Origin of the sequence: Pseudomonas sp. SJZ077 (genome assembly GCF_007993905.1) — a bacterium.
Classification (GTDB): domain Bacteria; phylum Pseudomonadota; class Gammaproteobacteria; order Pseudomonadales; family Pseudomonadaceae; genus Aquipseudomonas; species Aquipseudomonas mandelii.
Genome location: NZ_VIUJ01000024.1, coordinates 57,672 through 99,231, shown reverse-complemented (window position 1 = coordinate 99,231; position 41,560 = coordinate 57,672). Strand labels below are relative to the sequence as shown.

Genomic DNA, 41,560 nt, shown 5'->3' with positions numbered 1-41,560 from the left:
CTTGCGCGGGTGGCATTCGCCTTGCTGAAAGGGCAAAGCGAATATCAGTCAAAGGTCAGTTGAGGGTTTCCCCTCAACCATAGAATCTCCCACAGTTGACCGTATTCCTTCTGGAAGAACCCGATCCAATGTGAGAGCGAGCCTGCTCGCGAAGGGGCCGTGTCAAACGACACAAAACCAGCAGAACACTACTCGACGACCAACCGCCCCAACCGCTGCTTGAGCATGCGATTCTCCGCCCGCAGCTGCTGGACCTCTTCAAGCAGGTCCAGCGCCAGGGCGACACCTTCCCACTCCAGCTCCAGATCGCGCCGCAGCTTGGCGGCGCGCTTGGCCAGAGCCAGCTCGTAATCGTTGAAAACCCAATCCTTGGGCTGCTTGCCCTGAGGTTCGAGGATGCCGTGCTCGACGATTTCGATCACGTAGACGTCCGACAGCTCGGTCGCCTCACAGAATTCTGCCATGTCCAGTTGAACGATCAGGGGGTTGCTCATGATGGGCTACTCCGTCTCTTGGATCAGAAATTTTCTCTCGGGTCGAAAGCGGCTTTTTTCGCCAGTTCTTCCCACAGCGCCTTGACCTCGTCGCTCGAAGTCTTGGGCATCACGGCTTTCAATTGCACGAACAGGTAGCCACGCTCGCCCGCCTTGTTCAGCAGACCGTGCCCCTTGGCGCGCATGCGCTGGCCGTTCTGGCTGCCGGCCGGCACCTTGAGGTTGATCTTGCCGGTCAGTGTAGGCACGGCGACTTCGGTACCCAGCGCCAACTCCCAGGGCGCCAGCGGCAAGGTAATGATCAGGTTCTCGCCTTCGACGTCGAATTTTGGGTGCGGCGCAAAGCGAATGATCAGGAACAGATCGCCGTTGGCCCCGCCACCGATGCCCGGCGCCCCCTGGCCCTTGAGGCGGATGCGCTCGCCGTCGGTCACACCGGCCGGGATTTTCACGTTCAGGCTTTTGCTGGTGTTGCTGACGTGCTGGCCGGCCGCGTTGTACTGCGGCACCTGGAAGGAGACCTTCTTCGACTCGTTCGACAGGCTTTCTTCCAGAAAAATCGGTAGTTCCATTTCCACGTCTTGCCCTCGGCGCCCGGCACTGCGGCCCGACTGTCCACCACCAAAACCCGGACCACGGTTGCCGAAGATCGAACTGAAGAAGTCCGAAAAATCGCCCGTGTCCTGACCACCGCCAAACCCACCGCCGCCACGGCCCTGCCAACCTGGCGGCCCCTGGAACGGTTGGCCGTGCTGGCCGTATTTGCGCAAGTCGTCATATTCGGCGCGCTTGTCGGCACTTTTCAGCGCTTCATAAGCTTCCGAGGCGTCCTTGAACTTGGCCTCGGCGTCCTTTTCCTTGCTGACATCGGGGTGGTATTTGCGCGCCAGTTTCCGATAAGCCGCCTTGATCGTCTTATCGTCCGCGGTCGGTTCCACACCGAGAATCTTGTAATAGTCTTTGAAGTCCATCTAAGGATCACCATCCGTTATCGATATCGCGCCGTCACCGTAGTCTGCGCGTATTTCCAGGCGCCGGGTTGACCGATCTCAAGTTTGTGACCGGGTAGCGCGTCAGAAGTTTATCGGCAGCAGTGGGCGGTTCTTGCGACCGACCGATGGCTGCCAGGCTCAATGCAGACAAGTTTGGGGCATCCGGCCATCTTATCAAGGCGCCATTGGTGTATTTAGCGGATAGTCGGCCTTCGAATCTGCGCCGCACTGACATACACTGCGCGGCCGTTTTTTAACCGGAACCTGAAAGTCATGAAAAACGCATCTCCAGCCCGTGCCTGTGGTATCGACTTCGGCACGTCCAACTCCACCGTCGGCTGGCTGCGCCCCGGCATGGAAACGCTGATCGCGCTGGAGGACGACAAGATCACCCTGCCGTCGGTGGTGTTCTTCAACATGGAAGAACGCCGCCCGGTGTACGGTCGGCTGGCGCTGCACGAGTACCTGGAAGGCTACGAAGGCCGACTGATGCGCTCGCTCAAGAGCCTGCTGGGCTCCAAGCTGATCAAGCACGACACCAGCGTCCTCGGCACGGCGATGCCGTTCAAGGACCTGCTCGGGCTGTTTATCGGCCAGTTGAAGAAGCGCGCCGAGACGGCCGCCGGTCGGGAATTCGAGGAAGTGGTGCTGGGCCGCCCGGTGTTCTTCGTCGATGACGACGAAATGGCCGACCAGGAAGCCGAGAACACCCTGGTGGACGTGGCGCGCGCCATCGGCTTCAAGGATGTGTCGTTCCAGTACGAACCGATTGCGGCGGCATTCGACTACGAGTCGACCATCGAAAAGGAAGAGCTGGTGCTGATCGTCGACATCGGCGGTGGTACCTCCGACTTCTCGCTGGTGCGCCTGTCCCCGGAGCGCCGCACCCACGACAACCGTCACGACGACATCCTCGCCACCGGCGGCGTGCACATCGGCGGGACCGACTTCGACAAGCAGTTGAGCCTGCAAGGCCTGATGCCGTTGTTCGGCTACGGCAGCCGCATGAAGAGCGGCGCCTACATGCCCACCAGCCACCACATGAACCTGGCGACCTGGCACACCATCAACTCGGTGTACTCGCAGAAGTCGACCCTGGCCCTGGGCAGCATGCGCTACGACATCGAAGACACCGGCGGTATCGATCGCCTGTTCAAGTTGATCGACCAGCGCGCCGGACACTGGCTGGCCATGGAAGTGGAAGAAACCAAGATCCAGCTGACCCACGCCGACAGCCGCCATGTGCCGCTGGACCGCATCGAGCCGGGCTTGAGCGTTGAGCTGAGTCGCGCGCTGTTCGAGTCGGCCATCGACAACCTGCTGGAGCGCGTGCGCAACAGCGTGACCCAACTGCTGAACGACGCCAACGTGCGGGTCGATCAGGTCGACACGGTGTTCTTCACGGGCGGTTCGAGCGGCATTCCGGCGCTGCGCAACAGCGTGTCGGCGATGTTGCCGAATGCGCGGCATGTGGAAGGGAACATCTTCGGCAGCATCGGCAGCGGGTTGGCGATCGAGGCGATGAAGCGTTACGGCACGATGGACTGATTCGCAACCCGAGGAAGTGATCGTTCCCACGCTCTGGTCTGGGAACGATCATGGGGTGGTTACACCATCCCCACCTGCTTCAACTCACTCTTCAGGTACGCGTAATAAATCGGCCCCGCCACCACCCCTGGCAGGCCGAACGCGGCCTCGAACACCAGCATTGCCAGCAGCAACTCCCACGACTTGGCACTGATCTGCCCGCCGACAATGCGCGCGTTGAGGAAGTATTCGAGCTTGTGGATAAAAATCAGATAACCCAGCGCCGCCATGGCGACCCAGATCGACAGCGACAAGCCGACGATGGTGATCAGCGTGTTCGACATCAGGTTGCCGATCACCGGTAACAGACCGAGCAGGAAGGTCAGCACGATCAGGGTTTTGGTCAGCGGCAGCTGGACGCCGAACATCGGCAGGATCACCGCCAGGAAGATCCCGGTAAAGAAGGTGTTGAGCAGGGAAATCTTGATCTGGGCGAAGACGATATTGCGAAACGCCTGGACCAGCAGGTGCAGGCGGTCGAACAACGCGGCAGCCAGCGGCTTGCGCTTGGTCACGTCCGGTATGCGCTGCAAGGCGATGATCGCCCCGAGCACCATGCCGATCAGCAGCGTCACAAACATGTGCGCCGCGTCCTTGCCGACCAGTTGCAAGTCGCTCAGGTGCTTGCTCATCCACTCGCCGATGGCCACGCGAAATTCCGCGGCACTGGCCGGAAGATAGGCGTCGATGAACGGCGGCAGCTGCCCGCGCGCGCGGTCAACCACGTGCATGAATTTGTCGAGCGATGCGCCCGGGTTTTCCGCCTCGTGCAGCAAAAAGCTGATGGCGCCGGCAAAAATCAGGGTCAACACGCTGACCACTAACGTCCCCAGCAACGCCACCGCCAGCCAGCGCGCGCGTCGACCTTCGATCAGCCGCTGCAACTGCGGGGTGAGCATGTTGACCAGTTCGAACACCAGCAACCCGGCCAGCAGGCTAGGCAGCAGTCGCAGCGGGATCACCAGCAGCAAACCACCAAAGATGATGACCCAACTGATCAGCAGCAAAACGTGGCGTTGAGAAAACGTTGGCATACAGCCTCAAAACGAACGACGTAAAAGGATTGGCAGTCTGCCAGCGTTCGCAGGCCAGCACTAGGGATTGTGTAGGGCGACCTTAGTGGGGCGTGGGCGATTTTTTATAGCGGCCATGCTGGCCCCTTCGCGAGCAGGCTCGCTCCCACATCAGTCCTGCGAACACAGTTCCATTGTGGGAGCGGGCTTGCTCGCAAAGGGGCCCTCACAGCCACCACAATCTGCCGCCCGTTATGACTCTGTTATTTATTTTTTCTTCAGGCAATCACTCATGAATGCTTTGCGCTCATCACCCTTAAGCGCTTTGGTCGCCGCATCGGCGTTGCAGGTTTTCATTTTCTCTTGCTGAGGGGTCAAGGTCTTGGCGTCATTGGCGGCCGGTGCCGCCTTGAGGCAGGTGCTCATGAAGGCTTTGCGCTCGTCGCCCTTGAGGCCTTTCGCGGTAGCGTCAGCGTTGCAGGTGGTCATCTTGTTCTGTTGCTCAGTGGCGGCGAAGCCCTGGGCACTAAGCAGCAAACCGATCATCAACAAAGGGACACGCAACATCATCATGGAGTTTTCTCCTTGTTGCCGCACCGAGGGGTGCGGCCTCAATCTGGAGTGTAGACAACCCCTGTTACACATTCATCCACCGACGCAACCGATGGCCGTCAATCAACCTCCGATTCCAGAAGATCTTTAAAGGCTTCCCGGTATCGCTGATAAGCATCAACCCGGTTATCAATGACCGACGCGGGCATCCGCTCGAACAAGACCGGCGTGCCCCCCTCGGCCGCATAAGTCTGTCCAAGCTCACGCAGCGACGTCCATTGGGCATATGCCGCACCCTCCTCATAGAGCTTGTTGATTTTTATCTGCCGGAACGTGTTCGCCTCGGAAACCGCAGGCAATACCGCCGGCCCTGGCGCGGCTTCATTGATAAAGGCGTACTCGGCCACGGCCGGCCCGGGGGTCAGTGTGGTCACCGGCGGCATTTCGAAATTGAAGTGTGCATTGCTGGCCAAGTGCGCTGCGGGAAATTCCGGCCACGAGTCAGCGACGACCAGTGCATCGAGATTGCTCAGATCATCTCCTATCACTACATATTGATGATCAAAACGGGTGGCCCGGACAATGTGAATGCTGGACGTCCGGGGCTGGCTGGCGAGAATCGAAAACGTGACCTTCGAGTTCTCCGAACAATTCCCGCCCTTGATATCAATGGCTTTGCGAGCGGCCTCAGCGGTGGTCAATTTTGCAGAGAACCCGCCCTCCTCAAGGTCCATCCCTCGCAGGCCTTTGATTTTGGCAATCGCCGAACCGCCGTTTTCCCACATGCTTGGCAACTGATTCCCCGATAACGGCAGGAGCTCCTTGGCTCGATAGATCGCGTCCTGCGCCATTTTCAAATTGGCCATGGTTTGAGGCGATACCTGAACCGGCCCTTCGGTCTCGACCAAGGCCTGGGAAAACCACTCCCCATAGCTGCTTAAATCAGCCAGCTCCGGACTTGACGTTACACCGTTCTCCCGGACTGAATGTAGCAGCGCCTGGTAGGCATTGGCCCGCCCGGTCTGTTCCAGATTGCGCGCATTCAACCCCAGGTTTCGTTCCAGTTCAGTGAGCGGCACCAGGCCCTCTTTGGTAAACAGGCGCCCGGTCAACGCGTTGAACTGCTCTGGCAGCATCAGCTTCTGCAGATCAGGCAACGCCTCGATACTTTGGACGATCCGCAGGCCTGGCCCGGCCTCTCCGGTCGCATTGGCTGCGTTCAGCGCCTCGAAAAGGTCGAAAAGATAATCCTGTGGAAGGCTGTCGTGAATCAGTTTCAGGCCGCGCAGATAATCGAATCGCTTGAATGCCGAAACAGAAGGATGGAACGCTACCGTGACCAGGTCGCTGTATTGGCCGCCGATGTCTTCCAGGACTGCACGTTCGCCGCCCGCGCCCGGCGAGCCACCACGCAGACGCATCAATTGAGGATCGTAAGTGAGCGGATCAAGAACCGGCAGACCGTCCAGCACCTTCAGCAACTGATAGGGCTGCAATGCGTTGTCGCGCAGGGCCAGCTTCAGTTTGGCCCCCTGGCCGATATAGATGTTCAGCGCGTTACGCTCGGCGTCCGGCAACGCCTGCAAAATAGCGGAAAACAGATCCATGCCCGAATGCAGGGCATTTGCGTCTTCGTCATAAGCGACGAATGTCGAGTCATGAAGCTCGACGAGCGTACGGCGAATCCCTGCGTCGTCCTGGCCGATACTGTCGAGCAGGGTTCCGTCGTACTCGAACCGTCGGACCTCAATGCGCACATCGGGATTCCAGCCGCGAAGATGCTCAAGGGAGTGCAGCGCCAGCCGGTCCATGTCGGGACTGTCGACCGAGTCGAGGTAAAAACCTTCATAAGCACGGCTCATGCGCACGTCTCGCAGCGCCCAACGCGCGAGGTTTTCCAGCCTTGCGGGCAACTGCCCGCGCTCAATCGCCTGGACTTCGGAGGGCGTGGCGATGGACAGCAACTCCCGGGCGACAGTACCAGGCAGGCCCGGCACTTGGGCCTGGATCGTTTTTGCGCTGTCACTCGTGGCAGCTTCGACACGACGATAACGTGCATCGAACAGCGACGTGCGCTTGCTCCTGGCCCGTATCGCCAACTCGGCCCGCAGATTTTTGGCGTTCAGTTCCAGCGTGCTGGGCGTGATATGAAACTCGACGTCCAACAAGGTGTTCAGTTGTGCTTCATCCAGGTGCGATAACAGCGTCTTGAGCAGATCGACGTCAGCCAGACGATTGCTGTTTATCTGGACACCCGGCCCGCCCGCGCGACCGATGACCCGAAGCACTTCGCCCCTGGCGTCTACCAGCTCAATCGCATTGCCGGGCCACAGACCATCGAGCAGCTGAAATTGCATCTCGGGATCGGCGCTTGAGTAATCTTGCGCACGCTCGCTGCCCATCTGCTCGATGAAGGTCTGAATGTCACGGTCGATACGAAACCGGGTCACGGTATCGCTGAGCAACGGCGATGGCCGCTCATTGTCGGCATACATTTGGCGGATCGCGCTGGCATCGGTCTGGCTGACCGTGCGGATGTCGCCGTAGGCGTCGGCCAGCTCACCCATGTCCGGGCCGAGTCGCGCCATCAAGGTCGAGTCATCCCACCTATGGGGTTGCTCGCCTTCAATCACGAAGGCACCTTCGCCGTTGCTCTCCACCACGGGTTGATAGGCGTCGGAGCGGGTCGGATGTTTAACCCTGTGTTTTCCGTTCTGTGGATCTTTCGTCAGTTCGAAGTGCCGGGTGTCCAGTTTGAGAATCGGCTTGCCCTCGTGCCGGTGCAGCCAGGTTTCATCAGGCTTTGAATCCGCAGTCAGAGTCAGGTTTTGTTTTTGATAGGGCTCAAGGTCGCGGCTCCACAGGCGTTTGGCGCCGTTGGCGAGCGTGACCGGTGTTGTCGACTCGATGAACGATGACAACTTGGGCAGTACCACCTCACTGCCGATTTTCATGCCGCCGGCGAAGGCCACCAACTGGACCAGGCTTTCGACAAACCCAATGATGTGCTCGGCCCCTTCCAGATAGAGACCTTCAGCCAGATCCACAATGCCTTCGACGACCTCGCTGACCAACTGATAAACCATGTAACCCATCATTACCTCGCCCACAAAGGGTATGAAAGGCCCCACCACCATTAACGCGGCATTGAAGACGTCGGAAAGCATTTTTTCCAGGTTGTCGAACCACGCCCAGCGCTCCATACGATCGGCATCTTGCGTCGAGATGACCATCTCCCGGGCGTCGTTCAGGATTTTGTTTTGCTGTTGCTGGTAGAGATAAAGCCAAGGGTCGCCCGTAAAAAAGGTATGGATGTCGTTCTCGAACCGAACGTGCTCAAAGTGCAGGCGCGGATTCTCGATGGGCGTTTCGCGCCATACCGGCTGATCGACGCCCGGAACTTTGTCGTGTTGGGTTATTTCCACCAGCGCGGCATTGAGTGCCGAGAAGAAGCGCCCCCGTTGTTGATGGTCGACAAAACGGCTGAAGAACTGCTGATAACTGTTTGTGGAATTCCTTGGGGCATCCCGCAATTGGCGAGTGAGCTCACGGGCGAACTCGGCCTTCGAGGCGTACTCTTTCAGTGGATGCTCCGGGTCATGCGGCACATAGACAATGACTCGCCGGGCGGCGCTGTCGTGGATATGCAGATCAGGGGCGATCAGCACGATGCCTCTCAACTGGACATCGAGAATTTTCAGCTGATAGTAATGAACGGGAAGGCCATCCATCTTCCACGCTTTAATATCCTTGAGCAGGCTTTGTACAGCCAGGTAGCCACTGGCCGAGATGTCATTTTTAAGGCTGGCCAGATACAGGGCTGCTTTTAACGCAGCCTTTTGGCTTTTTATGACTGTTTGCTGCACCACACTACGCGCCAGCCCGTCGACAGGGCGCACATAGCCTTCAAGATGGGCTTTATAGTGAGCGCCGATATCCAGAGTGCGGCAAAGCGTCTTGAATTGGTCGACACTCATATTGTTACGAACACCGGTTATATCGAATCGATTCGATTTGTCCGGCCGGGTAATAAACTGCGAATCAGAGGTTAATACTTCTTTATCTGAAAAATTATGTAATGCCGCATCCAGCAGAGAAACAATGCGCGATTCCACGCCGTTATTGAAATTGTTGGCCCAAGGGGATAAATGGGGCGGAGAAAACAACTGCAAGAAAGTTTCCTTTACATCGACGTCTACACCGTATTGATCTTTCAGCGCCTGACGAAGCAGCGGTTCAGCAAAGGCGTAGACATCTTGCGCCTCGCTCAGCATCTGGTCGACATCGTTTTGTGCCCGCCAGCTTTCCTCCGAGGCGCGCTGCAGGGCTGCGAGCTGCATCGGTGAAGCGGTGATAATCCATTCCGGAAGTGGGGCTATCACGGTTTTTAACGCGCTGATTCTGTGGGGTGAAGTTTGGCGCATCCATTCCGGGATAGCATTTTTTATAAGTTCGTGATGTATGCTTTTTTGTTGTATTGCGGTTGCTGATATTTCATCGATCCGGATTGAAGTGGTCACATTGATACTCTGCATAAGTTTGCTGAACAGAAACGGCTCATGCAACTAGCGTACAACGTTAATCACTCAATCAAATGAAGTTCAATTCCGATTAGCCTGTAAGAAACTTCACCACTTAAAACTTCTAACACCCACTGACTTATTTATCTCAGATAATTCGTTGCCGACGATATTGCTCAGGCGTACACCCGGCCTGGCGTTGAAACATCGCAATAAATGCCGAACCGGTGCTGTAACCCATGTCGAAGGCAATGTTTTGAATGCTGCGTTGACTGTCCAGCGCTTCGATCGCCGCGAGGAAACGCAAGCGTTGCCGCCACTCGCCGAAACTCATGCCCAGCTCACGGACAAACTGCCGCGCCAAGGTGCGTTCGCTGACATGAATCTGCGCGGCCCAGTGCGCCAATGGCCGATTGTCCCCGGGCTCGGCTTGCAGGGCTTCAAGTATTACGAGCAATCCCGAGCTGCTGGCGTAAGGCAAAAAACACTCCTGGATGGGTGCCAGTTGCAACTGGTCCACCAACACCTGCGCCAGACGTTTGTCCGCATCCTGGTCGGGAATTTTCACGTCGCGGGCGGCGAAGTCCTTGAGGATCGCCTTGAGAATGTCGCTGATTGCCAGCGTGCACGCTTGTTGTGGCAACGCGGTGCACAACACCGGCGCCAGGCAGACCGCGCGATAGTTGATCGGTTGATTGCTGTAGAAACTGTGCTCGGTCTGTGGCGGCACCCACACCGCGTATTGCGGCGGCGACATGAAGCGGCTGCTGCCAATTTCCATGTGCAACACACCGTTGGCCGAATACTCGAGGGTGCCCCACGGGTGACGGTGGGTCGAGGCGTATTCATGGGTGTCGAAGTCGGCATAACGGAAATAGACCGGGGACGGCAATTCTGCGAAATCGAGCAGGTCGATGTGTTTACTGGTCATGCTGTCCGTCATCAAGGGCAGGTTGTCTGGATTGAAGTATAGGCTTGCATCCAGACAGGCGGATAATCGCTCCTCACTAACGTTGATGGTTTTTCTGATGCAATACGCTTATCCCCTGCTGGCCATTTTCATCTGGGCCGGCAACACCGTGATCAACAAACTGGCGGTCGGCGCGATCTTCCCCGCGGAAATCGGCTTCTATCGCTGGCTGCTGGCCGGGATTCTGTTCACGCCGTTCATGCTCAAACCGGTGATCGCGCATTGGCCGCAGATTCGCCCGAACCTGGGCAAGATTTTCATCCTTGGCGTGCTCGGCATGGCCGTCTATCAGAGCCTGGCGTACTTCGCCGCAACGCTGACTACAGCCACCAACATGGGGATCATCTTGTCGCTGATGCCCTTGATGTCGCTGGCCATGGCAATTGTTAGCCTCGGTCAGCGCCTGACTGCGGGCGCATTGGCCGGCGCGGTGTTGTCGTTCGCCGGCGTGTTGGTGGTGGTGTCGTCCGGCAGCCTCGGCGCACTGCTTGAGCACGGCGTGAACCTGGGCGACGCGATGATGCTGATCGCCACGCTGGCCTACGCGATCTACAGCACGCTGCTGAAAAAATGGCAGCTGCGCTTGCCGCCACTGGTGTTGTTGTATTTGCAGGTGCTGGTGGCGGTGGTGGTGCTGTTTCCGCTGTTTGTCGCTTCACCGAAGGTCGGACCGACCTTGCAGAATATTCCGCTGGTGCTTTATGCCTGTTTGCTGGCTTCGATGCTGGCGCCATTGGCGTGGATGCAGGCCGTGGTGCGCCTGGGACCGAGCCGGACCACGCTGTTTTTCAATTTGCTGCCGTTGATTACGGCGTTGATTGCGGCGGTGGTACTGAATGAACAGTTGGCGATGTATCACCTGGTGGGTGGGGTGTTGACGCTGGGTGGGGTGGTGCTTTCGGAGCGCTGGACTACCGTGTTGGGCCGTAAGGTCAGCGTTGCCTGACCCGACGCCTTCGCGGTCCAACTGACGTTTACACGCCAGCCGCTTTCAATCGGGCCGCATGCTCGACAAACAACCGCACCGGATCCGCTCCTTTCCCCACCAGCCCCAGCGACTGATTGACGATGTCGAAGTGATCCATCGGATACTCATCGCCAATCACCGTCCCCAAGTGCGAGCTGTAACGCCCGACCATCCCGTCGCAATGCCCGGTTTCGCGCACAAAGGTTCTGGCAAACAGCCGGCAACTGCGGTTCGTGCCGTCGAACCGGTTACCGCCGCGGTCCGTCTTGCCCGGTTGCAACGTCCCGGACCAGGAGTAATAGCGCACGCCGTTGACCTCTTCCGGCCCGTGCCCGCCCCAGGTTTCAGGCAGGCCCTGTGGATAACGCTGATTGAACAGCGCCACGCCTTGAGTGGTCAGCGAATGGTGCGAAGCCGGGATATCCACAGGCAACTTCGGCCCGCGATAGCCGGTTTCCAGCAGGCTCATCAACGCGCCGATCCAGCGCAACAACACGCTGAGAACCCGTCCTTTGAACGTGTCGGCCGGGTAATGCTTTTCCAGATAATCCGCCAGCTCCGAGCCATGATTCGGCCCTGCGACCGACGTGACGGACGCCACGCGATCCGGACGTTTGGCGGCCGCGTAACGGGCTGTGAGCGAGCCTTGGCTGTGGCCGATCAGGTTGACCTTCTCGGCCCCGGTTTCCCGCAGAATCTCCTCGATCCGCGCCAGCAACTGCTCGCCGCGCACCTCGCTGGAATTGAGCGGCGAGACCTGCACCGCAAACACCGTCGCCCCGCCCCGGCGCAACGCCGAAATGATCCCGTACCAGTACGGATACAGCACCAGACGGATAAACCCGAGCATTCCCGGGACCAGCACCAACGGATAACGCGTGGCAGAACCTTGCGACATGGACGGACATCCTTGTGATCGGTGAGATGAAGCAAGGCGCGATGCAAGACGTCAGCCAAGCATCGTCACCCAAGATGACAACTCGACGACCAGTCTATGACATCCACCCTACTTCAGCCCCACCACGCCTGCCACGATCAGCCCCACCGACACCAGTTTGATCGCCGTCAGGCTTTCACCCAGCAGCGCAAAGCCGAGAAACACCGTGCCCAGTGAACCGATGGCGGTCCAGATCGGGTAGGCGATGCTCACCGGCAACTCGCGCATGGCCAGGGTCAGGAAGTAAATCCCGCCGACGGCGGCCACCACCGTGATCAGCGATGGCCAGAGTCGGGTAAAGCCTTCGGCGTACTTCATGCCCATGGCGAAGGTAACTTCGAACCCGGCGGCGATCAGCAGAAACAGCCAGGCCATCAGAACTCCCGGGCCAGCGTCAGCAAACGCTGCTCGGCTTCGGCCCGCGAAATCTCGAACGTGCGCTCGGCCGACTCTTCGCCTTCGGCGGCCACCACGGTGATGTCGGTGATGCCGATGAACCCCAGCGCGGTGCGCAGCAACGGATCGGCATGGTTCATCGCCTCCAGCTCGCCGCCCGGCCCGAAACCGAAGCCGCCGCGACTGGTGACGATCAGGGCTTTTTTGCCGTGCACCAACGGCTCGTACTGCGCCACGCCATTGTCCAGGGTGTGATTGAACGTCAGCCCGAGCCGCACAATCTGATCGATCCAGGCCTTGAGGCCGCTGGGTACGCTGAAGTTGTGCATCGGCGTGGAAATCACCAGCAAATCGTGACCGAGCAACTCGCCGACCAGCTCATCGCTGAACGCCAGGTCGGCCTGCATCGACAAGGGACGCGCTTGGGGCTCGGGGTAAAAGGCCGCGGCCACAAAGGCCTCGTTAACCGGCGGTATCAATGCCCGACCGATTTCCCGGCGAGTCAGCTGCGACTGAGGATGTCGCGCTTGCCAAGCGCCAAGAAACACTTCCGCCAGACGCCGGGAATGGGAACGCTCGCCACGGGGGCTGGCATGGATCGCAAGAATCTTGCTCATCTGAATCTCCTTAAGGGCTAAACTGCCTGTGGCTTGCAGATTGAAGCTCACAGCCGCCCTTCTTCAACTGAGTAGAAATCAGTCTGGATGAATCCATTTCATCCATGGAGTATTTGAATGTTTGCCTCGTTGCCGCTCACCGCCCTGCGCGCCTTCGAATCCGCCTCGCGCCTGCTGAGTTTCAAGGCCGCCGCCGAAGAACTTTCGGTGACGCCCACAGCGGTGTCGCACCAGATTCGTTCGCTGGAGAACTGGCTCGGCGTGCCGCTGTTCGAGCGGCTGCCACGGCAGGTGCGCCTCACCGACGGCGGCGAACGGTTGTTCCGCAGCCTGCACGGCGCGCTGCTGGAAGTGGCGCAAAGCATCGATACCCTGCGCCCGCAACGCAGCGGCGCGAGCCTGACGATCTCCACCACGGCGGCCTTCGCGGCGTTGTGGCTGGTGCCGCGTCTGGGTCGGTTTTACGCCCGCCATCCGAACATCAACCTGCGCCTGGACACCCACTGCGAAGTCATCGATCTGCATCAGGACGCCAGCGTCGATTTGGTGGTGCGCTACAGCCTGGGTGATTACCCGAACCTTTATGGACTGTGCCTGTTCGACGAATCGTTCGGCGTCTATGGCTCGCCCGGGCAGGTGGCCCTGGCGGCTGAGCGGGTACCCACGCTGATCAGCGTGCGCTGGCACAACTCCAAACTCTATGCCCACGGCTGGGCGGCCTGGTGCGCGCAGTCCGGCGAAAGTTGGCTGACAGGGCAACCGGCGGTCCGTGAATACGACGAAGAGCATTACGCCCTGCAAGCCGCGATCGCCGGGCAGGGGCTGGTGCTGGCCAGCAATATCCTGGTGTCGGAAAGCGTGGCCAACGGTTTACTGGTCGCCTACCGGGGCGAGGTCCAGGTCGATGGCGCCGGCTATAGCGCACTCTGTGTGCCGGGACGCGAACGGCATCCGCCGGTGCGGGCGTTTTTTGCGTGGCTGCGCGAGGAGGCGCTGCTGTCCGGGCATGGGTTGGCGTGACCATTTCGGGCGCTTTTTACGATGGACAAATGGCATAAAACTTTTCGCCGCGCTCATCACTCACACCTTAAGTAGCGATCACTTCCCCAGAAGGTGACGCAAACCGGATTAGCCTCCAGGAGAACGAGATGAGTGACATGCATTTGTCTGACGTAACCACCCTTCGCGAACGGGCCCGCAAGAACGTCGAGAACGGCGCGGTGACCGAAAGCTACAGCGCTGACCGTGAAGAAGTATTGCGCCTGCTGAACGAGTCGTTGGCCACGGAACTGGTCTGCGTGTTGCGCTACAAGCGCCACTACTTCATGGCCAGCGGCTTGAAAGCCAACGTCGCGGCCGACGAATTCCTCGAGCACGCAACCCAGGAAGCCGAGCACGCCGACCGACTGGCCGAGCGCATCGTGCAACTGGGCGGTGAGCCGGAGTTCAACCCTGACCTGCTGTCGAAAAACTCCCACGCGCAGTATGTGGCGGGCAATTCACTGAAAGAGATGGTCTACGAAGACCTGGTCGCCGAGCGGATTGCCATCGACAGCTACCGCGAGATCATTCAGTACATCGGCGAAAAAGACCCGACCACCCGGCGCATCTTTGAAGACATCCTGGCTCAGGAAGAAGAGCATGCGGATGACATGGCTGACATTCTGAAAGATCTTTAGCGCCTTTCAGATCGCCTTCGCGGGCGAGCCTCGCGCCTACAGGTTTAGTATTTTCCTGAAGGAGCGAGGCTTACCCGCGAAGGCCCCCACACTGACACCCCATTATTTCGTTGGTTTAACGGTCACCGGCGCCTTGCCCGCCTTCATCTGTTCCAACAATGGCGCACACTGATTCGGCTCACCCCCACTCGGTGCTATCAAGGCCAACAGCCCCGCCGCCGGCGCTGCGATCACGCCCAACGCAACCATCCCGGCGCCACGCAAAATCAGCGGCACCGCCTTCACGCCCGCATCCGGCTTGATGAACTTGCCCCGCACGTACAGCGGCGAGCGCAACGAAATCAACCGCCAGCCTTTGGATTCCGGGGTGATCGTCAGGTCCAGCTGCTCCGTCGCCATGTTCGCCGTGCCGTCGATATAGATGATCGCGTTCTCGGTATCGAAGACGAACAGTCGGGTGGTGGCCAAACCGGTCTTGATATCGAAGTCGGCCGCCGCGCAATTGATCTTCACTTCCTTGTCGCCAAAGATCTTGCCCACCACATAGTTGCCGACGTTGAGCCCGGCCAGCTCCATCAACTCGCGGCTGATGGCGCCATCGTTTATCAGCATTTTCAGGTTGCCATTGGCGCTGCCCAACAGCTTGGCCACCGAGTTGCCCTGGCCGGTGATGTCGGCATCGCCGTTGAGTTCGCCGAAACTGGTTTTCATCGGTTCAAAGGTCGGGAACAGCTGCTTGAGCTTGAACTTGCGCGCGGTCAGTTTGGCCCGGCCTTCCAACGGCTCGGTGCGGCCATTGAGGCGAATCTGCGCATCCAGGTTGCCGCCCGCCACGCCGAAACGCAGAGGCTCCAGACTGAGAACACCGTCGGTCAGCACCAGGTGCGTATAGAGGTCATTGAACGGCAATTTTTCGCTGTGGATGATGCGCTTGCCGGTGAATTCGACGTCGGCGTCCATGTCACGCCAGCGCTCGGTCTTGAACTCCTCGACCGGCAACACCTTATCCGTCGGCTGCTTGCTTTCGCCGCCACGGGCCTTTTGCTTGGCGTTGGAGTCAGCGCCGATCAACGGGGCCAGGTCGGCGAACAGCAGTTGATTGGAAACAAGCGAACCACTGAGTTTCGGCCGCGGCTGGCTGGCGACATAGGCCAGGCTGCCGTGGATGTCGCTCTCGCCGATCTTGCCGTTGAATGCTTCATAGCGGAACTCCGCACCACCCGGCTCATGCAGTTTGGCGATCAAATGCCCGTCGGTCTCGTAGGGCGGCGTATCCGGCAGCGTCACACCGGTCAGCGGATAGAGATTGCCCAGGCTGGTACCGGCCAGTTTCAGGCGCAGGTCCAGGGCGCCGAGGTTCAGCGGATCGGTCAGCGTTCCGGCCAGTTCGACACTGGTATCGGCGATCTTCACTTGCGCCTGGAGCGGGAACGGCCTGGCCGCATCTTGCAATGCCAGCAACCCGCCGATCTTGCCTTCGCCCGCGAGTTTCTGATTGTGGTATTGGCCTTTGACCTTCAGCGCGAACGCGTAATCCTGGGGAGCCGCGCCTTTCTCCTGCGCGGTTTTTGCGGCTTTGTCGCCGACGATATCGCTGAACGGAATAGGTTTGCCCAACGGATCAATCAGCACATCGAGCTGAGTCTTGAGGTTCTGGTCATCGAGGGTGACGTGGCCCTTGTCGAAGCCGATGGCACCGATGTCCACCACCCAGCTCGAAGGCTCGGCGTTCGGGTCTTTGGGGTCGAACTGGAACGTCCAGTTGGCACGGCCATCGGCCAGGCGCTGAAGGTCGGCATTCGGCTCGGTCAGGTCAATACGCGGGATCACCACCCGTTGCGCCAGCAATGCCAAGGGTGAAATACGCAGCTCGACGCGTTTGAGGGTGACCATCTGTGGTTTTTTCGACCAGTCCGGGTTGCCCAGGCTCAGGTCTTCGGCCACCACGTGCGGCCACGGCACCCAGGCCCGCCAACCGCCCTCGTCGGGCTCGCGCTGCCAGACCACCGCGATGTTGCCATTAATGGCGAACGGACGATGCAGCTCTTCAGAAACTTTGGCATTAAGGGGCGGTTTGATCCGGTTCCAATCGAAGAACGCGATGATCAGAACCAATACCGCCAGCAAGATAATCAGGCTGGCGAAGGTCCAGGTAACAATTTTACGAGTGCGCGTCATTGCACAGGGCTCCTGATACGACTGAGCGCCCTGACTGCGACGCACGTGTGAAACGACAGGCCAGAACCGGCCTGCCATGGAATCTACGACTGAAAAACGGCCCGCAGGTTTAACCGAAACATCGATTAATCCTCAAATAATCGACCGGGGAGAGACTGCCCCCGAATCCAGCGTTACCGCCCCCCGCACTTTTGTGCGGCATCAGTGGGTCGAAAATACCCACTCCAGTGCAAAAGCGATCGCCGGAGACACCCGTTCTAGAGCGCTTCGGCAGAACAATCAATTCCGTTGATTATTACCATTGCGTTTATGAACTTTTATATCGACTTATCGAGAGTAGCATTGCCCTCGTACCCACTTTATCGCCCTCCCAAGGAGCAACCCATCATGAAACGCCAATTACTGCTTAGCCTTACCCTCTCAATGCTGGCCAGCACCGCTTTCGCTCTGCCTGCTGCTGACCAGGCCACTCCACAAGTCAAAGACAGCCGCTCGGTGTTCAGCCAAACCGTCGCTGCCGATGGTTCCGACCGCACTCCACAAGGCCAGACCCTTGCCGAAGGTGGCAATGATCGCTTGAAAGAAAAAGGCCTGATCACTGAAGACGGTTATGACAAAACGCCACAAGGCCAGGTTCTCGCCGCTGATGGTTCCGACCGCACCCCAGGTCAAACACTGGCTGCCGATGGTTCCGATCGCACCCCAGGCCAAACACTGGCTGCCGATGGTTCCGATCGCACTCCAGGCCAAACACTGGCTGCCGATGGTTCCGATCGCACCCCAGGCCAAACACTCGCCGAAGGTGGTGGTGACCGTGTCATCGAACGCAACAGCGCTGTGAGCTGAGCCCATGGCGGCCCTGAAAAAAAGCCCAATCCCTGGATTGGGCTTTTGACTTTATAGGGTTTTGCCTCATTGGAAGTTGCACATCCCCGCTTGATCCCCCGATAGTCGTTCGACGCCAGCGAAGCCGATTTGCTAGAGTGCGCCGCTGTCCCTGTCCAGAAAAACACCCTTGCGATGCTGCCCCGCGCCGAACAGAAACAACAAACCCGCAACGCCCTGATGGACGCTGCCCGTCACCTGATGGAATGTGGTCGAGGATTCGGCAGCCTGAGCCTGCGCGAAGTGGCGAAAACCGCCGGGATCGTGCCCACCGGTTTCTACCGGCATTTCGCCGATATGGACGAACTGGGCCTGGTACTGGTGAGCGAAGTCGGCCAGACCTTTCGCGAAACCATTCGCCTGGTGCGCCATAACGAGTTCGTCATGGGCGGCATCATTGACGCTTCGGTTCGGATCTTTCTCGACGTGGTCTCGGCCAATCGCTCGCAGTTCCTGTTTCTGGCCCGGGAGCAGTACGGCGGATCGCTGCTCGTGCGCCAGGCCATTGGTCGCCTGCGGGAAGACATCAGCTCGGACCTCGCGGCCGACCTGTCCTTGATGCCGAAATTGCAGCATCTGGACATCGCCGGCCTCAGCGTCATGGCGGACCTGATCGTCAAAAGTGTGTTCGCGACCTTGCCGGACATTATCGATCCACCGGCCGAGGCGCTACCTGAGCACCTGACGCCACAGGCAAAAATCACTCAACAGCTGCGCTTCATCTTCATCGGTCTCAAGCATTGGCAAGGCCTCGGCAGCACTGAATAAACCCTGTAGGAGCGAGCCTGCTCGCAATAGCGGAATGTCAGCCACATCAAATGTTGTTGTGCCGACGCTATCGCGAGCAGGCTCACGTCCACAAAACCAGTCAAGGCATCAATTTGGTGCCACCGAAAAATCCCCGCACCATTCCAGTTCAAAATCCCGCAACAGCCTGAGCCACCCACTACGCTCCGACAGGTATTTCCTACGTATCGCCCGATTGGCAAGCCCCTTGCTCTAGCCTGAACATCGTCCATTGCTGGAAGCCTTCCGATGCTGGTGATTCATCGCAGAATCGACCCTCAACCCGTCTGGGCCGCCGAGTTGCACCTGACTTTCGAGGCCCGGAGCAAAAGCCGTTTGCGCTGTTTCAGTGCCGAAGGCGAGGACGTCGGTTTGTTTTTGGAGCGCGGTCAGCCGCCACTGTATGACGGTGAGTGCCTGCAAGCCGAAGATGGGCGCATCGTCCGCGTCTGCGCCCGCCCCGAACAATTGCTGCATGTTACGTGCGCCAACGCGTTCGAACTGACTCGCGCGGCCTATCACCTGGGCAATCGCCACGTCGCCCTGCAAGTCGGTGATGGCTGGTTGCGCCTGCTCGATGATTACGTACTCAAAGCCATGCTCGAACAGCTGGAGGCCAACGTCGACAACATCGAGGCACCGTTCCAGCCGGAACACGGCGCCTATGGGGGCGGCCATCACCATTCCCGCCACGGCGACGAGGACTTCAACTACCCGCCGAAATTGCACCAGTTCGGCGTCCGGTTATGAACCCGGCCTGGGCGCTGTTGCGCCTGGCCAGTCCACAACTGCCGATTGGCGGCTACAGCTATTCGCAAGGCCTGGAGATGGCGGTGGATAACGGCCGGGTGAACGATGCAGACAGCGCCCGACGCTGGATCAGCGATCAGTTGTTGCTGAACCTGGCACGCTTCGAAGCGCCGCTGCTGCTCGCCCATTGCACCGCTGCCTTTGATGAGAACTGGGGCCAGTTGCTGCAACGCTGCGAAGAACATCGTGCCAGCCGGGAAACCCGCGAACTGCATCAGGAAAGCCGGCAGATGGGCTATTCATTGCAACAACTGCTCAACGGCTTGCCGGAACTCGATGCGCCGGCCCGCGCCTTTCTCCAGCAGCGCCCTGAGCCGCATTTGGCCCTCGGCTGGGCGCTTGCCGCTCGCGCCTGGCAGATCAGCCCGCAAGATGCGCTGGCGGCGTGGCTCTGGAGCTGGCTGGAAAATCAATTGGCGGTGCTGATGAAAACCCTGCCCCTCGGCCAGCAAGCCGCGCAACGCCTGACCAGCGAACTGCTGCCACTGCTGCAACAAGCCCAGCAGGACGCCACCCGAATCAACCCCGAACACTACGGCAGCGCCGCGTTCGGCCTGTCCCTGGCGTGCATGGCCCATGAGCGCCAGTACAGCCGTCTGTTCCGTTCCTAGGGCCTTTTTACTTGGAGAATCACATGAACACACAACCCCTGCGCGTTGGCATCGGCGGACCGGTCGGTTCCGGTAAAACCGCCCTGACGCTGGCGCTCTGCCTGGCCCTGCGCGACCGCTACAACCTGGCCGTCGTCACCAACGACATCTACACCCGCGAAGACGCCGATTTCCTGGTGCGCAACGAAGCCCTGGCCCCTGAGCGCATCATCGGCGTGGAAACCGGCGGCTGCCCGCACACGGCGATCCGCGAAGACGCCTCGATCAACCTCGAAGCGGTGGATCAACTGAACCGCCGCTTTCCGGGGCTGGATCTGATTCTGGTGGAGTCCGGCGGCGATAACCTGTCGGCGACCTTCAGCCCGGAACTGTCCGACCTGACCATTTACGTGATCGACGTCTCGGCGGGCGACAAGCTGCCGCGCAAGGGCGGGCCGGGGATCTGCAAGTCCGACTTGCTGGTGATCAACAAGGTCGACCTCGCGCCGCTGGTGGGCGCGTCGCTGGAACTGATGGACAGCGACACCACGCGCATGCGCAACGGCAAGCCGTTTGTCTTCAGCAATCAGAAAACCGGCTTGGGCCTGGAAGCAATCATCGCCTTCATCGAACGCCAAGGCCTGCTGACCGCAGCCTGATCACGACTTATCAACAAGGAAGCTTATCCATGACACTGAAACGCATCCTGGGCACCCTGGCCCTGCTGCTGACCCCGGCCATCGCCTTCGCGCACCCGGGTCATGGCGACAACGGTTTGATCGCCGGCATCAGCCACCCGATTGGCGGCCTTGATCACTTGCTGGCGATGGTGGCGGTGGGTTTGTGGGCGGCGCAGCAAAAAGGCGCCGCGCGCTGGGCGCTGCCGTGCACCTTCGTGGGCACCATGCTGATTGGCGGACTGCTGGGTTTTGAAGGATTGAACCTGCCGGCGCTGGAAGGCGGCATTGCGGCGTCGGTGCTGGCGCTGGGCCTGGCCGTGGCCCTGGCCGTGCGTCCGCCGCTGAGCGTGGCGGTCGGTGCGACGGCTTTGTTTGCGCTGTTCCATGGTGTGGCCCATGGGCTGGAGTTGCCGGACATGTCGAGCCCTTGGGCGTATGCCGCAGGGTTTGTGGCGGCGACGGCGGCGTTGCATGCTGCGGGTTATGCCGTGGTGCGCGTGTTGCCGCAAGCGGCGGCGCCGTTGGTTCGATTGGCCGGTGCGGCTTCGGCGGCGACTGGTGCGTGGTTGCTCGCAGGTTGATCTCTTATTGCCTGTGATGGCCCCTTCGCGAGCAGGCTCGCTCCCACATTGGAATGCGTACACCTGTGGGAGCGAGCCTGCTCGCGAAGACGGCCTGACAGACACCGCATCTCTCAGGCCTGCTAACATGTCGCGCAATCAACCCTGCCGTGACGACGCCAGCCAATGCCGCCTGTTTCCCGCTCCGCCTCCCAGCCTGAATTGACCGCTCTGTTCGCCTCGGTGCAACAGCATTTCCAGGACGTGATCGTGCCGCTCTGGCAAGGCCCCGGCTGGAATGCCGACATGGCGTTGCCTTATGAAGCGCTGGACGCCGGGCATCAACCGCTGCCGCCCCAACGCTATCGAGCGATGGCCTGCGCGCGGCAGCTGTATCTGTTTTCCAGCCTGATCGGCCAGGTGCCGGCCGCCGAGGAACGCGCCGCGGCGCTGTTCCGTTCCTTGCAACAGCATTTTCACGACGCCGAGCACGGTGGCTGGTTCTACAGCATCGACCCGCAAGGTGCGCCACTGGATCAGCGCAAAGACCTCTACACCCACGCCTTTATCCTGTTCGCCTGCGCCCATTACTGGGGCAAGGTGCGCGAGCCGCTAGTGGAATCGGTCCTCAACGCGACACTGGAAGTGCTGGCGCAGCGCTTCGCCACAGGCGACGGCCTGTACGAAGCCAGCCTCGACCGCGACTGGTCCTCGCTCGACTCCGGCCCCCTGCAAAATCCCTTGATGCATCTGGCCGAAGCTTTCCTCGCGACCCTGTCGGTGCGAGAAGACACCGCCGTACAGCGCGCGCTGGTCGAGTTATGCACAGCCATGCAGAAGCGTTTTATTGACCCGCACCACAGCGTGCTGATGGAAAAACCGCTGGGCGCTGTGGATAACTGGTTTGAACCGGGGCATCAGTTCGAGTGGTATTTCCTGCTGGAGTCTTCGCCACTGCTGCACGGCTCAAAACTGCATGCTTCGCTGGAGCGCGCGTTTGTACTCACCGAACAACTGGGCGTTGATCCACAAACGGGTGCGGTGACGGCGATGCTCGATCTGAATGGCTCTGCCAAGGATGCCACTCAACGCATCTGGGCCCAGGCTGAATACCTGCGCGCCCTGACCTTGCGTCCAAATAGCGAAGGCTCGGTGCAACGCCAGTTGCAGGCATTGCAGCAACGCTTTTTGCATGCGGGAGGGTGGTATGAATGTCGCGACGAGCAGGGCGAAGTCAGCCGCAAGGACATGCCATCGACCACGCCTTATCACTTGGCCACTTGCTATCGAGGGCTGGTCGATTATCTCGGCTGACTGACAGATAGCTATCGCGGGCAATTCGGATCGCCGCACCGCCGCTCCCACAGGTTTTTTGTCGTTCGCGAAATGACGATTCAACACAAGTCTTGTGGGAGCGCGGCGTGCCCGCGAAAGCCGTTATGCGGTCTTAACCCTTGGCGTTACGCTCAATCGCAAACCCGGCCCACGTCTGGCTCACCGGCATCAATTCCAGGCTGTTGATGTTGATGTGCGCCGGGGCATTAAGCACCCAGAAAATGGTATCGGCGATGTCCTGCGGCTGGATCGGCTCAGCACCGGCATAGGTCGCGTTGTAGCGCTCCTGGTCACCGGCGAAACGCACCAGCGAGAACTCGCTCTCGCATAGGCCCGGCTCGATATTGCTGACACGCACGCCAGTGCCTTGCAGGTCGCAACGCAGGTTCAGCGAGAACTGGCCAACGAATGCTTTGGTCCCCCCATAAACATGGCTGCCCGGGTACGGATAGTTGCCGGCGACGGAGCCGAGGTTGACGATACCGGCACCGCGGCCGTGGGCGATCAGGCGTGGCAACAGCAGGCGAGTGGCGTACATCAGGCCTTTGATGTTGGTGTCGACCATGGTGTCCCAATCGTCGAGATCGCACTTCGGTGCCGGGTCAACGCCCAGCGCCAGACCGGCGTTGTTGATCAGCCCGCGCAGCTTGGCAAAGGACGGCGGCAAGTTGGCGATCGCCTCCTCCATGGCCTTGCGATCACGCACGTCGAGCACCAGGCCATGCACCTCGGTCTGCTTCGACAACTCGGCGCACAGGGCATTGAGGCGTTCTTCACGACGGCCTGTCAGCACCAGTTTCCAGCCGGCCTCGGCAAAACGACGGGCACAGGCTTCACCAAAACCAGAGGTCGCTCCGGTAATAAACAGGGTGTTGGACATCGTGTTCTCCTTGCTTCGGCTGATCGACAGCCATTGGAATAGAAAATCAGCTGGCAGCATGCCCGGCCTTGCCCACAGCGGCAACCGCCGCAAAAACTGTACAAAAAACAACCAGACCTTCCAAAGCCACAGGCACCGTGGCTTGCAGCCATGTACACGCACCTTATCCACAGGCCGGTCCACAGTTTCCGGGGGCAAGTGGAAAAGCTGCAAGCCGCTATCCACAAGGCTTTGCGGGTAGATTACAAAGTTTTTTGCTTGACCCTCGGGTACCAGCTGTGTAGCCCATGGCATTTTGCACGATGTGATGGGCAAACCGACGATGGCGCCAAGCCAGTAACTACGGCCCTCAGCCGAGTCTTTCCAGAGTTTAACCACAGACTTATCCACAGGCTGGCCCATTACATTTCCAGCCACTTTGCCATCCAACAAAAAGGTTGACAAAGCCTGTTCCGGGTCAAGCAAAAACGCCTGATCAAAAAACAACCACATCGCTGCAAGCCACGGATTCAAAGGCTCTCAGACAGCTACTCCCACGTTATTCACAGCCAGTTCCACAGTAAACGGGGACAAGTCAAAAGCGTGACAAAACAACTATTTGCAGCGGCTTTATGTCGCGCTTTGAGAGCTTGTGAATATTGTTTTCCACAATTTCCGGAAAGCACACTTGGCCCTTGCAGGAGCGGGCCTGCTTGCGAAAGCGGTGGGCCAGTGAAACACCTGTCGATTGGCACTCCGCTTTCGCGAGCAGGCTCGCTCCCACAGGGGGATTAGTGATGTATTCGAGGTGTAAAAAAGCCCCGGCGATTGCTCGTCGGGGCTGTGGATATTTCGGCAGCGTGTCAGTGCCCGCCGAGATAGGCGTTACGCACTTCCTCGTTGACCAGCAGCTCCTTGCCGGTGCCCGTGATGCGGATCTCGCCGTTGACCATCACGTACGCCCGGTCCGACAGCTTCAACGCGTGGTTGGCGTTCTGCTCGACCAGGAAGATGGTCATGCCGGTACTCGCCAGTTCCCGCAGGGTCGCGAAGATCTGTTTCACCACGATCGGCGCCAGTCCAAGGCTCGGTTCATCGAGCAACAGCAGCTTGGGCCGACTCATCAACGCACGAGCGATGGCGAGCATCTGTTGCTCACCGCCGGACATGGTCATGGCCCGCTGGTTACGGCGCTCCTTGAGCCGTGGAAACAACTCGAACATGCGTTGCATGTCCTCGGAAGCGTACTTGTCACCGATAGGGATGGTGCCCATCAGCAGGTTTTCCTCGACGGTCATGTCGGGGAACACCCGTCGGCCTTCAGGCGACTGTGCGATGCCGTTGGACGCGATGTAGTGCGACGACTTGTGGGTGATGTCCACGCCCTGATAAATGATCTGCCCGCTAGCCGCTCGCGGCTGGCCGAAGATCGACATCAGCAAGGTCGATTTACCGGCGCCGTTGGAGCCGATCAGGCTGACGGTTTCACCTTCTTCGATATGCAGCGAGACTTTTTTCAGAGCCTGGATCGGCCCGTAAAACACATCCAGATCCTTGAGTTCGAGGATGGGTTGACTCATAGCACCACTTCCTCTTCATCAGCGCCCAGATAGGCCGCAATCACTTTCGGGTCGTTGCGAATCGCTTCAGGTCCGCCCTCGGCGATGACGACGCCGTGGTCCAGCACCACGATGTGGTCGGAAATACTCATTACCATGCCCATGTCGTGTTCGATCAGCACCACGGTCAGATCGTGCTCGTCGCGCAGCAAACGGATCATCGCGCTCAGCGCTTCGGTTTCCTGAGGGTTGAGGCCGGCCGCCGGTTCGTCGAGGCAGATGATCTGCGGCCGAGTGCACATGGCCCGGGCGATTTCCAGGCGGCGCTGTTGGCCGTAGGACAGTTCACCGGCCAGACGGTTGGCGCAGTCCACAAGGTCCACGACTTCCAGCCAGTAGAAGGCGTGGTCCAGCGCGTCGCTTTCAGCCTTGCGGTAGCCCTTGGTATTGAGGATGCCGGCCAACATATTGCGGTTGACCCACATGTGCTGGGCTACCAGCAGGTTTTCAAGTACCGACATTTCCTTGAACAGGCGAATGTTCTGGAAGGTGCGCGCCAGCCCGGCACGGTTCACCAGGTGGGTGCCGCCGAACATTTTGTAGCGCATCCGGGTGATGAAGCTTTTCGGCGAAACGAAATCCGTGGCTTTGAACGATTCGCCCAACAGCTGGATGACATCGGTGCGTTCGCCGCGGGTATTGAGTTCGATCCTGCCACCGGAGGCCTTGTAGAAACCGGTCAGGCAGTTGAACACGGTGGTCTTGCCGGCGCCGTTGGGGCCGATCAGGGCAAAAATCGAGTTGCGATGCACCTTGAGGCTGACATCGCTTAACGCCTTGATGCCGCCGAAGTGCATCATCAGCTTCTCGACCGAGAGTACGACTTCGCTCATGGCGCTACTCCTTTACGCGGGGTCACACCGGTACGGCTGATCCGAATCAGGCCGCGCGGTCGCCAGATCATCATCAACACCATCAGCACGCCGAACAGCAGCACGCGATATTCCGCAAAGCCGCGCAGCAGTTCCGGGGCAACGGTCAGCACGAAGGCTGCAATCACCACGCCGATGGTCGAGCCCATGCCGCCGAGGACCACGATGGCGAGGATCAGCGCCGATTCGAAAAAGGTGAACGAGGTCGGGTTGACGAAGCCTTGATACGTGGCGAAGAACACCCCGGCCAGGCCGGCCGTCGAGGCACCGATAGTGAACGCCGAGAGCTTGACCAGTACGTGGTTCAGGCCCATGGAGCGGCAGGCGATTTCGTCTTCACGCAAGGCTTCCCAAGCGCGGCCGACCGGCATCTTGACCAGACGATGCTTGATGTACAGCACGGCCAGCACCACCAGGAACAACACCGCATAGATGAAGTAATACTTCACGTCCGGGTTATAGGCGATGCCGAAGAACTCATGGAACGGGACGCCCCCCTCCTTCGCGCGCTTGCCGAACTCGAGGCCGAAGAAGGTTGGCAATGGAGCCGCCATGCCATTCGGGCCGCCGGTCAGGGACAGCCAGTTGTTGAGCACCAGGCGAATGATTTCACCGAAACCGAGGGTCACGATCGCCAGGTAATCACCGTGCAGCCGCAACACCGGGAACCCGAGGATGCAACCGGCCAGGCCCGCGGTGATCGCTGCCAGCGGCAGCACCGTCCAGAAACCCAGCCCGAGGTATTGATAACCCAGCGCCAGGCCGTAGGCACCGATGGCGTAGAACGCCACATAACCCAGGTCGAGCAGACCGGCCAGGCCGACCACGATATTCAGGCCCAGGCCGAGCAATACGTAGATCAGCCCGAGGATCACCACGCCCAGCAGGTAAGAGTTGGAGAAAAACGGGAACACCACAGCAACGAGGATCACCAGCGGGATGATCCAGCGCAACCGGGATTTGTAATCAGGCGGCAGTACATGAACCCCGGAGCCGGTGCTTTCAAAGCCTTCAAGAATCTTCAGGCCCTTGGGCGTTTGCAGGAACAGGCTCAGGGCAAAGCGGCCAGCCATGACGATGGCGACAATCCACGCCACCCGGGTCGTTTCCATATTGAAGCCGTAGCCGTCGAGGACCACGCCGACAATCGGGCCGAACACAATCAGGGCGACAAGGCCGGCAAGAATCGCGTCAACCAGGCTTCTTTTGAGATCAATGGTTTTTTTAGTGGTTGAAGACATCGCTTACACCTTCGACACAAGAGGACGGCCGAGCAGGCCTTGGGGCCGAAAGACCAGAACGAGAACGAGCAGCGAGAAGCTGAAAACGTCTTTGTAGTCCGAGTTGACCAAACCTGAGAACAGCGACTCGGAGATCCCGAGAATGATCCCGCCAAGCATCGCACCAGGCAGCGAGCCGATGCCGCCAAGTACCGCGGCCGTGAACGCCTTGATGCCGATGATGAAGCCGGCATAGAAGTCGAACGTGCCGTAGTTCATGGTGATCAGCACGCCGGCCAGGGCCGCCATCGCTGCACCGATGATGAACACGTAGGAAATCACGCGGTCGGTGTTGATCCCCAGGATCGAGGCCATCTTGCGGTCTTGCTGGGTGGCGCGGCACATGCGGCCGAGCTTGGTGTACTTGATGATGTAGGTCAGCAGGGCCATGCCGGCGAATGCGGCAATCAGGATAAACACCTTGGTGTAGGTCAACTGCACGAAGCCGGTGCCGATTTCGACGCGCCAGGCCCCCGTCAACAAGGTCGGAACGCCTTGTTGCTTGGCACCTTGGGCGATCTGGGCATAGTTTTGCAGGATCAGCGAAATCCCGATGGCGCTGATCAGCGGTGCCAGTCGGGTGGAGTTGCGCAGGGGCTTGTAGGCGACGCGCTCGATGACCCAGCCATACACCGCCGTGACCACGATGGTGAAGATCAAGGTGCCGAGCATCAACAGCGGGAAGGATTCAATACCGAAGTACGCCAGCAGAGCCAGACTGATTGCCGCGAGGTAAGCGGAAATCATGTAAACCTCGCCGTGGGCGAAGTTGATCATGCCAATGATGCCATAGACCATTGTGTAGCCGATGGCGATCAGGCCATAGACCGACCCGAGGGTCAGGCCGTTGACCAGTTGCTGCAGGAAAATACCATCCATAACGCAATCTCACGCATTTGAGAGACTGCACAGAAGCCGGGTGCAACGGACCGGGGTTCAGCCGCCGGGGCAACACGGTTGTGTGCAGCTCTACGAGAAAAGACAGGTACTGCACGGACATGTTCATAGACTGCCCGGTGCAACAGGCACCGGGCAGATCAGGTCATATCACTTCTGTTTTTCCAGCTGGTGGTATTTGCCGTCCTTGTCCCACTCGTAAACGACGTAGTCGGAGACTTTCAGGTCGCCCTTGGCGTCCCAGGTCTTCTCGCCCATCACGGTTTTGACCGGGTTTTTCTTCAGCCACTCGGCGGCTTTCTCGCCGCTGTTGGACTTGGCACCGTTGAAAGCTGCGGCCAGGGTCTGGACCGAAGCGTAGGCGTACAGGGTGTAGCCTTCAGGCTCGGTGCCTTTCTTGCGGAACTCGTCCACCACGGTTTTGCTGTCTGGCAGCAGGCGTGGGTCGGCGCCGAAGGTCATCAGCACGCCGTCAACGAATTGCGGACCGCCAGCAGTGGTAACCAGTTCGTCGGTCACGATGCCGTCATCGGACATGAACTTGACGTCTTTGAGGCCTTGCTCACGCAGTTGACGGACCAGAGGACCGGCTTCCGGGTGCAGACCGCCGAAGTAGACGACATCGGCGCCAGCGCCGCGGATCTTGGTGACGATGGTGCTGAAGTCTTTCTCGCCACGGGTCAGGCCTTCATACAGCACAGGCTTCACGCCGCGTTTTTCCAGTTGGGCCTTGGTAGCGTCCGCCAGGCCTTGGCCGTAGGTGTCCTTGTCGTGCAGGACAACGACTTTCTTGCCCTTGAGCACGTCGACGATGTAGTCACCGGCCACGATGCCTTGCTGATCGTCACGCCCGCACATACGGAACATGGCACTCAGGCCGCGTTCGGTAACCGCTGGGTTGGTGGAACCCGGAGTGATTGCAATGATGCCCGCTTCGTCGTAGATCTCGGAGGCCGGGATGGTCGACGAGGAGCAGAAGTGACCGACTACGCCGGCGACTTTCTGGTTGGTCAGGTCCTTGGCGACCGTCACAGCCTGTTTCGGTTCGCAGGCGTCATCGCCCTTCACCAGTACGATTTTTTCCCCGTTAACGCCGCCCGCCGCGTTGACCGCGTCGGCTGCAGCCTGTGCACCCTTCATGTACTGCTCGCCAAATGCCGCGTTGGCACCTGTCATCGGACCCGCCACACCGATTTTCACATCAGCCTGTGCAAACGCAGAAACACCCAACGCAGTTGCCACTGCGAGGGCCAGAAAGCCTTTCTTGTAAAACGTCTGGGACATGAGGTGGTGCTCCAAGGTTTTTTTTAGTTGGCACTGCGACTTCTCTGAATGCTCAGAGCAAGGGCCGTGCCATCGGTTTTTTATTCTGAAAAAAGTCGCTGCTTTATTGTTATTTCGACTGTTTCGATCCCATTTTCATTGGGCGTGCAACCGTCTAAACCGCAGAAGGTGAAACCATTTATTTTTAAAGGCGCAACCCGCGTGCGCCATCATTGCAACCGCGGCGCCAAACGACGTGCAACCAGCCTGTAACAACGTACGTCACCGAAGTGCACACTGCTGGTGCGGAACTGCTACAACCCGCACCTTTTACAGGCTAGTCGCTGCGCGAAAAAGCGCCGCTCCCAGCAACAAATTTCAACAATCAAATAACGATCCGCAAGCACTGGCCTGCGTGATACAGCGAGAAACCGGCCTCGTACAAACAACTGCGCAAACCCACCCCGGCCAATGGCTGCATGGGGGCAAAGGGAATGGGTAGCGCCTCAGGATTTCCGTTACACAGGTAATCGGCAAAGGCTTTGCCGACCACCGTCCCCGTTGTCACGCCCCGGCCGTTGTAACCGGTGACTGCCACTAAACCGGGCGCCGGCTCGAACAAACGCATCAAATGGTCCGGGGTAAACGCGATGCAACCGGTCCAGGTGCATTCCCATTCCACGGGTTTGAGGTAGGGGAAATAGTGCTGCTGCACCCGATCGGCCCAGGCCTTGAGGAACCAGGCCGGTTTCTGATTGCCGTTACCGAGGCTACCCAGCAACAGACGGCCGTCTTTGTCGCGACGAATACTGCTCAGTACCTGGCGCGTGTCCCAGGAACCCTGGCCGCCGGGCAGAATTTGCTGCGCGGCGTCTTCGGTCAGCGGGACCGACGCCACTTGATAGTAATAACCGGGGAAGAAATTGCGCCGCAACGCCGTCCAGTCACCTTCGGTATAAGCGTTGGAGGCGATGACCACTTGCTCGGCGAGCACTGATCCCTGAGCGGTTTGCACCGACCAGCGTTGGCCCTGACGTTCGAGTCGGGTCACCGGAGAATGATCGAACAGTTGGCCCCCGAGGCTGATGGCCGCTTTGGCCAGCCCCGTGGTGTAAGCCATCGGATTGATCGTGCCGGCACGCTTGTCGAGCAGCGCGGCAGCAATCTTTTTGGTACCCGTCGCTTGTTCGCAGGATTGCCCGGTCAGCAGTTCGACCGGTGCTCCGCGACGTTTCCATTGTTCTTCGCGACTGCGCAGATCGGCTTCGCCACGGGCGTTGTGCGCCATGTGCAGCGTGCCTTCGCGGCGTAACTGGCAATCGATGTTGTATTTGTCGACCAGGCTGAACACCAGCGATGGCGCTGCACCCAGCATGCGATTGAGCTGACTGCCCACCGCTTCGCCGAACCCGGCTTCGATCTCGTCCGGTGGAATCCACATCCCGGCGTTGACCAGACCGACGTTGCGCCCCGAACCGCCGTGACCGGCGCGATGGGCTTCGAGCACGCAGACCTTTTTACCTTTTTCAAGTAGATGCACCGCCGCCGACAGGCCGGTGAAACCGGCGCCAATGACGCAGACATCGACGGTAACTTCGCCCTTGAGCGCGGCATTGTCGGGCCTTTGCGGCGTCAGTTTTTCCCACAGACACTCTTCGCGTAACGGCATTGCCAGACTCCAACAGAAACCTAACCAACACACAGTTCAAAATGTAGGAGTGAGCCTGCTCGCGATAGCGATTTAACATTCAACATCTATGTTGACTGATAGACCGCAATCGCGAGCAGGCTCACTCCTACAGGGGATCACTGTTCGACTCGAGGATCAGTCGAACGTAATACCCTGCGCCAACGGCAACTCCAGCGAGTAGTTCACGGTGTTGGTCTGGCGGCGCATGTAGCCGCGCCATGCATCGGAGCCCGACTCACGCCCACCACCGGTTTCTTTCTCGCCACCGAACGCGCCGCCAATTTCCGCACCGCTCGGGCCGATGTTGACGTTGGCGATGCCGCAGTCGCTGCCCACCGCCGACATGAACTGTTCGGCTTCACGCACGTCGGTGGTGAATATGCACGAGGACAGGCCTTGTGGCACCGAGTTGTTCAGACGCAGCGCTTCGTCGAAGTCCTTGTAACCGACCACGTACAAGATCGGTGCGAAGGTTTCATTGCAGACCACATCGCTCTGCTCCGGCATTTCAACGATGGCCGGCGAGACGTAATAAGCGTTCGGGTATTTGTCTTCCAGCTGGCGTTCGCCGCCAAACACCCGGCCGCCTTCGCTCAAGGCTTGTTCCAGCGCGTCCTGCATGTTTTCGAAACTGTTTTTGTCGATCAGCGGACCGATCAGGTTGCCCTCGAGCGGATTGCCGATGCGGACCTTGGAATAGGCAGCCTTGAGGCGAGTGACGATTTCTTCCTTCACCGACTCATGGGCAATCAGGCGACGCAACGTGGTGCAACGCTGACCGGCGGTGCCGACGGCGCTGAACAGGATGGCGCGGACGGCCATGTCCAGGTCGGCGCTTGGGGCGAGGATCATGGCGTTGTTGCCGCCCAGCTCCAGAATGCTGCGGGCGAAACGGGCGGCGATTTTCGGCGCCACTTCACGGCCCATGCGGGTGCTGCCAGTGGCGCTGATCAGCGCGACACGCGGGTCATCGACCAGCGCTTCGCCGGCATCGCGGCCGCCGATGATCACTTGGCTGAGGTGTGGAGGTGCGTCGCTGAAGTTCTTCAGTACGCGGTCGAACAGCGCCTGACAAGCCAGTGCGGTCAGCGGGGTTTTCTCGGACGGTTTCCAGATCACCGGGTTACCGCAGACCAGCGCCAGCGTGGTGTTCCAGGCCCAGACCGCAACCGGGAAGTTGAAGGCGCTGATGACGCCGACGACGCCCAGCGGGTGCCAGGTTTCGCGCATGTGGTGGCCAGGACGCTCGGACGCGATGGTCAAGCCGTACAGCTGACGGGACAGGCCGACGGCGAAATCGCAGATGTCGATCATTTCCTGAACTTCACCCAGGCCTTCCTGCGTGATCTTGCCGGCTTCCCAGGACACCAGCTCGCCGAGGTCGGCCTTGTATTCGCGCAGGATGTCGCCCAGTTGACGCACCAGTTCGCCACGGCGCGGGGCCGGGACCTTGCGCCACAATTCGAACGCATGATCTGCACGACTGATGTGCTGCTCGACTTCAGCGGCGCCTTCCCAGTTCACGGCAGCGATCCGGCTGCCATCGATCGGCGAATGCACCGGCACTTTGCCGTTCTGGTACAGGGCCGGGTTCACACCAAGACGATCAAGCAATGCGGCAACCATGGGTCACTCCTCGAGCAAAAAACAGAAAACGTACAGCCGGACATTCACGGCTGATCAGACCTGTAGTTTTAGCTCCCCGGAGGTTACCCAACAAACGACCTTTAAGAGAGATATCATTCCGTTTATTCATGCTTTGAATTGCTGGCAGTAAAAGAAACAAGAAAAAGGACCGTCCATGCTGAATAAACGCTATTTGCCGTCGATCACCGCACTGCAGTGTTTCGAGGCCGTGACCCGGCATTTGAGCTTCACCCGGGCCGCCGAAGAGCTGAACCTGACCCAGAGCGCCGTCAGCAAACAGGTCGCGCAACTCGAAGAGTTGTTGCAGCACTTGCTGTTCCGCCGGGTGCGCCGACGTCTGCAAATGACTCCGGCCGGTGATTTGTACCTGGTGGAAGTACGAAAAATCCTCACCCAGGTCGAGATGTCGACCCATTACCTGCGTTCCTACGGCGGCGAAACCGAAGTCTTGCGGGTTTCGACGCCGCCGACCTTCGGCGCGCGCTGGCTGGTGCCACGCCTGAAAGGCTGGCGCCTGCGCCACCCGTCAATCCATCTGGACCTGTGCAGCGAGCAGGAAGCCGACGATTTGCTGCAAGGTCGCAGCGACCTGGCGTTCTACTTCGGCCAAGGCTCGCGGCCCGGCACCGAATGCCTGAAGCTGTTTGGCGAGGAGCTGGTGCCGGTCTGCGCGCCGGGCAGCCTGCCGGACACGCCGTTCACCGACCCTACGCAGCTCGCTGACCTCGTCCTGCTGCAAAACGCCTCGCGGCCCCAGGCCTGGCACGACTGGTTCGACAGTCAGGGCTACCACACCGAACACAGCTACCACGGCCCGCGCTTCGAAACGTTTTATATGTGCATCCGCGCCGCCCAGGTCGGCTGCGGCGTGGCGCTGTTGCCAAGGTTTTTGGTGGAAGAAGAGTTGGCGGACGGCAAACTGGTTATCCCCTGGAAACACGCGATGCCAAGCACGGATGCCTATTACCTGGCGTATCCCGAGCACTCGGCGGAAGTGCCCAAGGTGCGCGATTTTGTGAAGTGGATGCTGGAGCAGATCGACAGCCCGGACGAGGCACAAATCTAAAGTTTCACTCAAACCCTGTGGCGAGGGGGCTTGTCGGAACGCCGCATCGCCCCGTTGGGTCGCGGAGCGGCCCTTTAAACGGCCAACCCGCTTCGCCAGGTCCATTGCGGCCTTAGGAAAGAACAAAGAGCCCGTCAACAACGCTGGTCTGCGCGAGGCGTCCGCGTAGGTCATCATCAATGACGGGATCGTCCATTCTGTAAAGCCGCACCTTGCAATACGCATCGATTCGATTGACTTCCTGACCGAGATATTCCCAAACAACACGCGAACACGCTGGAGTGCGGTGGTCTGCAGCAGAAACGCCCATTTTCAAGCCATTGAGCCGAGTGATACAACTTTTGAAACTAGGGATAAGGATCGTTTGGCTGATTTCGTTGGACGTCAGCGACTCATAATCGATGAGAAACAATCGATCCTGCAGATAGTAGGCAACCCCCACATACCGATACTGTTCATACTCATCTTCCACGCCGACTATTTGTAAACGCTCATTTCGCTCGTACACGAAGTGCTGGTTTTCTTCATACACACGCACCAAAGCGCAAATAATAGAACCGGGTTCTGTCATCGCATGGTAATACTCATAGTAGTATCCCGTGTAGGCTTTAAGTTGGAGGGAGGACTGCTGCCGAAGGTGTCCAAGTATTCGTTCTGGGGCCGACTCCTCACGCGGAAGACCTACCAGCTTTGTCTTACCACCTATAAGGCTGACAAATTGATCGGTCGGCAGCCCAATTTCGAATTCTTCCACTCCAAAAAAATCACAAATCCGCTTCAGGTTAAAAGCCGTGGGAATACTATTCCCGCACAGGTATTTATTAAATTGCCCACGATTAATCCGAAGTTTCCTACAGACCTCAGCGACAGATCGGTAGTGACTACACAGTAATCTTAAGTTAGCAGGTAGAAAATCACGCATATTAATCCATTAAAGAAGCGCTAGAAGGCGCAACCATAGCAGCTACTCGCATCACATTTAAGCAACTTGCGAAATTGCGAAAAATGATAGATGACCTGATATTACGGAACCTTAAGGACTTCAGGGTCCAATACACCCTCGACTCGCCAGCACTCTTAAAACAGCAAGGAGCTTTGAATGCTTGACGTCATCAATGACTTTCTCTCTGGAAAGGTTTTGATACCTTTGGTTCTTGGACTTGGAACCTACTTCACCATCCGGTCGCGATTTGTACAGCTTCGATACTTTGTACACATGATCACTGTGTTACGTGGCAGTTCGCACATTGGCAGCAACCACTTGAGCTCTTTGCAGGCGCTGACGCTCAGCCTGGCTGGACGGGTCGGAACCGGTAATATTGTGGGCGTCGGCATTGCAGTCAGCATGAGGGGTCCCGGTGCGGTGTTCTGGATGTGGATGACCGCCCTGCTGGGAATGTCGAGCAGCTTCTTCGAATGTTCACTGGGCCAACTCTACAAACGCTGCGATGCAAATGGGCAATATCGTGGTGGCCCGTCCTGGTACATCCAGCATGGGCTGGGCAAACGCTGGCTCGGAACGATTGCTGCAGTCCTGCTGTTGGTGACTTTCGGGTTTGCTATCAATGGCCTTGAGTCTCATGCCGTATCACACTCTCTCAACAATGCCTTTGGTTTATCTACGACTTGGTCTGGACTAACGCTGTCGTTGTTGCTGGGCATAGTGTTTGTGGGTGGTATAAAGCGGATCGCGAAGGTGGCCGATCTATTGGTTCCGCTTAAAGTCATCGCCTACATCTGCGTAACGCTTTACGTCATCCTGTTGCAAATCGACCAGGTTCCCGGCGTACTGATCAGTATTGTCAATAGCGCTTTCGGTTTGGATCAAGCGTTTGGCGGGCTCGTCGGCAGCGCAATCATGATGGGGGTCAGGCGCGGTGTGTTCTCCAATGAAGCAGGACTGGGCAGCGCACCTAACGTCGCATCCACGGCGAAGATTGCCCATCCGGTGGCACAAGGCGTGGTGCAGGCGTTCAGTGTCTTCATCGATACGATCGTTATTTGCACGTGTACTGCGCTGATCATTTTGCTATCCGGTTTTTATACTCCCGGCTTCGAAGGTGACGGCATTGCGTTGGCACAAAATTCGCTGGCGGCGGTAGTAGGTGATTGGGGCCGGATGTTTATCAGTGTGGTACTTGCACTGTTCGTGTTCACAGCAATGCTTTACAACTACTACTTGGGAGAAAACAGCTTACGATTCATCATTGCCGCACCTCGTAAATCATTAATTGCGTACCGCATTTTGGTTTTGATACTTGTCTTTTGGGGTTCGGTTGAAGACCTCACTACGGTGCTCGCGTTTGCCGACATCACCATGACACTTCTGGCATTGGTCAACCTCGTAGCGATGACATTGCTATTCAAAGTCTGTATGCGAATCTTGGCCGACTACGATGAACAACGTCGCACAGGAACCAAAAAGCCCGTTTTTGACTCAAGCAAATTTACCGATCTGGACCTCGATTTGATGGCCTGGCCCGCGATAACGAATCCACTGCAACCGAAGAAGCCTGCCTGTACGGAACGGGGCCCAGCTAAATCTCAGGTCGCGTAAATTCGAATGAACCCTGAGCCATTGCGTTTCAGCGGTGGTTCAGTCGTTAAGCAATGCCCTGACACCATAATCTCCAACTAATAAAAAACTCGCGCCTTTAACCCCTCGCGCGCTCTAGGAGTTCGTCTGTGAATCGCTATCAACCGCTTAAAGCCAGCGCATCAACCACCCCAACTTTTTATATAGACACGCATGCCGCCCCCCATCTGCTGTTTGAAGATGCCTGCTTCAGAATACGTGCTGCCACTGGTCTTTTAGAGGCGCTGACCTCTGTAACCGTTAAACATACTAATGATGCTGACTTTTCCCGGTTGATACTTCCAGCCTACTTATTGCTACAGGACGGTGTCGACGCGCTGGATCAAATTACAATTAAAGGACTGTAGATCATGGCCGGATCAGCGACTCCTGAAATGATAAAAGCAGCCCTGATAAAAGCAATTGAAACGGGGCTTATTCCTCGTCACTCCCACCTTGAAGCCTATATAAAAAGTTGGGATAGCCTTGCGCTCGTCATCCAGGCAGCGCTTGAGGCAACACCCGATAACTGACAAACCTCTGGTGCTTGTTTTAAAGGCTGGTCACCCGTGATTAATCCGTCATGAACACAAAAAAAAACTGGTAATCCCCACCCCTGTTATGCGCCACTAGCCCCATTCATAGAAACAGCTGAAACGTCGCGACCACAGGCCGCGGCCCGCCTGGAGAACCCCGTTATGAGCGAGAGCGTGTTTGGCGATCGCATTGTGCAGAACCTGCTCGACACCGATTTCTACAAACTGACGATGATGCAGGCGGTGCTGCACAACTACCCGAACGTGGAAGTCGAATGGGAGTTTCGTTGCCGTAACAGTGAGGATCTGCGCCCGTATCTGGCAGAAATCCGCTTCCAGATCGAACGCCTGGCCGAGTTGAGCCTGAGCGCCGACCAGTTGAGCTTCATGGAACGCATCAGCTTCATGAAGCCGGATTTCCTGCGCTTTCTCGGGCTGTTCCGCTTCAACCTGCGTTACGTCCACACGGGTATCGAAAACGGCGAGCTGTTCATCCGCCTGCGCGGGCCGTGGTTGCATGTGATTCTGTTTGAAGTACCGCTGCTTTCCATCGTCAGCGAAGTGCGCAACCGCTATCGCTACCGCGAAATTGTTCTGGAACAGGCTCGCGAGCAGCTCTACCGCAAGTTCGACTGGTTGACCGCCAACGCCAGCAGCGACGAATTGTCCGAACTGCAGGTAGCCGATTTCGGCACACGCCGTCGCTTCTCGTTCCGCGTGCAGGAAGAAGTGGTGAACGTGCTCAAGCACGATTTCCCCGGGCGTTTCGTCGGTACCAGCAACGTGCATCTGTCACGGGAACTGGACATGAAACCTTTGGGCACCATGGCCCACGAATGGATCATGGCGCACCAGCAACTCGGTCCCCGACTGATCGACAGCCAGATTGCCGCCCTCGATTGCTGGGTGCGCGAGTATCGGGGGCTGCTGGGGATCGCCCTGACCGACTGCATCACCATGGATGCCTTTCTCAACGACTTCGACCTGTTCTTTGCCAAGCTCTTCGACGGCCTGCGCCATGACTCCGGCGATCCGGTGATCTGGGCAGAAAAGGCGATCGCCCACTATCAAAAGCTGGGCATCGACCCGATGAGCAAGACCCTGACGTTCTCCGACAGCCTGACGCTGCCAAAATCCCTGGAAATATTTCGGGCGTTGCGCGGTCGGATTAATGTCAGCTTCGGGATCGGCACCAACCTGACGTGCGATATTCCGGGTGTCGAACCGATGAGCATCGTGCTTAAAATGGCGGCCTGCAACGGCCAGCCCGTGGCAAAGATTTCCGATGAGCCTGGCAAGACTCACTGCAAAGACCCGAATTTCGTCGCCTATTTGCGACACGTTTTCAAAGTACCTGCCGCCCTTTCCAGCACATCTGGCACCACTAGCAAGGAGTGAATTCATGCAAGCCGTACAGCGTGAGATTGCTGAGCAGCTCAAGGTTCAGCCGCCATTCGCCAACCACGCCGCCCTCGAGGCCGAAGTCGCCCGGCGGGTCAGCTTCATTCAGGATTGCCTGGTCAATTCCGGGCTCAAGACCCTGGTGCTCGGCATCAGCGGCGGCGTCGACTCGCTGACCGCCGGCCTGCTGGCCCAACGCGCCATGCGTGAGTTGCGCGAGCAAACCAGCGACAAAAGCTACAAGTTCATCGCCGTGCGCCTGCCTTATGAAACCCAGTTCGATGAACACGATGCCCAGGCCTCGGTGGATTTCATCGCCCCGGACGAACGTCACACCGTGAACATCGGCCCGGCGGTGAAAGCCCTGGCCAATGAAGTGGCGGCCTTCGAGGGCAAGCACGCGGTCTCGGTGGATTTCGTGCTCGGCAACACCAAGGCGCGGATGCGCATGGTCGCCCAGTACACCATCGCCGGCGCGGCGCACGGGCTGGTCATCGGTACCGACCACGCGGCGGAAGCGGTGATGGGTTTCTTCACCAAGTTCGGTGATGGCGCCTGCGACCTCGCCCCGTTGAGTGGCCTGGTGAAAAACCAGGTTCGAGACATCGCCCGCAGTTTCGGCGCGCCGGAATCGCTGGTGGAAAAAATCCCGACCGCCGACCTTGAAGACCTGTCGCCGGGCAAACCCGACGAAGCGTCCCACGGCGTGACCTATGCCGAAATCGACGCGTTCCTGCACGGTCAGCCGGTGCGTGAGGAAGCGTTCAGGATTATTTGCGATACGTATAAAAAGACCCATCACAAGCGCGTGATGCCGTTCGCGCCTTGAAGCTGCGGCGTCTGTACTGACGCCATCGCGAGCAGGCTCGCTCCCACAAGGACAACGCTGTACCTGTTGGGGCGAACCGGCTCCGGGCGGCGTTCCGACGATGAACGATGACTCGGTCTTTCGTCAGGCACAAAAAAGCGTCCCAATCGGGACGCTTTTTTATGTACTCGAATCGATTACTTCAGGGTAACCGTACCTTTCATCATCGAGATGTGGCCCGGGAACGAGCAGAAGAAGCCGTAATCGGTGCCCGCTGTCAGCTTCGATACATCGATGGTCACCGTATCCTTCTCTCCGGCTCCGATGATTTTGGTATGAGCAATAACGCGATCATCACCGTCTTTCAGATAGTTTTTGTCGATACCGGCTGCCAGGCCATCGGTAGCGATCGGCTGCATATCTGCCGCTTTACTGATCACCAGGTTATGGCCCATGACATTTTTCGGCAGGCTGCCGGAGTGGGTCAGTTCTACGGTAAACGTCTTGCAGCTTTTGTCGATTTCGATGGCCTTGGTGTTGAAGGTCATTTGATCGGTGGAGTCGACAGTGGCCTTGCATTCAGCAGCCATCAGTTGGCTGCTGGCCAGTGTCAGCAGGGATACCGCAACAAGTTTGGCAAACATGGTGAATCTCCAAGGCAGGGGTTAACAAAAGTGCGAATGGACAGAAGACTGCCTGAAAACTGCGCAAGTTCCTATGACCTGAATCAAAAATTGTATACAACTTTCGGGCTATGACACCTATCGAAACAATCTACCAGCCAGACGTCTGGCCCGGCCCTATCATCAGGCCGTCATCCCTGATCTGGAGCGCCTGTCATGTCCTTTAACAGCCTGTTGCGCAGTTTGCTCGCCGCTTATGCCTGTGGCGCCAGCGGCACCTACGAAACACCTGAACGCGAAGTTTAGACCTTGGAGCGCCGCCCGCCTGCCTTTACTCTATGGCCATCCTGACCGTGGAGTAAGGCATGTCTTTAGCGTCCGTTTGTGTATTTTGCGGTGCCAGCACCGGCACCAGTCCGGCTTATCGTGAAGCGGCTGTCGCCCTCGGGCGAGCACTGGCCGAGCGCAAGCTGACCCTGGTCTATGGCGGCGGTGCCGTCGGGCTGATGGGCATCGTCGCCGATGCGGCACTGGCGGCCGGCGGCGAAGTGATCGGGATCATTCCGCAAAGCCTCAAAGACAAGGAAATCGGCCACAGCGGCCTGACTCGTCTGGAAGTGGTCGACGGCATGCATGCGCGCAAGGCGCGAATGGCCGAGCTCAGCGATGCCTTCATCGCGCTGCCCGGAGGCCTGGGCACCCTGGAAGAATTGTTCGAAGTCTGGACCTGGGGCCAGCTCGGCTACCATGGCAAACCGCTCGGGTTGCTGGAAGTGAACGGTTTCTATAGCAAATTGACCGGTTTTCTTGATCATATCGTCGGCGAAGGCTTCGTTCGCGAAGCGCACCGTGACATGCTGCAAGTGAGCGAATCGCCGCAAACCCTGATCGATGCGCTGGACGCTTGGCAGCCGACAGTGGTGCCCAAATGGACAGAGCAAAAACCCAGCTAACGGCTCGGTCCCGATACAGGGCAGAATATGCGCCGCTCAACCTCACCTTCGACCCCAGAGGATCGCCCATGGCTAAACCTAATTATTCCTTCGCCAAACGTCAGAGAGACTTGGCCAAGGAGCAGAAGAAAGAGGAAAAGCTTCAGCGCAAGAAAGCTACAGCTGAAGAAGAAGCAGCAGCACTGAACCCGGATGCCGAAGGCGAAGTGGCTACAGACGAAACTGAAGCACCGAAAGATCAGGCGCCCGACGCCTGAGACCCTCAGGGCCCGATGATCTGATCAGGCCCACCGGATCTGTGTCCAGGGTCAGCAGTTCCTTGCTGACCCTCACAGGCCAATCAGAAACACCCCATCCCGAACTGACTTACACCAACCCCTGTAGGAGCGAGCCTGCTCGCGATTGCGGTGTGTCATTCAACATTCATATCGACTGACACACCGCAATCGCGAGCAGGCTCGCTCCTACAGGGGATTTTGTTAGTCCAGGGGCATCACGGTGACGCGGACCTCGGGGTCGTGATTACCGCCCCCCAGAATCACCCCACGCAACGGCGACACATCGGAAAAATCCCGTCCCCAGGCCAGGGTGATGTGCTCCAACGCCGGTTGCACATTGTTGGTCGGATCAAAATCCACCCAGCCCAGCACCGGGCAAAACACCGAAACCCAGGCATGCGAGGCATCGGCGCCGATCAGTCGTGGCTGGCCGGGCGGTGGCTGGGTCAGCAGGTAGCCGCTGATGTAACGCGCCGCCAGTCCACGGGAACGCACGCAAGCGAGCATCAGGTGCGCGAAGTCCTGACAGACCCCGCGCCGACGCTCCAGCACCTCCACCAGCGGCGTTGCCACTTGAGTCGCCTCGGCGTCGAAAGTGAATTCGCTGAAAATCTTCTCCATCAACGCCTGGACGCCCAGCAACAA

At 58.7% G+C, this 41,560-nt stretch carries 40 protein-coding genes (1 of these 40 running past the window's edge); 19 read left to right on the top strand and 21 right to left on the bottom strand.

Annotated features, from left to right (window positions below):
* Nucleotides 1-188 precede the first annotated feature (188 nt).
* Both FBY01_RS27330 and FBY01_RS27325 read right to left on the bottom strand, forming a co-directional pair.
* The gene (locus tag FBY01_RS27330; RefSeq protein WP_077748948.1) at nucleotides 189-494 is read right to left on the bottom strand and encodes a chaperone modulator CbpM; all 306 of its coding nucleotides are present in this window, start codon (nucleotides 492-494) and stop codon (nucleotides 189-191) included.
* A 23-nt stretch (nucleotides 495-517) separates the two neighbouring features.
* The gene (locus FBY01_RS27325) at nucleotides 518-1,465 is read right to left on the bottom strand and encodes a DnaJ C-terminal domain-containing protein (RefSeq protein ID WP_010464109.1); all 948 of its coding nucleotides are present in this window, start codon (nucleotides 1,463-1,465) and stop codon (nucleotides 518-520) included.
* Nucleotides 1,466-1,759: 294 nt separating this feature from the next.
* On the opposite strand from FBY01_RS27325, the gene FBY01_RS27320 reads away from it, so the two are divergent.
* Nucleotides 1,760-3,034: an Hsp70 family protein gene (locus tag FBY01_RS27320; protein WP_145310282.1), complete on the top strand. Its 1,275-nt coding sequence runs from the start codon at nucleotides 1,760-1,762 to the stop codon at nucleotides 3,032-3,034.
* A gap of 59 nt (nucleotides 3,035-3,093) precedes the next feature.
* On the opposite strand, the gene FBY01_RS27315 is transcribed toward FBY01_RS27320, so the two are convergent.
* The 4 genes from FBY01_RS27315 to FBY01_RS27300 form a co-directional block, all read right to left on the bottom strand.
* Complete coding sequence (locus tag FBY01_RS27315) at nucleotides 3,094-4,107, bottom strand: AI-2E family transporter (RefSeq protein WP_010464112.1); 1,014 nt, start codon at nucleotides 4,105-4,107, stop codon at nucleotides 3,094-3,096.
* 246 nt (nucleotides 4,108-4,353) lie between these two features.
* A complete protein-coding gene (locus FBY01_RS27310; RefSeq protein ID WP_010464113.1) occupies nucleotides 4,354-4,659 on the bottom strand; it encodes a PsiF family protein in 306 nt (101 codons plus the stop codon).
* A 98-nt stretch (nucleotides 4,660-4,757) separates the two neighbouring features.
* Nucleotides 4,758-9,158 carry a dermonecrotic toxin domain-containing protein gene (locus FBY01_RS27305; protein WP_256664537.1) on the bottom strand — a complete coding sequence of 1,467 codons (4,401 nt, stop codon included), beginning with the start codon at nucleotides 9,156-9,158 and terminating at the stop codon, nucleotides 4,758-4,760.
* A 148-nt stretch (nucleotides 9,159-9,306) separates the two neighbouring features.
* Nucleotides 9,307-10,089, bottom strand: coding sequence for a helix-turn-helix transcriptional regulator (locus FBY01_RS27300; protein WP_178113300.1), 783 nt, complete (start codon nucleotides 10,087-10,089; stop codon nucleotides 9,307-9,309).
* 97 nt (nucleotides 10,090-10,186) lie between these two features.
* Here FBY01_RS27300 and FBY01_RS27295 point away from each other — a divergent pair, with 97 nt between their 5' ends.
* Nucleotides 10,187-11,074 carry a DMT family transporter gene (locus FBY01_RS27295; RefSeq protein ID WP_010464117.1) on the top strand — a complete coding sequence of 296 codons (888 nt, stop codon included), beginning with the start codon at nucleotides 10,187-10,189 and terminating at the stop codon, nucleotides 11,072-11,074.
* 28 nt (nucleotides 11,075-11,102) lie between these two features.
* Here the strand turns inward: FBY01_RS27295 and FBY01_RS27290 are convergent, their stop codons facing one another.
* From FBY01_RS27290 to FBY01_RS27280, 3 genes are all read right to left on the bottom strand, one after another.
* A complete protein-coding gene (locus FBY01_RS27290) occupies nucleotides 11,103-11,993 on the bottom strand; it encodes a triacylglycerol lipase (protein ID WP_077748945.1) in 891 nt (296 codons plus the stop codon).
* Between the two features lie 108 nt (nucleotides 11,994-12,101).
* On the bottom strand, nucleotides 12,102-12,407 hold the full coding sequence (locus tag FBY01_RS27285; RefSeq protein WP_007947555.1) for a multidrug efflux SMR transporter: 306 nt from the start codon (nucleotides 12,405-12,407) through the stop codon (nucleotides 12,102-12,104).
* Nucleotides 12,407-13,045, bottom strand: a complete 639-nt coding sequence (locus FBY01_RS27280; RefSeq protein WP_145310278.1) for an FMN-dependent NADH-azoreductase — start codon at nucleotides 13,043-13,045, stop codon at nucleotides 12,407-12,409. Before FBY01_RS27280 ends, FBY01_RS27285 begins: the two co-directional genes overlap by 1 nt.
* 117 nt (nucleotides 13,046-13,162) lie before the next feature.
* Between FBY01_RS27280 and FBY01_RS27275 the strand changes: the two genes are divergently transcribed.
* Nucleotides 13,163-14,065: a LysR substrate-binding domain-containing protein gene (locus tag FBY01_RS27275; protein WP_145310276.1), complete on the top strand. Its 903-nt coding sequence runs from the start codon at nucleotides 13,163-13,165 to the stop codon at nucleotides 14,063-14,065.
* 128 nt (nucleotides 14,066-14,193) lie between these two features.
* Nucleotides 14,194-14,724, top strand: a complete 531-nt coding sequence (locus tag FBY01_RS27270) for a bacterioferritin (protein WP_010464129.1) — start codon at nucleotides 14,194-14,196, stop codon at nucleotides 14,722-14,724.
* Nucleotides 14,725-14,826: 102 nt separating this feature from the next.
* Here FBY01_RS27270 and FBY01_RS27265 read toward each other — a convergent pair whose 3' ends face one another.
* Nucleotides 14,827-16,902, bottom strand: coding sequence for an AsmA family protein (locus tag FBY01_RS27265; protein WP_145310273.1), 2,076 nt, complete (start codon nucleotides 16,900-16,902; stop codon nucleotides 14,827-14,829).
* 387 nt (nucleotides 16,903-17,289) lie between these two features.
* On the opposite strand from FBY01_RS27265, the gene FBY01_RS27260 reads away from it, so the two are divergent.
* From FBY01_RS27260 to FBY01_RS27230, 7 genes are all read left to right on the top strand, one after another.
* Nucleotides 17,290-17,748: a hypothetical protein gene (locus FBY01_RS27260; RefSeq protein ID WP_145310271.1), complete on the top strand. Its 459-nt coding sequence runs from the start codon at nucleotides 17,290-17,292 to the stop codon at nucleotides 17,746-17,748.
* 174 nt (nucleotides 17,749-17,922) lie between these two features.
* Complete coding sequence (locus FBY01_RS27255) at nucleotides 17,923-18,555, top strand: TetR family transcriptional regulator (protein WP_145310269.1); 633 nt, start codon at nucleotides 17,923-17,925, stop codon at nucleotides 18,553-18,555.
* 267 nt (nucleotides 18,556-18,822) lie between these two features.
* A complete protein-coding gene (ureE, locus tag FBY01_RS27250; RefSeq protein WP_010464135.1) occupies nucleotides 18,823-19,323 on the top strand; it encodes an urease accessory protein UreE in 501 nt (166 codons plus the stop codon).
* Nucleotides 19,320-19,994, top strand: coding sequence for an urease accessory protein UreF (locus FBY01_RS27245; protein ID WP_083375168.1), 675 nt, complete (start codon nucleotides 19,320-19,322; stop codon nucleotides 19,992-19,994). Before ureE ends, FBY01_RS27245 begins: the two co-directional genes overlap by 4 nt.
* A gap of 23 nt (nucleotides 19,995-20,017) precedes the next feature.
* Nucleotides 20,018-20,632 carry an urease accessory protein UreG gene (gene ureG / locus FBY01_RS27240; RefSeq protein ID WP_010464137.1) on the top strand — a complete coding sequence of 205 codons (615 nt, stop codon included), beginning with the start codon at nucleotides 20,018-20,020 and terminating at the stop codon, nucleotides 20,630-20,632.
* A gap of 29 nt (nucleotides 20,633-20,661) precedes the next feature.
* The gene (locus FBY01_RS27235) at nucleotides 20,662-21,234 is read left to right on the top strand and encodes a HupE/UreJ family protein (protein ID WP_077748937.1); all 573 of its coding nucleotides are present in this window, start codon (nucleotides 20,662-20,664) and stop codon (nucleotides 21,232-21,234) included.
* A 165-nt stretch (nucleotides 21,235-21,399) separates the two neighbouring features.
* Nucleotides 21,400-22,527 carry an AGE family epimerase/isomerase gene (locus tag FBY01_RS27230; protein WP_145310266.1) on the top strand — a complete coding sequence of 376 codons (1,128 nt, stop codon included), beginning with the start codon at nucleotides 21,400-21,402 and terminating at the stop codon, nucleotides 22,525-22,527.
* Nucleotides 22,528-22,660: 133 nt separating this feature from the next.
* Here the strand turns inward: FBY01_RS27230 and FBY01_RS27225 are convergent, their stop codons facing one another.
* From FBY01_RS27225 to FBY01_RS27190, 8 genes are all read right to left on the bottom strand, one after another.
* Nucleotides 22,661-23,428 carry an SDR family oxidoreductase gene (locus FBY01_RS27225; RefSeq protein WP_010464142.1) on the bottom strand — a complete coding sequence of 256 codons (768 nt, stop codon included), beginning with the start codon at nucleotides 23,426-23,428 and terminating at the stop codon, nucleotides 22,661-22,663.
* 842 nt (nucleotides 23,429-24,270) lie between these two features.
* Nucleotides 24,271-24,987 carry an ABC transporter ATP-binding protein gene (locus FBY01_RS27220; RefSeq protein ID WP_077748934.1) on the bottom strand — a complete coding sequence of 239 codons (717 nt, stop codon included), beginning with the start codon at nucleotides 24,985-24,987 and terminating at the stop codon, nucleotides 24,271-24,273.
* Nucleotides 24,984-25,859: an ABC transporter ATP-binding protein gene (locus FBY01_RS27215; RefSeq protein ID WP_010464147.1), complete on the bottom strand. Its 876-nt coding sequence runs from the start codon at nucleotides 25,857-25,859 to the stop codon at nucleotides 24,984-24,986. Before FBY01_RS27215 ends, FBY01_RS27220 begins: the two co-directional genes overlap by 4 nt.
* On the bottom strand, nucleotides 25,856-27,139 hold the full coding sequence (livM, locus tag FBY01_RS27210; RefSeq protein WP_109627726.1) for a high-affinity branched-chain amino acid ABC transporter permease LivM: 1,284 nt from the start codon (nucleotides 27,137-27,139) through the stop codon (nucleotides 25,856-25,858). The genes FBY01_RS27215 and livM overlap by 4 nt, the downstream gene beginning before the upstream one ends.
* A 3-nt stretch (nucleotides 27,140-27,142) precedes the next feature.
* Nucleotides 27,143-28,057 (bottom strand): branched-chain amino acid ABC transporter permease, encoded by a 915-nt coding sequence (locus FBY01_RS27205; protein ID WP_010464150.1) that lies wholly within the window; start codon nucleotides 28,055-28,057, stop codon nucleotides 27,143-27,145.
* A gap of 168 nt (nucleotides 28,058-28,225) precedes the next feature.
* Entirely contained in the window at nucleotides 28,226-29,359 is a 1,134-nt protein-coding gene (locus FBY01_RS27200) for an ABC transporter substrate-binding protein (RefSeq protein WP_010464151.1), read from the bottom strand.
* Between the two features lie 364 nt (nucleotides 29,360-29,723).
* Entirely contained in the window at nucleotides 29,724-31,007 is a 1,284-nt protein-coding gene (locus tag FBY01_RS27195; RefSeq protein WP_145310264.1) for an FAD-binding oxidoreductase, read from the bottom strand.
* 156 nt (nucleotides 31,008-31,163) lie between these two features.
* Complete coding sequence (locus FBY01_RS27190) at nucleotides 31,164-32,654, bottom strand: aldehyde dehydrogenase family protein (protein ID WP_010464154.1); 1,491 nt, start codon at nucleotides 32,652-32,654, stop codon at nucleotides 31,164-31,166.
* A 175-nt stretch (nucleotides 32,655-32,829) separates the two neighbouring features.
* On the opposite strand from FBY01_RS27190, the gene FBY01_RS27185 reads away from it, so the two are divergent.
* The gene (locus FBY01_RS27185; protein ID WP_145310262.1) at nucleotides 32,830-33,741 is read left to right on the top strand and encodes a LysR family transcriptional regulator; all 912 of its coding nucleotides are present in this window, start codon (nucleotides 32,830-32,832) and stop codon (nucleotides 33,739-33,741) included.
* A gap of 112 nt (nucleotides 33,742-33,853) precedes the next feature.
* Here the strand turns inward: FBY01_RS27185 and FBY01_RS27180 are convergent, their stop codons facing one another.
* Nucleotides 33,854-34,663 carry a helix-turn-helix transcriptional regulator gene (locus tag FBY01_RS27180; RefSeq protein ID WP_145310260.1) on the bottom strand — a complete coding sequence of 270 codons (810 nt, stop codon included), beginning with the start codon at nucleotides 34,661-34,663 and terminating at the stop codon, nucleotides 33,854-33,856.
* 177 nt (nucleotides 34,664-34,840) lie between these two features.
* Here FBY01_RS27180 and FBY01_RS27175 point away from each other — a divergent pair, with 177 nt between their 5' ends.
* The 5 genes from FBY01_RS27175 (at nucleotide 34,841) to nadE (ending at nucleotide 39,082) form a co-directional block, all read left to right on the top strand.
* Entirely contained in the window at nucleotides 34,841-36,298 is a 1,458-nt protein-coding gene (locus FBY01_RS27175; RefSeq protein ID WP_145310257.1) for a sodium:alanine symporter family protein, read from the top strand.
* Nucleotides 36,299-36,426: 128 nt separating this feature from the next.
* Nucleotides 36,427-36,684, top strand: coding sequence for a hypothetical protein (locus tag FBY01_RS27170; protein WP_145310253.1), 258 nt, complete (start codon nucleotides 36,427-36,429; stop codon nucleotides 36,682-36,684).
* A 3-nt stretch (nucleotides 36,685-36,687) separates the two neighbouring features.
* Nucleotides 36,688-36,849 carry a hypothetical protein gene (locus FBY01_RS31610; protein ID WP_178113298.1) on the top strand — a complete coding sequence of 54 codons (162 nt, stop codon included), beginning with the start codon at nucleotides 36,688-36,690 and terminating at the stop codon, nucleotides 36,847-36,849.
* 165 nt (nucleotides 36,850-37,014) lie between these two features.
* The gene (gene pncB, locus FBY01_RS27165) at nucleotides 37,015-38,250 is read left to right on the top strand and encodes a nicotinate phosphoribosyltransferase (protein ID WP_010464157.1); all 1,236 of its coding nucleotides are present in this window, start codon (nucleotides 37,015-37,017) and stop codon (nucleotides 38,248-38,250) included.
* 4 nt (nucleotides 38,251-38,254) lie between these two features.
* The gene (gene nadE / locus FBY01_RS27160) at nucleotides 38,255-39,082 is read left to right on the top strand and encodes an ammonia-dependent NAD(+) synthetase (protein WP_145310251.1); all 828 of its coding nucleotides are present in this window, start codon (nucleotides 38,255-38,257) and stop codon (nucleotides 39,080-39,082) included.
* 176 nt (nucleotides 39,083-39,258) lie between these two features.
* On the opposite strand, the gene azu is transcribed toward nadE, so the two are convergent.
* Nucleotides 39,259-39,705, bottom strand: a complete 447-nt coding sequence (gene azu, locus FBY01_RS27155; RefSeq protein WP_145310248.1) for an azurin — start codon at nucleotides 39,703-39,705, stop codon at nucleotides 39,259-39,261.
* 344 nt (nucleotides 39,706-40,049) lie between these two features.
* On the opposite strand from azu, the gene FBY01_RS27150 reads away from it, so the two are divergent.
* A complete protein-coding gene (locus FBY01_RS27150) occupies nucleotides 40,050-40,637 on the top strand; it encodes a TIGR00730 family Rossman fold protein (protein ID WP_010464168.1) in 588 nt (195 codons plus the stop codon).
* Nucleotides 40,638-40,705: 68 nt separating this feature from the next.
* Nucleotides 40,706-40,894, top strand: a complete 189-nt coding sequence (locus FBY01_RS27145) for a hypothetical protein (protein ID WP_007947526.1) — start codon at nucleotides 40,706-40,708, stop codon at nucleotides 40,892-40,894.
* A 222-nt stretch (nucleotides 40,895-41,116) separates the two neighbouring features.
* Here FBY01_RS27145 and FBY01_RS27135 read toward each other — a convergent pair whose 3' ends face one another.
* Nucleotides 41,117-41,560: the end of a transglutaminase family protein gene (locus tag FBY01_RS27135; RefSeq protein ID WP_010464171.1), read on the bottom strand. The gene runs 447 nt beyond the window's last position; the window shows 444 of its 891 coding nt (coding positions 448-891); its start codon lies off the right edge, out of view; it ends in the stop codon at nucleotides 41,117-41,119.

Bases quoted from the DNA above. Each gene is read 5' to 3' on its own strand.
- FBY01_RS27330 (WP_077748948.1), bottom strand. From the start codon at position 494: ATGAGCAACCCCCTGATCGTTCAACTGGACATGGCAGAATTCTGTGAG.
- FBY01_RS27325 (WP_010464109.1), bottom strand. From the start codon at position 1,465: ATGGACTTCAAAGACTATTACAAGATTCTCGGTGTGGAACCGACCGCG.
- FBY01_RS27320 (WP_145310282.1), top strand. From the start codon at position 1,760: ATGAAAAACGCATCTCCAGCCCGTGCCTGTGGTATCGACTTCGGCACG.
- FBY01_RS27315 (WP_010464112.1), bottom strand. From the start codon at position 4,107: ATGCCAACGTTTTCTCAACGCCACGTTTTGCTGCTGATCAGTTGGGTC.
- FBY01_RS27310 (WP_010464113.1), bottom strand. From the start codon at position 4,659: ATGATGATGTTGCGTGTCCCTTTGTTGATGATCGGTTTGCTGCTTAGT.
- FBY01_RS27300 (WP_178113300.1), bottom strand. From the start codon at position 10,089: ATGACCAGTAAACACATCGACCTGCTCGATTTCGCAGAATTGCCGTCC.
- FBY01_RS27295 (WP_010464117.1), top strand. From the start codon at position 10,187: ATGCAATACGCTTATCCCCTGCTGGCCATTTTCATCTGGGCCGGCAAC.
- FBY01_RS27290 (WP_077748945.1), bottom strand. From the start codon at position 11,993: ATGTCGCAAGGTTCTGCCACGCGTTATCCGTTGGTGCTGGTCCCGGGA.
- FBY01_RS27285 (WP_007947555.1), bottom strand. From the start codon at position 12,407: ATGGCCTGGCTGTTTCTGCTGATCGCCGCCGGGTTCGAAGTTACCTTC.
- FBY01_RS27280 (WP_145310278.1), bottom strand. From the start codon at position 13,045: ATGAGCAAGATTCTTGCGATCCATGCCAGCCCCCGTGGCGAGCGTTCC.
- FBY01_RS27275 (WP_145310276.1), top strand. From the start codon at position 13,163: ATGTTTGCCTCGTTGCCGCTCACCGCCCTGCGCGCCTTCGAATCCGCC.
- FBY01_RS27270 (WP_010464129.1), top strand. From the start codon at position 14,194: ATGAGTGACATGCATTTGTCTGACGTAACCACCCTTCGCGAACGGGCC.
- FBY01_RS27265 (WP_145310273.1), bottom strand. From the start codon at position 16,902: ATGACGCGCACTCGTAAAATTGTTACCTGGACCTTCGCCAGCCTGATT.
- FBY01_RS27260 (WP_145310271.1), top strand. From the start codon at position 17,290: ATGAAACGCCAATTACTGCTTAGCCTTACCCTCTCAATGCTGGCCAGC.
- FBY01_RS27255 (WP_145310269.1), top strand. From the start codon at position 17,923: ATGCTGCCCCGCGCCGAACAGAAACAACAAACCCGCAACGCCCTGATG.
- ureE (WP_010464135.1), top strand. From the start codon at position 18,823: ATGCTGGTGATTCATCGCAGAATCGACCCTCAACCCGTCTGGGCCGCC.
- FBY01_RS27245 (WP_083375168.1), top strand. From the start codon at position 19,320: ATGAACCCGGCCTGGGCGCTGTTGCGCCTGGCCAGTCCACAACTGCCG.
- ureG (WP_010464137.1), top strand. From the start codon at position 20,018: ATGAACACACAACCCCTGCGCGTTGGCATCGGCGGACCGGTCGGTTCC.
- FBY01_RS27235 (WP_077748937.1), top strand. From the start codon at position 20,662: ATGACACTGAAACGCATCCTGGGCACCCTGGCCCTGCTGCTGACCCCG.
- FBY01_RS27230 (WP_145310266.1), top strand. From the start codon at position 21,400: ATGCCGCCTGTTTCCCGCTCCGCCTCCCAGCCTGAATTGACCGCTCTG.
- FBY01_RS27225 (WP_010464142.1), bottom strand. From the start codon at position 23,428: ATGTCCAACACCCTGTTTATTACCGGAGCGACCTCTGGTTTTGGTGAA.
- FBY01_RS27220 (WP_077748934.1), bottom strand. From the start codon at position 24,987: ATGAGTCAACCCATCCTCGAACTCAAGGATCTGGATGTGTTTTACGGG.
- FBY01_RS27215 (WP_010464147.1), bottom strand. From the start codon at position 25,859: ATGAGCGAAGTCGTACTCTCGGTCGAGAAGCTGATGATGCACTTCGGC.
- livM (WP_109627726.1), bottom strand. From the start codon at position 27,139: ATGTCTTCAACCACTAAAAAAACCATTGATCTCAAAAGAAGCCTGGTT.
- FBY01_RS27205 (WP_010464150.1), bottom strand. From the start codon at position 28,057: ATGGATGGTATTTTCCTGCAGCAACTGGTCAACGGCCTGACCCTCGGG.
- FBY01_RS27200 (WP_010464151.1), bottom strand. From the start codon at position 29,359: ATGTCCCAGACGTTTTACAAGAAAGGCTTTCTGGCCCTCGCAGTGGCA.
- FBY01_RS27195 (WP_145310264.1), bottom strand. From the start codon at position 31,007: ATGCCGTTACGCGAAGAGTGTCTGTGGGAAAAACTGACGCCGCAAAGG.
- FBY01_RS27190 (WP_010464154.1), bottom strand. From the start codon at position 32,654: ATGGTTGCCGCATTGCTTGATCGTCTTGGTGTGAACCCGGCCCTGTAC.
- FBY01_RS27185 (WP_145310262.1), top strand. From the start codon at position 32,830: ATGCTGAATAAACGCTATTTGCCGTCGATCACCGCACTGCAGTGTTTC.
- FBY01_RS27180 (WP_145310260.1), bottom strand. From the start codon at position 34,663: ATGCGTGATTTTCTACCTGCTAACTTAAGATTACTGTGTAGTCACTAC.
- FBY01_RS27175 (WP_145310257.1), top strand. From the start codon at position 34,841: ATGCTTGACGTCATCAATGACTTTCTCTCTGGAAAGGTTTTGATACCT.
- FBY01_RS31610 (WP_178113298.1), top strand. From the start codon at position 36,688: ATGGCCGGATCAGCGACTCCTGAAATGATAAAAGCAGCCCTGATAAAA.
- pncB (WP_010464157.1), top strand. From the start codon at position 37,015: ATGAGCGAGAGCGTGTTTGGCGATCGCATTGTGCAGAACCTGCTCGAC.
- nadE (WP_145310251.1), top strand. From the start codon at position 38,255: ATGCAAGCCGTACAGCGTGAGATTGCTGAGCAGCTCAAGGTTCAGCCG.
- azu (WP_145310248.1), bottom strand. From the start codon at position 39,705: ATGTTTGCCAAACTTGTTGCGGTATCCCTGCTGACACTGGCCAGCAGC.
- FBY01_RS27150 (WP_010464168.1), top strand. From the start codon at position 40,050: ATGTCTTTAGCGTCCGTTTGTGTATTTTGCGGTGCCAGCACCGGCACC.
- FBY01_RS27145 (WP_007947526.1), top strand. From the start codon at position 40,706: ATGGCTAAACCTAATTATTCCTTCGCCAAACGTCAGAGAGACTTGGCC.